At 72.2% G+C, this 43285-nt stretch carries 40 protein-coding genes, 1 pseudogene and 1 riboswitch; of the genes and pseudogenes, 24 read left to right on the top strand and 17 right to left on the bottom strand.

What is annotated here, in order from left to right; all coding sequences use genetic code 11:
- Positions 1 to 249: 249 nt before the first annotated feature.
- On the top strand, positions 250 to 1101 hold the full coding sequence (locus ACFC1R_RS32030; protein ID WP_375944642.1) for a phosphatidylinositol-specific phospholipase C: 852 nt from the start codon (positions 250 to 252) through the stop codon (positions 1099 to 1101).
- Positions 1102 to 1222: 121 nt separating this feature from the next.
- Positions 1223 to 1939 carry a hypothetical protein gene (locus ACFC1R_RS32025; RefSeq protein ID WP_375944640.1) on the top strand — a complete coding sequence of 239 codons (717 nt, stop codon included), beginning with the start codon at positions 1223 to 1225 and terminating at the stop codon, positions 1937 to 1939.
- A 73-nt stretch (positions 1940 to 2012) separates the two neighbouring features.
- On the opposite strand, the gene ACFC1R_RS32020 is transcribed toward ACFC1R_RS32025, so the two are convergent.
- Both ACFC1R_RS32020 and ACFC1R_RS32015 read right to left on the bottom strand, forming a co-directional pair.
- Positions 2013 to 3815 carry a WXG100 family type VII secretion target gene (locus ACFC1R_RS32020; RefSeq protein ID WP_375944638.1) on the bottom strand — a complete coding sequence of 601 codons (1803 nt, stop codon included), beginning with the start codon at positions 3813 to 3815 and terminating at the stop codon, positions 2013 to 2015.
- A complete protein-coding gene (locus ACFC1R_RS32015; RefSeq protein WP_375944636.1) occupies positions 3812 to 4126 on the bottom strand; it encodes a type VII secretion target in 315 nt (104 codons plus the stop codon). The genes ACFC1R_RS32020 and ACFC1R_RS32015 overlap by 4 nt, the downstream gene beginning before the upstream one ends.
- An 808-nt stretch (positions 4127 to 4934) precedes the next feature.
- On the opposite strand from ACFC1R_RS32015, the gene ACFC1R_RS32010 reads away from it, so the two are divergent.
- Together ACFC1R_RS32010 and ACFC1R_RS32005 are read left to right on the top strand one after the other, a co-directional pair.
- On the top strand, positions 4935 to 7058 hold the full coding sequence (locus ACFC1R_RS32010; RefSeq protein ID WP_375944634.1) for an RICIN domain-containing protein: 2124 nt from the start codon (positions 4935 to 4937) through the stop codon (positions 7056 to 7058).
- Positions 7059 to 7138: 80 nt separating this feature from the next.
- Positions 7139 to 7801, top strand: coding sequence for a hypothetical protein (locus tag ACFC1R_RS32005; RefSeq protein ID WP_375944632.1), 663 nt, complete (start codon positions 7139 to 7141; stop codon positions 7799 to 7801).
- Between the two features lie 46 nt (positions 7802 to 7847).
- Here ACFC1R_RS32005 and ACFC1R_RS32000 read toward each other — a convergent pair whose 3' ends face one another.
- Entirely contained in the window at positions 7848 to 8975 is a 1128-nt protein-coding gene (locus tag ACFC1R_RS32000; RefSeq protein WP_375944630.1) for an FAD-dependent oxidoreductase, read from the bottom strand.
- A gap of 115 nt (positions 8976 to 9090) precedes the next feature.
- Here ACFC1R_RS32000 and ACFC1R_RS31995 point away from each other — a divergent pair, with 115 nt between their 5' ends.
- From ACFC1R_RS31995 to ACFC1R_RS31980, 4 genes and pseudogenes are all read left to right on the top strand, one after another.
- Positions 9091 to 9639, top strand: coding sequence for a TetR/AcrR family transcriptional regulator C-terminal domain-containing protein (locus tag ACFC1R_RS31995; RefSeq protein ID WP_375944628.1), 549 nt, complete (start codon positions 9091 to 9093; stop codon positions 9637 to 9639).
- Positions 9640 to 9830: 191 nt separating this feature from the next.
- Complete coding sequence (locus tag ACFC1R_RS31990) at positions 9831 to 10487, top strand: DUF4360 domain-containing protein (RefSeq protein ID WP_375944626.1); 657 nt, start codon at positions 9831 to 9833, stop codon at positions 10485 to 10487.
- 225 nt (positions 10488 to 10712) lie between these two features.
- Positions 10713 to 10856 (top strand): annotated as a pseudogene (locus tag ACFC1R_RS31985) (GNAT family N-acetyltransferase); the annotation flags it as partial.
- A 217-nt stretch (positions 10857 to 11073) separates the two neighbouring features.
- Entirely contained in the window at positions 11074 to 11685 is a 612-nt protein-coding gene (locus ACFC1R_RS31980) for a DUF4291 domain-containing protein (RefSeq protein WP_375944624.1), read from the top strand.
- Between the two features lie 240 nt (positions 11686 to 11925).
- On the opposite strand, the gene ACFC1R_RS31975 is transcribed toward ACFC1R_RS31980, so the two are convergent.
- On the bottom strand, positions 11926 to 12423 hold the full coding sequence (locus ACFC1R_RS31975) for a hypothetical protein (protein ID WP_375944622.1): 498 nt from the start codon (positions 12421 to 12423) through the stop codon (positions 11926 to 11928).
- A gap of 349 nt (positions 12424 to 12772) precedes the next feature.
- Here ACFC1R_RS31975 and ACFC1R_RS31970 point away from each other — a divergent pair, with 349 nt between their 5' ends.
- The 5 genes from ACFC1R_RS31970 (at position 12773) to ACFC1R_RS31950 (ending at position 18122) form a co-directional block, all read left to right on the top strand.
- Positions 12773 to 12958: a hypothetical protein gene (locus ACFC1R_RS31970; protein WP_375944620.1), complete on the top strand. Its 186-nt coding sequence runs from the start codon at positions 12773 to 12775 to the stop codon at positions 12956 to 12958.
- 5 nt (positions 12959 to 12963) lie between these two features.
- Positions 12964 to 13275 carry a hypothetical protein gene (locus ACFC1R_RS31965; protein ID WP_375944618.1) on the top strand — a complete coding sequence of 104 codons (312 nt, stop codon included), beginning with the start codon at positions 12964 to 12966 and terminating at the stop codon, positions 13273 to 13275.
- A 240-nt stretch (positions 13276 to 13515) separates the two neighbouring features.
- Positions 13516 to 14814: a transglycosylase family protein gene (locus tag ACFC1R_RS31960; RefSeq protein WP_375944616.1), complete on the top strand. Its 1299-nt coding sequence runs from the start codon at positions 13516 to 13518 to the stop codon at positions 14812 to 14814.
- A gap of 70 nt (positions 14815 to 14884) precedes the next feature.
- The gene (locus ACFC1R_RS31955) at positions 14885 to 16318 is read left to right on the top strand and encodes a CHAP domain-containing protein (protein WP_375944614.1); all 1434 of its coding nucleotides are present in this window, start codon (positions 14885 to 14887) and stop codon (positions 16316 to 16318) included.
- A 364-nt stretch (positions 16319 to 16682) separates the two neighbouring features.
- Complete coding sequence (locus ACFC1R_RS31950) at positions 16683 to 18122, top strand: GuaB1 family IMP dehydrogenase-related protein (protein WP_375944612.1); 1440 nt, start codon at positions 16683 to 16685, stop codon at positions 18120 to 18122.
- 244 nt (positions 18123 to 18366) lie between these two features.
- On the opposite strand, the gene ACFC1R_RS31945 is transcribed toward ACFC1R_RS31950, so the two are convergent.
- From ACFC1R_RS31945 to ACFC1R_RS31935, 3 genes are all read right to left on the bottom strand, one after another.
- Positions 18367 to 19062 carry a DUF5995 family protein gene (locus tag ACFC1R_RS31945; RefSeq protein WP_375944610.1) on the bottom strand — a complete coding sequence of 232 codons (696 nt, stop codon included), beginning with the start codon at positions 19060 to 19062 and terminating at the stop codon, positions 18367 to 18369.
- Positions 19063 to 19241: 179 nt separating this feature from the next.
- Positions 19242 to 19682 carry a nucleoside deaminase gene (locus ACFC1R_RS31940; RefSeq protein ID WP_375944608.1) on the bottom strand — a complete coding sequence of 147 codons (441 nt, stop codon included), beginning with the start codon at positions 19680 to 19682 and terminating at the stop codon, positions 19242 to 19244.
- A complete protein-coding gene (locus ACFC1R_RS31935) occupies positions 19679 to 20497 on the bottom strand; it encodes a TIGR03619 family F420-dependent LLM class oxidoreductase (protein ID WP_375944606.1) in 819 nt (272 codons plus the stop codon). Before ACFC1R_RS31935 ends, ACFC1R_RS31940 begins: the two co-directional genes overlap by 4 nt.
- A gap of 93 nt (positions 20498 to 20590) precedes the next feature.
- On the opposite strand from ACFC1R_RS31935, the gene ACFC1R_RS31930 reads away from it, so the two are divergent.
- From ACFC1R_RS31930 to ACFC1R_RS31910, 5 genes are all read left to right on the top strand, one after another.
- Positions 20591 to 21037, top strand: coding sequence for an Lrp/AsnC family transcriptional regulator (locus ACFC1R_RS31930; RefSeq protein ID WP_375944604.1), 447 nt, complete (start codon positions 20591 to 20593; stop codon positions 21035 to 21037).
- 248 nt (positions 21038 to 21285) lie between these two features.
- Positions 21286 to 22065, top strand: coding sequence for an SDR family NAD(P)-dependent oxidoreductase (locus tag ACFC1R_RS31925; protein ID WP_375944602.1), 780 nt, complete (start codon positions 21286 to 21288; stop codon positions 22063 to 22065).
- 3 nt (positions 22066 to 22068) lie between these two features.
- Positions 22069 to 23133 (top strand): S-adenosylmethionine:tRNA ribosyltransferase-isomerase, encoded by a 1065-nt coding sequence (locus ACFC1R_RS31920; protein ID WP_375944600.1) that lies wholly within the window; start codon positions 22069 to 22071, stop codon positions 23131 to 23133.
- Positions 23134 to 23298: 165 nt separating this feature from the next.
- A complete protein-coding gene (locus ACFC1R_RS31915; protein ID WP_375944598.1) occupies positions 23299 to 23679 on the top strand; it encodes a hypothetical protein in 381 nt (126 codons plus the stop codon).
- Positions 23680 to 23861: 182 nt separating this feature from the next.
- Positions 23862 to 25862, top strand: a complete 2001-nt coding sequence (locus ACFC1R_RS31910) for a GTP-binding protein (protein ID WP_375944596.1) — start codon at positions 23862 to 23864, stop codon at positions 25860 to 25862.
- A gap of 105 nt (positions 25863 to 25967) precedes the next feature.
- On the opposite strand, the gene ACFC1R_RS31905 is transcribed toward ACFC1R_RS31910, so the two are convergent.
- The 3 genes from ACFC1R_RS31905 to ACFC1R_RS31895 form a co-directional block, all read right to left on the bottom strand.
- Positions 25968 to 27518, bottom strand: coding sequence for an FAD-dependent monooxygenase (locus ACFC1R_RS31905; protein ID WP_375944594.1), 1551 nt, complete (start codon positions 27516 to 27518; stop codon positions 25968 to 25970).
- A 530-nt stretch (positions 27519 to 28048) separates the two neighbouring features.
- Positions 28049 to 28645 (bottom strand): TetR/AcrR family transcriptional regulator C-terminal domain-containing protein, encoded by a 597-nt coding sequence (locus ACFC1R_RS31900; RefSeq protein ID WP_375944592.1) that lies wholly within the window; start codon positions 28643 to 28645, stop codon positions 28049 to 28051.
- 303 nt (positions 28646 to 28948) lie between these two features.
- Positions 28949 to 29791, bottom strand: a complete 843-nt coding sequence (locus ACFC1R_RS31895) for a class I SAM-dependent methyltransferase (RefSeq protein ID WP_375944590.1) — start codon at positions 29789 to 29791, stop codon at positions 28949 to 28951.
- A 196-nt stretch (positions 29792 to 29987) separates the two neighbouring features.
- Here ACFC1R_RS31895 and ACFC1R_RS31890 point away from each other — a divergent pair, with 196 nt between their 5' ends.
- Positions 29988 to 30554, top strand: coding sequence for a helix-turn-helix domain-containing protein (locus ACFC1R_RS31890; protein ID WP_375944588.1), 567 nt, complete (start codon positions 29988 to 29990; stop codon positions 30552 to 30554).
- A gap of 356 nt (positions 30555 to 30910) precedes the next feature.
- Positions 30911 to 32293, top strand: coding sequence for a uracil-xanthine permease family protein (locus ACFC1R_RS31885; RefSeq protein WP_375944586.1), 1383 nt, complete (start codon positions 30911 to 30913; stop codon positions 32291 to 32293).
- Positions 32294 to 32352: 59 nt separating this feature from the next.
- Here ACFC1R_RS31885 and ACFC1R_RS31880 read toward each other — a convergent pair whose 3' ends face one another.
- The 7 genes from ACFC1R_RS31880 to ACFC1R_RS31850 form a co-directional block, all read right to left on the bottom strand.
- On the bottom strand, positions 32353 to 33297 hold the full coding sequence (locus ACFC1R_RS31880) for an urease accessory protein UreD (protein ID WP_375944584.1): 945 nt from the start codon (positions 33295 to 33297) through the stop codon (positions 32353 to 32355).
- Positions 33294 to 34028, bottom strand: a complete 735-nt coding sequence (ureG, locus tag ACFC1R_RS31875) for an urease accessory protein UreG (RefSeq protein WP_375944582.1) — start codon at positions 34026 to 34028, stop codon at positions 33294 to 33296. Before ureG ends, ACFC1R_RS31880 begins: the two co-directional genes overlap by 4 nt.
- A gap of 174 nt (positions 34029 to 34202) precedes the next feature.
- Complete coding sequence (locus tag ACFC1R_RS31870; RefSeq protein ID WP_375944644.1) at positions 34203 to 34889, bottom strand: urease accessory protein UreF; 687 nt, start codon at positions 34887 to 34889, stop codon at positions 34203 to 34205.
- Between the two features lie 72 nt (positions 34890 to 34961).
- Complete coding sequence (ureC, locus tag ACFC1R_RS31865; RefSeq protein WP_375944580.1) at positions 34962 to 36686, bottom strand: urease subunit alpha; 1725 nt, start codon at positions 36684 to 36686, stop codon at positions 34962 to 34964.
- The gene (locus tag ACFC1R_RS31860; RefSeq protein WP_375944578.1) at positions 36686 to 37282 is read right to left on the bottom strand and encodes an urease subunit beta; all 597 of its coding nucleotides are present in this window, start codon (positions 37280 to 37282) and stop codon (positions 36686 to 36688) included. The genes ureC and ACFC1R_RS31860 overlap by 1 nt, the downstream gene beginning before the upstream one ends.
- Before the next feature lie 152 nt (positions 37283 to 37434).
- Positions 37435 to 37740, bottom strand: a complete 306-nt coding sequence (locus ACFC1R_RS31855) for an urease subunit gamma (protein ID WP_375944577.1) — start codon at positions 37738 to 37740, stop codon at positions 37435 to 37437.
- Positions 37741 to 38471: 731 nt separating this feature from the next.
- Positions 38472 to 39137 carry an MSMEG_1061 family FMN-dependent PPOX-type flavoprotein gene (locus ACFC1R_RS31850; protein WP_375944575.1) on the bottom strand — a complete coding sequence of 222 codons (666 nt, stop codon included), beginning with the start codon at positions 39135 to 39137 and terminating at the stop codon, positions 38472 to 38474.
- Between the two features lie 661 nt (positions 39138 to 39798).
- Positions 39799 to 39926: riboswitch (FMN riboswitch) on the top strand.
- Between the two features lie 184 nt (positions 39927 to 40110).
- On the opposite strand from ACFC1R_RS31850, the gene ACFC1R_RS31845 reads away from it, so the two are divergent.
- From ACFC1R_RS31845 to ribH, 4 genes are read left to right on the top strand one after another with little or no spacing between them, the layout of a single operon-like run.
- On the top strand, positions 40111 to 40788 hold the full coding sequence (locus ACFC1R_RS31845; RefSeq protein ID WP_375944573.1) for a riboflavin synthase: 678 nt from the start codon (positions 40111 to 40113) through the stop codon (positions 40786 to 40788).
- Entirely contained in the window at positions 40785 to 41432 is a 648-nt protein-coding gene (pnuC, locus tag ACFC1R_RS31840) for a nicotinamide riboside transporter PnuC (RefSeq protein ID WP_375944572.1), read from the top strand. Before ACFC1R_RS31845 ends, pnuC begins: the two co-directional genes overlap by 4 nt.
- Positions 41429 to 42712, top strand: coding sequence for a bifunctional 3,4-dihydroxy-2-butanone-4-phosphate synthase/GTP cyclohydrolase II (locus tag ACFC1R_RS31835; RefSeq protein ID WP_375944570.1), 1284 nt, complete (start codon positions 41429 to 41431; stop codon positions 42710 to 42712). The genes pnuC and ACFC1R_RS31835 overlap by 4 nt, the downstream gene beginning before the upstream one ends.
- Positions 42713 to 42741: 29 nt before the next feature.
- A complete protein-coding gene (gene ribH / locus ACFC1R_RS31830) occupies positions 42742 to 43215 on the top strand; it encodes a 6,7-dimethyl-8-ribityllumazine synthase (RefSeq protein WP_375944568.1) in 474 nt (157 codons plus the stop codon).
- The last annotated feature ends 70 nt before the right edge of the window (positions 43216 to 43285 follow it).

Below are 43285 nucleotides of genomic sequence, written 5' to 3'. Positions count from 1 at the left end.
GTGCAGGGGCCGGCCCGGCCCCTGCACGGACGGACGCCCCGTGGTTCGGATGGCAGGGCGCGGTGGGCGGCGGGTGAACACCCGGTGGTTTTGGTGCGACGGGTCTGGGCGAGAGCCCCGATGTTCGGTAGAACTGCCCATGGTTGTCGGCGCCGGACGGGTGGAGGACACATGGGAGTTGACCGCAGGGGCTTCTTGAGGGCATCGGTTGCGGCGGCCGCTGCCGGTGCCGTCGCGTGGAGGGCTGCCGTGCCGGAGCTGGCGGCGGCGGCACCGGCTTCGGCGGCGGCCCGGCTCTCGCCCGGCGACTGGATGTCCCGGCTGGGCGACGCCACGCCGCTGTCCCGGCTGACCATCCCGGGCACCCACGACTCCTGCTCGCGCTACGGCGGCGCCCTGACGGAGTGTCAGACCCTTTCCGTCCCGCAGCAGCTGGAGTCGGGCATCCGCTTCCTCGACATCCGCTGCCGGTCGATCGGCGGCTCGTTCGCGATCCACCACGGGCCGGTCTACCAGCAGGTGATGTTCGGGGACGTGCTCGTCGCCTGCGCCGCGTTCCTGGCGGCCCACCCGGGCGAGAGCGTCCTGATGCGGGTGAAGCAGGAGTACTCGCAGGTGAGCGATGCGGACTTCCTCGCGGTCTTCAACGACTATCTCGACAACCGGGGTTGGCGCGGCCTGTTCCACCTGGGCGACAGCCTGCCCACGCTCGGTGCCGCCCGGGGACGGGTGGTGCTGATCTCCGACGTCCCGACCCTCCCGGCCGTCGGCTGGTTCGGCCCCCGACTGGACCTCCAGGACAACTGGACCGTCCCCACGCTCTTCGACCGCCCGCGCAAGTACCAGGACGTGGTCGGCCAGATCGACCGGGCGGCGGCGGCCGGCGGCACCGACGGCCCGCTGTTCGTCAACTTCCTGAGCGGTTCGAGTGCGGGCTGCTTCCCGACCGACTGCGCGTCCTACGTCAACCCGCGGGTGCAGAGCTACCTCGACGGCTTCGCCGCCGGCCACGGCCACCCGCCGCTCGGCGTCCTCGTCATGGACTTCCCCGAACGCCACGCCCCCGCCCTGACCTCGACCCTGCTCGACTGGAACGCGTAGGGCCCCGGTGCGGGCCAGGGAGGACGGGACGCTGCGGTAGCTTTGGCGAGCAAAAATTTCGAACGTCAGTTCATCGGTTGCCGGGGCGTGCTGCCCGCAACCGGTTCGAGGAGGCTCTCGCTTGAGCACCTATCAGCAGATGCCCGGCTGGACACCGGACCGGGCCGGCAGCCGGGCGCCGGTCGGCCATCCGGCGCTGCAGCAGACCGCCGCTCCCCACCTGAGGCAGGGGGAGACGCTGCTCGGTGTGTTCGGTCTCGCGCTGGATCCGCTGCTGCCGCTCTACTTCGACTGGCAGCAGACCAGGAGCGACTGGGCGTGGGCGCCGGTGCGGGTCCTGGTGCGGTTCCTGCGAGCGGTGTGGCGGGGGATCTGGACGTACTTCCTGCCGCGCTGGGTGGTCGAGATCTTCGTCCCCGACCTGCGGTTCCGCCGGCCGTACGGGCTGCGTCCGGAGCGGCGGGCGTACCGCGCGATCAGGCGGCCGTTCCACGGCGGTTCGTGGAGCGGCGGGAAGGAGAGCCTGGCGGGGGCGGTGTGGCGGGCGGTCCGGACCACCCCGGGGGAGAAGGCCCGAGCCGACCACGACGCCTTCACCCTGGTGCTGACCGACCACCGGATGCTGCTGCTGAGCCGGAAGTGGACGTGGGAGAAGCGCGAGCCGTACCAGGCGGCGGCGCTGCTCGAACTGCCCCGCGGTTCGTACGGGCTGCGCCGCGAGGTGCCCAAGTCCTGGTTCACCTACCGGCTGGACGTGGTGTTCGGCGACGGTTCGTGGCTCGCGCTCGACGCCGAGGACGAGGACGTGAAGAAGCAGTTGTCCGCGCTGCTGGGCTGAGACGGCCGGGAACACCCCGGCGGGGGCACCGTGTCGGTCACGGTGTCCCCGCCGGGGTGGTGGTGCCGGAGCCTCAGCCGAAGGCCTGCTCGATCCGGGAGCGGTCGACGCGGTAGGGGCCGGGGTCGCTCTCCAGCCCCAGGTCGTGGGTCACCTCGCCCATCACGGCCTGCTTGTTGACGTCGTCGGTGAGAGCGTCCTTGGCCGCGCCCCAGGCCGCCTGCCCGGCCCGCTTGCCGAGGACCTTGGGGCCGAGGCCCTCACCGGTGTGCACGTCGTCCGGGTCGACCCCGAGGGCCTGGCCGAACTGGTCCTTGGCGTAGTCCGTGACCTTGCCGTCGGCATAGCCGACGGCCTTGCGGGTGGCGTAGTCCTTGAGGCCGTCGCCGACCCCGTCGAGGGACTTGTTGCGCCAGGCGTCCTTGCCCAGCTTGCCGAGGCCCTCGCCGCCCTCCTCGAAGTCCTTGAGGCCCTGGACCGCGGTCTTGACGTTCTTGAGCTCGGTGGCGGCCTTCTTGATGTCCTCCACCTTCCGGACGGCCTTGACCGCGGAGCCCAGGTCCTTGAGGGCCTTGAGGATCTTCTCCAGGTTCTCGGCCAGCTCCGTGGACACCCGCGCGACCCGGGCGACGAAGACCGCGATCTCGGCCTCGCTGATCAGCGCGTCGGCGATGAGGCCGATGCCCGCCGTCAGTACGGCGATCACCGCCTCCGCCGCCAGCGAGACGATCAGCGCCTCGATCGCCTCGCTGATGATCTCGATGATCATGCCCTCGGCGAGCGCGCACTCCTGGGCCGCCGAGTTGATGATCTGCGCGGTCTGGAGCATGCCCTCGGCGGTGGAGTCGAGGGCCTCGACCACCTCGCCCATGTGGCGTCCGAAGGCGTCGGAGGCGGTGCCCTCCCACTGCGCGGACAGCGGCACGACGTTGCCCCGCAGCTGCTCGGCCACGTACTGCACGGCCTTCGCCTGGGCCTGCCACTCCTCGGCGGCGGCGTTCAGCTCGTCGAGGTTGCCGGTGACCTTCTCCAACTCGTCCATCAGGCCGGACTTCTCCAGCGCGTACTGGACCGCCTCGTCCAGCATGCCGCCCAGGCCGTCCCTGGAGGGGTGGGTCGCCGGGGTGAGCTCGGCCGCCGGGGCCGGGTAGTTGTTCCGGGCCCAGGTGTAGGCCGAGCTCCCGGACGAGGTCAGGCCCGCCCCGCCGTACGGGCTGGGGGTGCCGGGCGCCAGCGGGTACGCGCCGGTCGTCGCGCCGACCCGGCCGACCGCCGCGCCGACCCCGGCGCCCACCACGCCGCCCATCGCAGCGCCCACCGAGCCGATGGACCCGCCGGCGGAGCCGGAGCCGGACTCCGAGCCGCTGCCGGGCGAGCCCTCTGGGGCACCCTCGGAACCGTCGTCGGGCTTGCCGAAGATCGCCTCTTTGGCCTTGTCCACGGCGAAGGTGCCGAGCGCCTCGGAGCCCTTCTCCTTGACGGTCTCGCCCGTCTTGCGCGCGAAGCCCTTGAACCAGCCCTCGTCCGGCTCGCCGACCGACGGGTCGTCACCCTCGGGCTCGCCCCCGCTGCCCGGCTCGTGACCCGGGGTCTGGCCGGAGCCGGAGCCGGGTGTGTGGCCGCCGGGGGTGTGACCACCGGGTGTGTGGCCGCCCGAGCCGGAGCCGTCGTCCGCCGGGGGGCGGCCGTGCTGCCCGCCGGTGACCGGCCCGGTGGGCGGGGTGGGGCCGCTGGGGTGGGGGGCCGGCTGGTGGCCGTGGTCCGGGGCGTGGGAGGGCGCGGGCGAGGGCGACGTCGTGTGGCCGGAGCCGTGGGACGACGAGCCGTGCGACCCTCCGTGGGAGCCCGAGCCGTGGGACGACGAACGGGTGCTCACTGTCCGCCCCCGAGCGTGGTGCTGACGGCCTGATCGTGCTCGGCGTAGTTCTGTGCCGCGTGGGTGAGCCCGGCCGCGGTCCCGGTCAGGGCCTCCATGAGATCCGAGAGGTTCTGCCGACTCGCGTCGGCGTGCTCCCGGTAGGTCTGCGCCAGGTTCTGGGCGTTGGGCAGGTGCCCGAACGCGTCGGGGGAGACGGTGATACCGGAGATCGCCATCTGGGCCCGTGCGAGCTGTTCCTGTTGCTCGGTGGTCGTCGACGCATACCGACCGAGAGCTTCGGGCTGAACCCGAAACCCGGTGTCCCCCATGGTTTTGGCCTTTCCTGCGAAGCAGCGATGAGCGGCTCATCCTACTTATGCGGTGTTGACGTACCCGCCCCGGTACGGCCCCCGAACACGGCTTTCCGGCGGCCCGGCGGACGGTCGTCCGGCGTCCGGGCCGGCCGGGTAAAGAGTTCCTCTCACGGTCCTCTCGCGGGCCGTCGTGGCGCGGATCCGGGGGCCGGTCCGGTCCGCCCGCCGAGCCCGCCCGGACCACGGGTTTTGCAGCCGCCCGCCGGTTTCCCCGGCCCGGCCGGCCGCCCGCCGGGGCGCTCCCCGCCCGGCCGCTCCCTCCGTTCATGGCGGAACCGGGGAGATCCCGACGGCGTCCGTCCGGACTATGCACAAGATCGTGAATGTTGATCGGGTGATCCGGATGTGACGGGCACGGCCACGCGCCACCGTTGCCTCGCCGGACGGGAGCGGGCTCACCGGGAACGGTCGCCGGTGACGAGCCCCGCTGCGAGTCGGTGGTGACTGCCACTCCTCGTCGCCCGGCTCGTCCGGGCGGCGCACGAGGCCCGTGAGCGGCGCCGGATGAGCCCCGAGCGCGGCGACGCAGCACCGACGGTCATTCGCTCCGCACCCGGACGACCCTCCTCCGTGCTGCTCCGGGACGACACGGGACACCTTCCCGAGGGGCTCCGTCGGACCGGCTTCCCGCCCGGGTTCTGCCGCCGAGCGGACCGAGATCGAAAGTTCATCAGAAAAAAGCGTTATCCGGGCCAGGCCAGCTGATCTCCCAGATGTCGGCAGAAGCAGCAGTACTCGACCGAGAGCCGACGGGGAGACAGACATGGGACGTAGAGGAGCGGCGCACAGCCGCCGGAAGCGCCGGACGCTGCTGGTCACCGCAGCGACGGTGACGGCCGGGCTCGTTGCCGGTGCCATCGCCTTCGGTACCGGCGGCGGCGACGGGACGCTGACGGCGACTTCCGACGAGGTACTGAGCCAGACCGTCGCGGTCCAGGCGGCCGCGCCCACTCCGGCCTCGACACCGTTGCACCAGGAGGCCCCGGCACCGATCCACTCGATACCCAAGAGCGACCCGGACCGGGGCATGGTCTACACCGGCCTGACCCCGGCCGCCCAGGACGACCGCTGCGTGGGGGTCTACAAGGTGTCCGCGGCGGACCTGTGCACACACGGTCCGGACGTGGCGCCCAAGGGAGTCGACGTCGCGAAGGCCGTGCCACCGGTGGTGGCGGCCGCACCCGCGCCGGATCTGAAGGGCGGCAGTGACGTCGCCGCGCCGTCCTCGACCGATCTGCTGACGGGCACGCCCCCGGTCCTGGACGCCCAGACCGGTACCGTGCTCGGCGGTTCGCCCGCCGCCGCGCCCACGACCGCGGCTGCGGCGGCAGCGCCGGCCGCCGGTACGGCCGCGGCTCCGGCGGCCGGCACGGCGGTGGTCTGCGACGGCGACGGGAGCACCGGCAACCGGGTCCAGGTGCTGTACGTCCACGCCCCCGGCCAGGACCGCTTCGGCCAGTACCAGGCGTCGTTCAAGAAGTGGGCCGCGGACAGCGACGAGATCTACAACGCCAGCGCCGCCGAGACCGGGGGCGTGCGCCACATCCGGTACGTCACCGAGCCCGACTGCACGGTGTCGGTGCTGGACGTCGAGCTGTCCGCCGACGCCCTCAAGGAGTTCGGCTCGACCAACGACGCGCTGGCGGCCCAGGGCTTCAAGCGCCACGACCGCAAGTACATGATCTTCGCCGACGCGAACGTCTACTGCGGGATCGGCACCTTCAACGGTGACGAGCGGCCGGGCCAGGACAACACCAGCAACTTCGGCCCCTCGTACGGCCGGACGGACTCCGGCTGCTGGAGCGGCTCCACGGCCGCGCACGAGCTCGGCCACAACCTCGGCGCGGTCAACAACAGCGCCCCGCACAGCAGCAAGGCCGGGCACTGCACCGACGAGTGGGACCTGATGTGCTACTCGGACGCGCCGTACTACCCGCAGATGCAGATCCGCTGCCCGAACCGTGACCAGGACGAGCGGCTCGACTGCAACCACGACGACTACTTCAACACCAGCCCGGAGCCGGGCAGCTACCTCACCACGCACTGGAACATCGCCAACAACCAGTTCCTGATCGCGGGCGGCGGCACCGGACCGAACCCCAACCCGAGCCCCAGCCCGACCCTCAAGCCGACCGGCAGGCCGACCCCGACCGCCACGCCGACGCCCTCGCCGACCCCGACCACCGGACCGACCGGCCAGCTCGTGACGGTCGGCCAGATCACCCAGAACTCGGCCTCGCTGAGCTGGCCGCAGGCCGCCTCCGCATCGGGCTACGACCTCTGGGTGAACGGGCGCGCCCTCGGCACCGTCCGCGGTACGGTCGTCCGGCTGACCAACCTCCGCCCGGACACCGACTACAAGGTCGCGATCGCCGTACGTGACCAGAGCGGCCACGCCGGCAAGCCCGGCCGGGCGACCGCCTTCCACACCCTCTCCGCGGGCGGCAGCACCCTGCCGACCGGCAAGCCGTACGTGATGGTCAACAGCCTGACCGGCCAGGCGGCCGATCTGTGGGGCGGCTCGTTCAACGACGGGACCGTGCTCATCGGCTACCAGCGCACCGGCTACGCCAACCAGCAGTGGCTGTTCGACGACGCCGGTACGGGCGACGGGTACGTGCGGATCCGCTCGGCGGAGACCGACAAGTGCCTCCAGGTGGGCGGGGACCTCGACCCCGGCCAGTGGGTCGCCCAGCAGTCCTGCGGCAAGGACGCGGCGCAGCAGTGGAAGGTGACGGCGAAGGACAGCGGTTACCTGCTCACGCCGAAGGGGTCGGACCTGGTGCTCGGCCTCAGCAAGCGCTGGTACTACGGCGGTTGGCTGCTGGAGCTGCAGAAGCCCGACGGCCAGGCCTACCAGAACTGGACCGTCCAGGCCGCTTCCTGAGCCGCCTGCAACGGTCAGCGGCGGGGACGGAGCCTTCCGTCCCCGCCGCTCCATTTCCCTTTTCGGCACCGGGAGGAACCTTGCCGACGTCCCATCGCCCCACTGCCGTCACGGCCGCTCTCGCAGCCGTTGCCGCGGCGGCCGCACTGCTGTTCTGCGGAGCCGTGCTGCTGGCCACCTCGAGTCCCGCCGCCGCACACGGCGACTCCATCAGCCTTCGGATCTCGGGCCGGGCGGACGGCCACCCGGTGGTGGTGGCCAGTTGGGAGAACGACGGCGATCCGGTCACCGAGCCCGTCGCCGGCACGCTCAGCGGGGTTGCGTCGGACGGACGTTCGGTCGGGCCGTGGCGCCTGACGGCCGTCCCGGGTGCCGAGGCCACCTACACCACCGACCGGGCGCTGCCGGCCGGCAGCTGGCAGGTCACGGTCGAGGCGGGGTTCCCGTCGCTCGGCCGCGGTGAGGCCTCCCTGACCGTCACGGCCGTCGCCGACCCGTCGGCGGGCGCGGGTCCGGCGGCCGGGGCATCCGTGCGCCCGCCCTCGGCGGGACCGGTCGCGCCGACGGCTCCGCCGGCCGGGACCGCCTCGCCGTCCGCAGCCGGCGGTTCCGCGAACCCGCCCTCCTCCCACAGTGGTTCGGGCGGCTGGACGACGGGGATCGCGATCGTCGTCGCGCTGCTCGCCATCGTGATCCTCGCCCTGGTGGTGCGGCTGCGCCGCCGTCTCGCAGGCCGGAGCTGACCGCAGGACACCGCGGGCGCCTTCGGCGGGCGTCCCGGCGGGTGCTTCAGCGGGCCGCGAAGGTCGGCAGTCTCGCCACGCTGTCGGCCACGGCGGCGAATCCGTAGTCGAGCATCTCCCGCTCGTACCGCTCCACCGCGGGCAGCAGTTCGGCCTCGCCGCGGTGGACCGCGGTGAGCATCCGGCAGAGCAGCGCGGCGTCCCGGAAGGCGGTGTTGGCGCCCTGGCCGCCGCTGGGCGGCATGACGTGGACGGCGTCGCCGAGCAGGGTGACCGGGCGGGTGCCCCAGTGCGGCACGGGCCTGGCGTGGCCGATGGTCAGGGGCGTGCTGTTGACCACGTCGGACTGCCGGACCAGGTCGAGAAGGTCGGGGTGCCAGCCGTCGAGGAGGTCGAGCAGCACGTCACGGGTGGCCGCCCAGTCGCCCGGTACCAGCCGGGTGTTGTCGGGCAGGAGCATGGCCCAGCGCAGGTAGCTGCTGGTCCGGGGAAGGACGACGTCGGGCGCCAGCTCGGCGGCTGCGAGGTGCGGCGGGCGGCGGAAGTCCATCCTGCCGAGCAGGATGTTCGCTTCCGGGCCGCGCACCAGGGTGCCGAATCCCGGCACCAGGGCGGCGAACCGCTCGGTCAGCGGGGTGCGTCCCAGAACCCCGCCACCGCCGACGGTCACCACCTCGGCGTGGGGCAGGAGTTGGCGCCGCACGGGGGAGCTGACGCCGTCCGCGCCGACCAGCAGGTCGCCCTCGGCGGTGCTGCCGTCGGCGAAGACGGCGCGTACGGTGCCGTCGGCGAGTTCGGTGTACTCCACCAGGCGCTTGCCGAACTCGACCCGTTCGCCGAGGCCGGACAGCAGCAGGTGGCGCAGCACGTGCCGGTCGGTGGCCATGCCCCCGTGCACCGGGTCGAGTCGGGCGAGCTCGGCGAGGTGGTGGTCCACCACCCGCCGCTCGCCGCCGAGCTCCCCGGTGCTGGCCTCCAGCAGCGGGTGCAGCCGGGGCGGCAGGCACTCCAGCAGGCCCGCCAGGCCGGGGCCGCCGAGCCCGATGCGGAACCCCTGGTAGCGGCTGTCCACGGAGGCTTCCCGCTCGTGGACCCGGACGTCGATGCCTGCCCGGAGTAGTCCCTGCGCCAGGCAGAGTCCTCCGATGCCGGCCCCGATCACCAGTACCCGCATGGTGTTCCCCCTTCACCTGAACACTGTTCAACCTGAACGATGTTCAAGTTACTTGGTCGCTGTTCAAGTGGCAAGATGCGGCAACGGAGAAGAGTGGGCCGAGGAAGGGGAGACCATGCCGCTGCGGCAGAACGACGTGCTCCGGGGGGCGATGGAGCTGCTCGACGAGGTCGGTCTCGACGAGCTCACCACGCGCCGTCTGGCGGACCGGCTCGGCGTCCGGGTGGGCGCGCTCTACTGGCACTACCCCAGCAAGGCGGCGCTCCTGGACGCCCTCGCGGAGCAGATCATCGCCGAGGCACTCGCGGGATGGGAGCCGGTGGCGGCCGAATGGGACGACCGGCTGCGGGAGTTGGCGGGCCGGGCGCGCGCGGCGATGCTGGCGCACCGGGACGGCGCCAGGCTGACGGCCTCGTTCGTCGAGCCACCGCCCTCGGGGGTGGTCTACATGCGCACGCTGATCGAGGTCCTGCGCACGGCGGGTGCGACCGAGCAGGGTGCGGCGGCCGGTGCGGACACGGTCACCAGCTTCGTCAACGGCTACACCCTGGAGGAGCAGGCCCGGAAGGTGGGCAGGGATTCGCCGGAGCAGCGCGACGCGCTCTTCGGGATCGAGCTCGGCATCGTCGTCAGCGGCATCCGCGCCGAACTTCTGCACCGCTGAGCGGGGCGCGGCTGTGGGCTGACGGTACGTCGGAACGCTGACCTGCCGCGTCCGGAGATCGTCTTCAAGTCGCCCTGATCACTGGGGACTTCGGCCTTTCGCGCCTCTGTACGCGGGCGCTGCGCTGTGGTGACATGGACGCGCCAAACCTCGTGCAACCCGAGATCCACGGAAGATCGGAAGGGAATGCCATGGGAGTACGCCTGCTCGCCGTCAGCGGTGTCGCCGCATCGCTGCTCGGCTCGTCACTGTTCGGCTCGTCGGTCTCCAGCGCCAGCTGGTCGACCACGCCGCCGCCGGACAAGATCGTCATCGACGTGGCGACGGTGAACGGCTCCGGCTGTCCGGCCGGGACGGCCGCCATCGCGGTGTCGCCCGACAACACGGCGTTCACGGTAACGTACAGCAACTATCTGGCGCAGGTGGGCGTCGGCTCCAAGCCGACCGACTTCCGCAAGAACTGCCAGCTCAATCTGGACGTGCACGTCCCCCAGGGCTTCACCTACGCCATCGCCGCCGCCGACTACCGGGGCTTCGCCCACCTGGAACCGGGCGCGACTGGCACCGAGAAGGCGAACTACTACTTCCAGGGATCACCCCAGACCTCCTCGCTCACCCACCAGTTCAAGGGCAGGCTCGACGACAGCTGGCAGGCGACCGACACCGTCGACGTCGCCGCCCTCGTCTACGCACCCTGCGGAGAGGAACGCAACTTCAACATCAACACCGAACTGCGGGTGAGCGCCGGCACTTCGGACCCGTCCAGGACCACCAGCTTCATGACCATGGACTCCACCGACGGCAGCATCAACACCGTCTACCACCTCGCCTGGAAGCAGTGCCCCTGAACCTGCGGAGCGCCCGTCCCTCCCCGCGCCGGGAAGGGACGGGCGCTCCCGTGCGTCGACGAGCCGGAGCGCCGCGCAGCCCCGGCTGCCCGTGACACCGCCGTGGGAGGATCCCTTCGCAGCGTGCGCCGCCTCCGGCCGTGGAAGGTGACCATGTACGCGATATCCCTGGGCGACGACGGCGCCGAGCTGCGCCCGCTCGAACCGTGGCAGGCCGAGGAGTAGCCCAGCATCGCCGTGGCCCGGCGGCTCGGCATGACGAAGGACGGCGTGCTGCGGGGGAGTCACCCGTACCGGGGGAAGCGGCACGACGAGGAGGTCTGGTCGGTGCTCGCGCCCGAGTGGCGGGCGGCCGGGCACGCGTCCTGAGAGGGGCCGGCCGGCGGACCGTGTCCCGGTGAGCCTGCGCCCCGGGCGAGATTTCCCGGCCTGCGACGAACTGCGCCGGCCTGCCGGTGCGTCCGGAGTTGTGACCGTTGCCGTACCCCGACCCCGTCCCCGACCCCGTCCCCGACCCCGTCCACGGGGACTCCTGACCGAGCGAGTCCCTGGACCGAACCACCGTCCCGTCCACCGAGGAACACCGATGACCGCACCCCTCTCCCGGCAGATCCGTGCCGCTCACGACGGCCGGGGCCTGACCGTCTACCAGGCGTACCCGGCCCCGATCGCCGAAGCCGCTCTCGGAGCGGGCACCTTCGTGCCCCCGTTCAAGCGCGAGCGGATGACCTGGATCAAGCCGTCCTTCCGCTGGATGATGTACCGGTCCGGCTGGGGCACCAAGCCCGGACAGGAGAGGGTGCTGGCCGTCCGCATCAGCCGGGAAGGTTTCGAGTGGGCCCTCGCCCACGCCTGTCTGAGCCACTACGACCGCGACCGCCACGCCTCCGCCGAGGCCTGGAAGGCCGAACTGGCCGCCAGCCCCGTGCGCATCCAGTGGGATCCCGAGCGCGCCACCGACCTGAGCCCACTGTCCCACCGGGCCATCCAGATCGGCCTGTCCGGCGAGGCCGTCGACCGTTACGTCGACGAGTGGATCCTCGGGCTCACCGATGTCACCGACCTGGCCCACGAGGCCCACGCCCTGGTGCGCGCGGGCCGGCCGGAGGCAGCCGACGCCAGGATCCCCGTCGAGACGCCGTACCCCCTGCCCACCGACCTCGCCGCGCGGATCGCCGCCACCACCACCGCAGCCTGAACCACTCGGGCCCACCCCGGCCCCGCGGCCCGGTCGCGACCGACCCCGATGTCGACCGGGTTGTGGGGGCTGCCCTGCCGAACGCTGCGGCGGGGCTCGTGCGGAGAGGTGCGCAAGGGCGACGCGTTGAGACCCCGCCAAGGGATGCTGACGGGGTCTCTTGGAAGCGGTGCAGCTGCAGTAGCGTCGAAGTCTGCTCGGGTGATCTCGGGCTCGAGCTACTGGTTTTCTGCTACGAGTTCAGGCGTGTTGCCCGAACGATCTCTCCGGGTCGGCGGGCCGGCTGGCATGGAGGTCCTCGGGCCGCTGCTCGCCGGGCTGGCTGCCCAGGACCTCGGTGGTGGCGCTGCGGCCCATCCGTTCGAGCCGGGCGTGGATGGCGTCCAGGCCGAGGAGGCGTTCGCCGTGAGTTGTGTGGTGTTCGGCGCGTTCGGCGACCATGCGTGTGACGGCGGCGCGCGAGGCCGCCAACTGCGCTTGGCGGGTGGCAAGTTCCGCCTCTTGGTCGGCGAGGATGTCGGCGAGACCGATGTCGGGACTCACCGCGCGCATCTGCCCGGGTCGTTCGGCGGAGACCCGGACGAGGGTGAGTCGGCTCAGCTCGTCGAGGTGGTCGTGCACCTGGACGGGGGTCAGGCCGCAGTGCGTGGCGATCTCGTCCACGCCGTATGCGGGATGGTCAAGCATGGCCTGGTGCACCGCAGTCGCACCGGCCGTCAGTCCCAGTACTTCCAGCATTGCATCCACCCGGATCATCGGCCGCGTTCCGCTGGCTGGCCGGTCGCATTCAAACAGCCGTGCGGCGCTCCACTCAAGATCCAATTCGGGCTATTCGTGGCGCTATGGGTGGCAATGGTGGGGTGAGTCGTGTGTCACGCCGCCCGGGCTATGACGTGTCCACGACACTATGTCCGGATCCCGTCAGGCCGATTGGCGACATCCGAAAGGTCTTCCGATGGTGTCGGCGAGCGGGCGAAGCTATTGATCGCCGCCAGGGAAACAGCCCCAAACGGCAGCCGACCGGAGCGTCAACCGCGGGACGCCCAGGTCGGCCCACCGCTCCCATCAGTAGAGAAGGCCCTCAGTCGTGATCCGTACCCGTCTCGCCCAGTCCGCCGCGGTCGCCGTCGTATCCCTCGGCGCGCTCCTCCTCACCCCCTTCGTCGCCCAAGCGGCCACCGGCGCGACGACGCCTGTCTCGGCCGTCACCGCGTCCGACAAGAGCCTCGGTTGGGGCGGTGTCTCCTCCGACAGCCTTGGCTGGGGCGGCTGAACGCGATGGAGATCGTCTACGCCAGCCTGAGGCGCCGCCACCCCGGTGAGGCGACGGAGACCAACGAGGCGGCCGAAGCCGTGGACGCCCTGTGGGCACACGCCGACCCCAGCGACGGACTCCAGCACGCCAGCGCACAGTCCGCCCCCGACCGGATCGACCTCCTGCTCTACATGCTCAGCCGGGACCGGTCCGACCAGCCCGACGCCGTCCACCGCGCCCACAGCCTGATCTACCGCAGCCACCGGACCTCGCCCCTGCTCCGCCGCTGCTACCTGCCCCCGGAGCCACAGCCCGTGGACCACGCCACCCGCTGACCACGGCGCCCGCCCTCCGGTAGAGGCACCCACCGCCCGCCGGACCCCGGTCCGCCCGCCATCCGTACCGTCCGCGCTGCTTGCGCCGCCCCCGCCGACGGGTCATCGGAGCAGCACGTCCTGGCGTGCCCGCATACCCGGCTTGGGACATGAGCCACCGCCAGTCCACTGAACAGCCCACACCCGGCAGCGCTTCACCATGCCCACATCCGTCCGCCTGACCGATCAGGAGATCCTCTAGTGGCCACCAAGGCATCGATCCCCGTCCGCAGCGCCTCCGCCACGGCGCCGGTCGGCGCCACCCTGTCTCCGTCCAGTCCCCGCCGCAGGTTCACTTCCGCTCGTACCGCACTCGCCGTCGGCGTGGCGGTGGGTTCGCTTGCGCTCGGGGCGGCGGGGTCGGCCCAGGCCGCCTCGGTGGCGACCTGGGAGAAGGTCGCGCAGTGCGAGAGCACGAACAACTGGAGCATCAACACCCACAACGGCTTCTACGGCGGCTTGCAGATATCGCTCTACAACTGGCGCTACTACGGTGGCACCGCCTACGCGTCGCGGCCCGACCTGGCGACCGAGAGGCAGCAGATCCTGATCGCCGAAAAGCTCCTCGCCGACCAGGGCGCCGGCGCCTGGACCTGCTCGCCCGGCACCGGCCTGGCCACGGACCACAGCAACCCCTACCCCGACCCCGCCCCGACCCCGGCGCCGCCGGCGAAGAACAACCGGGTGATCGAGGCGGTCGAGGGCGGCGCGCTGCACGAGGTCTACACCGACAACTCCGGTACCTGGCACGACAATGCCGTCCCGGGTGTCCCGGGCGGGATCGACGCCGTCGCGTTCGCGTACAACGCGTCCGGCCAGCGGGTGGTCGAGGCCGTCGAGGGCGGCACCCTGCACGAGATCTACACCGACGCCGCCGGGAACTGGTACGACAACGCGGTCCCCGGTGTCGGAGGCGGCATCAGCGCGCTCGGATTCGCCTACAACCCCTCCGGTCAGCGCGTTATCGAGGCCGTCGAGAACGGCACCCTGCACGAGATCTACACCGACACCGCCGGCGCCTGGCACGACAACGCCGTCCCCGGCGTCGGAGACGGCATCAGCGCCGTATCCGTCCAGGTCAAGCCCGACAGCACCCGCGTCATCGAGGCCGTCGAGAACGGCACCCTGCACGAGATCTACAGCGACACGACCGGCACCTGGCACGACAACGCGGTCCCCGGTGTCGGAGGCGGCATCAGCGCGCTCGGATTCGCCTACAACCCCTCCGGCCAGCGCGTCATCGAGGCCGTCGAGAACGGCACCCTGCACGAGATCTACACCGACACCGCCGGCACCTGGCACGACAACGCGGTCCCCGGTGTCGGAGGCGGCATCAGCGCCGTATCCGTCCAGGTCAAGCCCGACAGCACCCGCGTCATCGAGGCCGTCGAGAACGGCACGCTGCACGAGATCTACAGCGACACGACCGGCACCTGGTACGACAACGCGATCCCCGGCCAGGCCGGCAGCGCCACGGCCCTCTCGTTCAACCTGGCCTGACGCCCGCGCGGCACCGCGCAGCCAGGCCCCAGAACGTCATCAACGCCCCTACCTCTAAGAGGACTTCACCATGCCCAAGTACGCCTCACGCCGTCTCCTCGCCACCGCCGTCGCCGCCGGCACGATGGTGCCCGCCCTGATGCTCGGCGCCCAGTCCGCCTCCGCCAGTGTGGGCTCGACGATCGTCGGCATCGCTGCAGCCAACATCGGCAGTGGAGCCTGTGACACCAACAGCGCGGGCGGCACCGGCTTCTACTCCAGTTGCAGCGGCGGCCCGGAGAACTGGTGCGCGGACTTCGCCAAGTGGGTCTGGGCGCAGGACGGAGTGGACGTCACCGGGCTGACCCCCGCGGCCGGCAGCTTCGGCCGCTACAACGGCGGCCTGCACAGCACCCCGCACGTCGGCGACGCCGTGCTCTTCAACTACAACGGGTCCGACTACGCCGACCACGTCGCCATCGTCACGGCCGTCAACAGTGACGGCACGATCAACGACATCGGCGGCAACCAGGGCGGTGTGCACGGCAACTGGGCCGCGACCTCGCACGTCACGGTCAACTCCCACTTCAACGGTGCGGTCGGCAGTTACCTCGGGGGGCAGAGGATCAGCGGCTACGCCTCGCCGATCGGCGGCCGGGACGCCTCCACCCCGCCGCCGCCGCCGGCGCCGCCGGTCAAGAACAACCGGGTGATCGAGACCGTCGAGGGCGGCGCGCTGCACGAGGTCTACACCGACGCCGCGGGCTGGCACGACAACGCCGTCCCTGGCATCCCGGGCAACATCAACGCCCTCGGCTTCTCGTACGACTCGACGGGTGCTCGCGTGGTCGAGGCCGCCGAGGACGGCGTGCTGCACGAGATCTACACCGACCCGACCGGCGCGTGGCACGACAACGCCGTTCCCGGCGTCGGAGGCGGCATCAGCGCGCTCGCCTTCTCCTACAACCCGCAGGGCAACCGCGTGATCGAGGCGGTGGAGAACGGCACGCTGCACGAGATCTACTCCGACGCGGCCGGCGACTGGCACGACAACGCCGTTCCCGGCGTCGGCACCGGGATCACCGCGCTCGCCTTCTCCTACAACCCGCAGGGCAACCGCGTGATCGAGGCGGTGGAGAACGGCGCGCTGCACGAGATCTACTCCGACGCCGCCGGGAACTGGTACGACAACGCCGTTCCCGGCGTCGGAGGCGGCATCACCGCGCTCGCCTTCTCCTACAACGCGACCGGCCAGCGGGTGATCGAGGCCTCCGAGGGCGGCGTGCTGCACGAGATCTACTCCGACGCCGCCGGCAACTGGCACGACAACGCCGTCCCCGGCGTCGGAGACGGCATCAGTGCGCTCGCCCTGCGCGTCAAGGCAGACGGCAGCCGGGTGATCGAGGCCGTCGAGAACGGCACGCTGCACGAGATCTACAACGACGCGGCCGGCACCTGGTACGACAACGCGATCCCCGGCCAGGCCGGCAGCGCCACGGCCCTCTCGCTCGACCTGCGCAGCTGATACTCGGCCAGCGAACCCATGTGCCCGGTACGGACGTCCGTACCGGGCACGCGGCGCTAGGTAACCCCCACGGCCCCTGCCCCGCCCTGCCGGTCTCTCGCCGGCGGGGCGGGGCTCGGTCGTTCCGGGGCGGTGGTGGTCGCTGCGGCGGTGCCTCCGACGTCCTGTTCTGTATGTTCCTACAAAGGATGAAAGCCGTGGCTGTCCGTCCTTTGTCGAGATCATCAAGGTAGGTGGCCGAACTGGCTTTCTACCTGTGCTTACGCAAGCATTGACGGTTGGGTGCAGGGAGCCCAGTGCGTCCGGTCAGCCCCGACCCAGTCCGCACCCCAGGTGTATCTACGACCCGCCGGAGACCTCTCTCATGCGCTTCCTGAACGACCTCAAGCCCGCGTACGACCTCACGTACGACGACGTCTTCATGGTCCCCAGCCGCTCCGCGGTGGGCTCCCGGCAGGGCGTCGACCTCTCCTCGAACGACGGGACGGGCACGACGATCCCGCTCGTCGTCGCCAACATGACCGCGATCGCCGGCCGCCGGATGGCCGAGACCGTGGCCCGCCGCGGTGGTCTGGTGGCCATCCCGCAGGACATCCCGACCGAGGTCATCGCCGAGGTGATCGGCTGGGTCAAGCAGCGTCACCTGGTGCACGACACCGCGCTCACCCTCGCCCCCGGCGACACCGTCGCGGACGCCCTCTCCCTGCTCCCCAAGCGCGCGCACAACGCGCTGGTCGTGGTCGAGGACGGCAAGCCGGTCGGCGTCGTGACCGAGGGCGACTGCCAGGGCGTGGACCGCTTCACCAGCCTCTCCGAGGTGATGTCCCGTGACCTGCTGCTGCTGGACGAGGGCATCGACCCGCGCGCGGCGTTCGACCGGCTGAACGAGGGGCACCGCAAGCTGGCGCCGGTCGTGGACGCCGAGGGCCGCCTGGTCGGCATCCTGACCCGCAAGAACGCGCTGCGCGCCACCCTCTACACCCCGGCCGTCGACGCCGACAACAAGCTGCGGATCGCCGCCACCGTCGGTATCAACGGCGATGTGGCCGGCAAGGCCAAGGCGCTGATCGAGGCCGGCGCGGACGTGCTCGTGGTGGACACCGCGCACGGCCACCAGGAGACGATGATCAACGCGCTGCGCGCGGTGCGCGGGCTCGACCCGCAGATCCCGATCGTGGCGGGCAACGTGGTCTCCGCCGCCGGTGTCCGCGACCTGGTCGAGGCCGGTGCGGACATCCTCAAGGTCGGTGTCGGCCCGGGCGCGATGTGCACCACCCGGATGATGACTGGTGTCGGCCGCCCGCAGTTCTCGGCCGTGCTGGAGTGCGCCGCCGAGGCCCGCCGCCTGGGCAAGCACGTCTGGGCCGACGGTGGCGTCCGCCACCCGCGTGACGTCGCCATGGCGCTCGCCGCCGGTGCGTCCAACGTGATGATCGGCTCCTGGTTCGCCGGGACCCTGGAGTCCCCCGGCGACCTGCAGACCACCGCCGACGGCCGCCAGTACAAGGAGAGCTTCGGTATGGCCTCCGCGCGCGCCGTCACCAACCGGACCTCCCGCGAGTCGGCCTACGACCGCGCCCGCAAGGGCCTGTTCGAGGAGGGCATCTCGCACTCGCGGATGTTCATCGACCCGGCCCGTCCGGGTGTGGAGGACCTGATCGACTCGATCGTGGCGGGCGTGCGCAGCTCCTGCACCTACGCGGGCGCCAACAGCCTGGAGGAGTTCCACGAGAAGGCGATCGTGGGCGTCCAGAGCGCGGCCGGCTACGCCGAGGGCAAGCCGCTGCACTCCAGCTGGGCGTGACTTCCCGGCGCCCCCCGGCCGGTCCGGGCGGGCCGAGGTAGCGCCGCAGCCGTACGCCGGCCGGTCTCCGCAGTGCGCGGAGGCCGGCCGACGGCATGTGGCGGCAGCCAGGTTCGGCAGCGCCCGCTCGGCGCGACCTGCTCGGCGCGACCTGCTCGGCTCAGCCCGTTCGGCGCGACCTGCTCGGCGCGACCTGCTCGGCTCAGCCCGTTCGGCGCGACCTGCTCGGCGTGGCCCGTTCGGCTCAGTCCGTTCGGCTCGGCCCGCTCAGCGGGGTCAGCAGAGCCCGGCTGACCATGCCGACCGACCCCGAGAGCGCAGCCGTGACCGCCTCGTACGCGTGCGGCGCGTTCCGCAGCTCCCAGAGGCCGAGGACACTGGCCCAGGCCGCGTCCCGGGCGCGGTCGATGCTCCAGACACCGACCACGTGCATCAGCGGGTCGGCGATCCGCAGCGCCTCGCGACCGGGCAGGAGCTCCTCCCGGACCTGCGCCTCGACCAGGGCCAGCAGGTCGTTGACGCGGTGGTAGTCGGCCTCGGCCTGCCGGGGTTCCAGCCCGAGGGTCAGGCAGCAGTCCAGTACCGACAGCGGCAGGTCGTGCTCGATGTGGGCGTTCATCCCGGCCAGGGCGAACTGGAGCGGGTGGACCCGGGGGTTCCCGCGCAGTTCGAACAGCGGGCGCCAGCAGGCGTCCGTCGGTCCGCCGGAGCCGTCGGTGTCGACGGCGGAGAGGTAGCGGGCGGCGAAGACGGCGTCCAGCCGGGCCATGCCGGCGGGATCGTCGAAGTAGGCGGCCGCCAGCCGCTCCCTGAGCAGCTCGGTCACCGTCAGGTACATCCCGTTGAAGACCTCGACGCCGTCTCCCCGGGGGAGCGTCGCGGCCAGACCGCGCATGCGGTCGAGGACCTGGTCGACCGTCAGGACATCGGTGGTGGTCATCGTGTTCCTCCGCCCTCCGCCCTCCGCCGTTCGCGTCGCGCACGGTGTCGCCCGCGTGTCACCTCGGGTGCTGCCCGGGGAGTTGCCCGCCGCGTGGCCGGCGCGCCCCTGCCCCGGGTGGGTCCACGCCCGTGCCCACCCTGCCAGGCGTCCGGCGCGCGCGGAATCCGCCGACCGGGCTACCAGCTCGGCCGGTCATAGGCATCGATGGGGGCGCGTGCCTCGTCGAACAGGGCCGGGCCGTCCTGCGCCACCGTCGGCCACTCGCCCGACTGCGGGTTGAGTCCGACGAGTTGGCCGGTGGAGAGCGCGTACACGACCCGGCCGATACCGGAGCGGACGATGCCGCCGGCGCACATGCCGCACGGCTGGCAGCTGGTGTACATGGTGGTGCCCGCGGCCGTCTCCGGGTCGAGTTCGCGGGCCGCCCAGCGGGCCAGTTTCAGTTCCGGGTGGGCGGTGATGTCGTTGTCGCGCCGCACCGTGTTGTGGGCCTCGGCGAGGACCTCGCCGTCCGGGCCGGCCAGCAGGGAGCCGTACGGGGCGTCGCCCAGGGTGACGGCGTGGGCCGCGATGCCGATGGCACGCCGCAGGAGAGTCTCGTCGGCAGTGGTGATCACGATGGTGTCCTCCGGTGTGTGGCCACGGCGGTGAGCGCCTGCCAGGCCGTATCGGGCCGACGGGTCTCCTCCGGGTCTCCGTGGTAGGGGTCGAGTACGACGGTGTCGGCGCCGAGCAGGCGGAGCTGGTCGAGATCGTCGAGGACCTGCTCGATGGTGCCGACGCCGGCCGGCCGTTCGGGTCCGTCGACCACGGTCGTGGTCAGCCGCAGGGCGATACGGGGTGCGAAGGCCGGCAGCGAGTGGTCCGTCAGGACCGAGCGCATCCGGCCCAGCGGGAGCCGCAACGGGTGCCAGGCGTCGCCGAACCTGACGGTGCGTCGGATCGCCGCGTCGCTGTGGCCGCCGACCCAGACGGGTACCGGGGCGGCGCCGGGCCCGGCCTCCGAGCGCCAGGCGTCCCGCAGGGTGCCCAGGTACTCGTCGGTCAGCCTGCCGCGCGCGGTGAACGGCACGCCGAGCGCGTCGAACTCCTGACGTGCCCAGCCGACCCCAACCCCGAGGACGAACCGGCCGCCGCTGAGCCGGTTGAGGCTGGTGGCCATGCGTGCCACCAGTAGCGGGTTCCGGTAGGGCAGTACGAGCACGGTCGTGCCCAGCCGCAGACCGGTGGTGATCCCGGCCAGCCAGGACAGCGTGGTGAACGGGTCGTAGAACGGCTCCGGGTACCGCGCGGCCACGTCCGGGGTCACGGCCACGTGGTCCGACACCATGAGGAGGTCGAAGCCGAGTCCCTCCACCGTCCGTGCCCACTCGCGCAGTACGCCGGGATCGGTCCCCGGCCCGAAGTTCGGTACGTTGACGCCAAGTTGCATGGACCGAGACTATCCCCGCGATCATGGAGCATGGAACCGAATCCTCCCGGTGCAGGCCGCATTCTCCCGTGGTTCTCCCGGTAGAATCGCGGAATGGCCGCGAATCTTGACGAAATCGACTGGGCGATCATCGAGCAGCTGCAGCGGGAGGCTCGCATCTCCCTCAGCGAGTTGGGGCGGCGGGTGAACCTCAGCTCGTCGGCCACCACGGAACGGGTGCGGAACCTGGAGTCGCTGGGCGTCATCACCGGCTACCACGCGGTGGTGGACCTGGCCGGGGTCGGCTATCCCGTGCTCGCCGTGGTCCGGTTGAAGTACCCCGGCAACCGCCACCAGCCGTTGCGCCGGCTGCTCGCCGAGCGGCGGGAGATCCTGGAGTGCCTGCGCACCACCGGCGACGACTGCTACACCCTGAAGGTGGCAGCGACATCCATGGGGCACCTGGAGGCGCTCGTGGACGAGCTGGCCGGCTTCGGCAGCACGACCACGAGCGTCGTCTACAGCCAGACACTGCCCTATCGCGGACCCGGCCGGCCCTGATCCGCCGCGATCTTCCCTGACCTGCTGCGACCGGCCCTGACCTGCCGGCTTTCCCCGACCTGCCGCGACCGGCCCTGACCCGCCGCCGGAACGCCCGATGCGCTGCCGATGCGCTGCCGGTGCGCCGCCGGTGTGCCGCCGGGAGGCCGGAACGCTGCCGGCCGCAGTCGCCCTAGGTCCAACGGCGCAGCCGGGTCGGCATCCGAAGACCGATCCGCGCAGGACCGGCGCGGAGGGACAGTCGGGCCATGAACACCGACAGCAATCGTGACAGCAGCCGCCACCGTCCCGCCGCGAACGTCGCCGTGATCACCGGGGCCTCCCGGGGGCTCGGCCTGGAACTGGCCCGCGCGCTCGCCGGGGATGGGCTGCGGCTGGTGGTCACGGCCCGCAATCCTGACGAACTCGCCTCGGCGGAAGCCGAGTTGAAAGGTATGACGGAGACGGTCGGACTCGCTGGGTCGGTCGTCGACGACGGCCACCGGGCCCGGATCGCCGAGGCGGCTGCCGCACTCGGGGGCGCCGGCCTCCTGATCAACAACGCCTCCACCCTCACCGGCTACGACCTCGACGGCGCGGCCATGCCCGCACTCGCCGACTTCCCGCTGCCCGGCCTGCTGGAGACCTTCGAGGTGAACGTCCTCGGCCCGATCGCGCTCACCCAGCTCCTGCTGCCGCAACTGCGCGCCCGGCGCGGCGCCGTCGTCAACCTCAGCTCGGACGCGGCCGTCGAGGCGTACCCGGGCTGGGGTGGCTACGGTGCGAGCAAGGCGGCGCTGGACCACGCCTCGGCCGTGCTCGCCGCCGAGGAGCCCGAGCTGCGGGTCTGGTCCGTCGACCCGGGCGACATGCGCACCCGGATGCACCAGGAGGCCTTCCCCGGCGAGGACATCTCCGACCGTCCGCTGCCCGCCGCCGTCGTCCCCGCCTTCCGTGCGCTGCTCGGCCGCCGCCCCGCCTCCGGCCGCTACCGGGCGGCCGAACTGCTCGGCACCACCGTCGAGCCGACCGGCACCGCGGGGGAGTGAGCGATGGCCACGGCACTGGAGACCGGCTTCGACTTCACCGTCCCGCCCGAGCTTTCGGCCCGCTCACCGGTGGAGGCGCGCGGGCTGTCCCGCGACCGGGTGCGGCTGCTGGTCGGTCGCCGGGAGGGCCTCGCCGTCACCCACCACGGTTTCCCCGAGCTGCCCGAACTCCTGCTCCCCGGTGACCTATTGGTGGTCAACAACTCGGCAACCCTGCCTGCCGCACTGTCCGGACGACTGCCCGACGGTGCGCCGGTCGCCGTGCACCTCTCCTCGGCCAGGCCCGGTCCGGACGGCGGCCACCTGGTCGAGCTGCGCCGTCCCGGCACTGGAGCGCCCGAGTACTACCCGCCGGACCTGTCGCCCGCCACGGCCGGGTTGCGGATAGCGCTGCCCGCCGGTGCGGTCTGCGAACTGACCGCGCCGTACACCGCCCGGCTCTGGCGGGCCCGCCTGACCCTCCCCGGCCCGGTCGTGGGGTACCTCGCCGACCACGGCAAGGCCATCCGGTACGGCTACGTCGACCGGGACTGGCCGATCGAGGCATACCGGACGGTGTTCGCCAGCGAGCCGGGAAGCAGTGAAATGCCCAGTGCGGCACGTCCGTTCACCGCCGATCTGGTGGCGAGGCTGGTCGTGAGAGGAGTCCTGGTCGCGCCGGTCACCCTGCACGCGGGCGTCGCCTCGCCCGAAGTCCACGAGACCCCGTACCCGGAGTGGTTCCGGGTGCCGGGGGAGACGGCGCGCCTCGCCGAGCACGTGCGGGCGGCGGGCGGCCGGGTCATCGCGGTCGGCACCACGGCGGTGCGCGCACTGGAGTCCGCAGTGGGCCCGGACGGTCGGCTGCGGGCCGCCGAGGGCTGGACGGACCTCGTGATCACGCCCGAGCGCGGCGTGCGGACGGTGGACGGACTGCTCACCGGCTGGCACGAACCCCGCGCCTCGCACCTGCTGATGCTCCAGGCCGTCGCGGGCCGTCCGCTGCTCGACCGGTGCTACGCCGAGGCGATCCAAGCCCGTTACCTCTGGCACGAGTTCGGGGACGTGAACCTGCTGCTCCCCTGGTGAGCGCGGCGGTGGACGGGGTGCCGCCGCCGGTGCGGAACGTGCCCACCGGGCCGCAGTCCGTCACCGTCGGCGGGTGGTTGACGCGGCAGGAGTGCCCGGTGAAGTGGGTCAAATTTCGCAAGTGGGGCATATCCCAGGATGAGCCCCTCGAAGGGAGGCCCCTCGATGTTCCTCCTCGGACTTCTGCTACTCGCCGTGACCGGTGTCTTCGCTGCGCTGCTGATCGCGCAGAACCTCGACGCGGGTTCGGACTACGGCGTCATGCTGTTCAACAACCACATCGCCACCATGAACGCCCTTGAGATCTTCCTCGCGGGCATCGCTCTCACCCTGCTGTTCGGCCTGGGCTGGCTGCTGGCCTCGGCGGGGGTGCGGCAGCACCGCCGCCGGGTCGTCGCGCGCCGAGCGGGCAAGCGGGCGGTGGCGGCGGCCGGCCGGGAGTCGACCGCCGATCCCGAGCTGGACGCAGCCCTGCGGGACACGGAACGCGGGCAGTCGCCCCCGCCTCCCCGGCGGCACCACTTCGGCCACCGGTTCGGCCACTGAGGGGCGCGGCGGTACGACCGGCACCCGGGCGGGCGCGGCCGGAAAATCCGGTGCGCCCGGCGGGGCCGGGTGACAGGATGCCGAGGTTCGTCCGATGACGGTCAGGAGAGTCGAGATGCGCCAGGTTCCCGGAAACCCCAAGCTCCCCGTTCGTACGAGCGTTTCCGAGGATTCCGCGACTCATGACCATTCTGAACATCGGCATTCTGGCGCATGTCGACGCCGGTAAGACGAGCCTGACCGAGCGACTGCTGTTCGAGACCGGAGCCATCGACCGGCTCGGCTCGGTGGACGCCGGTACCACCCAGACGGACACCGGCGACATCGAGCGCGAGCGCGGCATCACCATCCGCTCCGCGGTGGCCTCCTTCACCACCGGCGGTCTCCAGGTCAACCTGATCGACACCCCCGGCCACGTCGACTTCATCGCCGAGGTGGAGCGCGCGTTGCAGGCCCTGGACGCGGTGGTCCTGGTGGTGTCGGCGGTGGAGGGCGTCCAGGCGCAGAGCCGCGTCCTGATGGCCACCCTGCGCAGGGCGGGCATCCCCGTGCTGATCTTCGCCAACAAGATCGACCGGGCCGGGGCCCGCCACGACGAGCTGCTGGCGGGTGTCCGCAGCCGGCTCGCACCACGCGTCATCCCGCTCAACACGGTTGAGGGCATCGGCACTTCGGCTGCCCGGGTCACGCCGCACACCCTGGCGGACCCGGACTTCCACACCCTGGTCACCGACCTGCTCTCGCTGAACGACGACGCACTGCTGACCCGCCTCGTGCTGGACCGGCCGCCGTCCCACGCCGACCTGTGGGCGGGCGTCGCCGACCAGACCGCGACCGGTCTGGTCCACCCGGTCGTCTTCGGATCGGCCCGCACCGGAGAGGGGATCGACACCCTCCTCGACGGCATCACCCGGTTCCTCCCGATCCCGGCGGACGCGCCGGCCGATGCGCCGCCGTGCGGCACCGTCTTCGCGATCGAACGCGGACGGGCCGGCGAGAAGATCTGCTGTCTGCGCCTGTTCGCCGGGCGGGTGGCCCGTGGTGACCGGCTGACCTTCCACCGGCGCGAGGCGGACGGCCGGACCGGCGAGTACCAGGGACGGGTCACCGAACTGACCGTGGTCGGCCCGGCGGAGCCGCCGCCGGCCACCGGGCCCGCAGCGGCGGCGCCCGTCGCCGGGGCGGGCAGCATCGTGCGGCTGCGCGGGCTGTCCGGGATCAGGGTCGGCGACCGGCTGGGCGCACCGGAGCACGGCGGCGGGCAGGTCGGTTTCACCCCGCCCGCCCTCGACGTCGTGGTCCGCCCGAGGGAGCCCGGCTCGGCCCCCCGGCTGCACGCGGCCCTGACCGCGCTGGCCGAGCAGGACCCGCTGATCCAGGCGCGCGCGCTGCCCGGCGGCGGGACGTCGGTGCTGCTGTATGGCGAGGTGCAGCGCGAGGTGATCGCCGCCAGGCTGCGCGACGAGTACGCGGTCGAGGCGGTGTTCGAGCCGTCCCGGATCCGGTACACCGAGCGGCCGACGGGCCGGGGCGAGGCGGCCGAGGCGATCGACCGGCGTGCCCGCAACGAGTTCTTCGCGACCGTCGGCCTGCGGGTCGAGCCGGCAGCCCGAGGCTCCGCCGTGAGCTTCCGGTGGGAGACGGAACTGGGCGCGCTGCCGCGCGCCTTCCACCGGGCCATCGAGGAGACCGTGCACGACTGCCTCCAACAGGGGCTCTACGGCTGGCCGGTGACCGACTGCGTGATCACCCTGACCCGCACCGGTTTCGCGAGCCCGGTCAGCACCGCGGCCGACTTCCGCAAGCTGACCCCGCTGGTCCTGATGCGGGCGCTCGCGGAGGCCGGGACCAGGCTCTACGAGCCCTGCCACCAGTTCGAGGTGGAGGTGCCCGCCGATGCCGTGAGCCCGGTCGTCGCCAGGCTCGCCGGGCTGGAGGCCGACATCGTCCGGTCGTCCGCGCAGGGGGACGGCTGGCTGATCGAGGGCGGCATCCCGCTGCGCCGGGTGCAGAACTTCAAGCGGGAGCTCGCTGCGCTCTCCGGGGGCGAGGGGGTCTGGTGGTCCCGTCCCGCCGGGGACCGCCCGGTCGCCGGTGCCTACGCGGTCGGCAGCCGGACGGACGGAAACCCGCTCAACCGCGCGGAGTACCTGCGCCACCTCGCGCACCGCGGGCAGGCGTAGTGACGGCCGCGCGCTGAGCCCGGGTCCCGGGACGCCCGCGCACTGGTCCGCACCACCGTCGGACCGGTGGGTCACGTCCTGTGCCGTGTCCTCGTCCACGGCACTCTAGGGGGCGACTCCTGGTCCCAGCAGGTCGCGCACGGCGACCGCGACGGCCTCGGCGCGGCGTCGCGGGTCGTGGTCCGTGCTGGCCCAGGCGATGCGCGCGTCCGGTCGGATCAGGACGCTGGTGACGTCGTGCCACGGTTCGGCGGAGACCCCGCGGTCGACGGCGGCGGCATGGTGCGCGACGTCGTCGCAGTCCACGGCTCCGGTTCGCGGCGTGTGCCTGCCGTCGAGGTCGAGCAGCACCATCCTGCCGTCGTGCAGCAGCGCATGAGGGGCGGTGACCGCAGTCGTGCCGGTGCGCAGCGCGAGTCCGGCAAGCCGTGTCCCCGCCATGGGGTGGGCAGGCGGGCCGTCGGTTCCGGCGGGGACGGCGTAGCGCGGGTCACCGAAACCGGCTACTCGTCGGGCCCACAGCAGGTTGGTCTCCGGCTGTGCCAGGGCTTCGGAGAAGGCGTCGCGCAGGGCGACCTCCTCCGGTGTTTCGGCGCAGAACAGCGCGGCCTGGGCGCGGGTGTTCGCCATGACCGCCGCCGCTGCCGGGCGCCGTTCGGTGTCGTAACTGTCGAGCAGGGTGGCCGAGGCACGTCCCCGTACCGTCGCTGCGAGCTTCCAGCCGAGGTTGGCGGCGTCCTGGATGCCGAGGTTCATGCCCTGACCGCCGGCGGGGAAGAACATGTGGGCCGCGTCTCCGGCCAGCAGAACGCGTCCCGAGCGGTAAGTGGCGGCCTGCCGGGTGGCGTTGCCGTACCGGGAGAGCCACCGGGGCGAGTGCATGCCCAGGTCGTGGCCCACCACCGCGCGGGTGTGCTCCCGTGCCTCCTCCAGCGTCAGGGGCGCGCCGGTGCCGCTGCGCATGGTGGCCGTGGAGGCTCCCGCAATGCGGTACAGCCCGTTCCCCAGCGGAGCGGAGAGCACGACGCCCGCGGGCCCTCGGGCCATCAGCGGCTCCTCGGGCGGATCCGCCAGGACGACGTCGGCCAGCCAGCCGGTCAGTGTGGTGTCGGAGCCGGGGAAGCCGATTCCGGCGGCCCCGCGGACGGTGCTGCGGGATCCGTCGCACCCCACCACCCAGGTGGTGCGCAGTGTCACGTGCCGGCCGTCGGAGCGGACGACGAGTTCGACGCCCTCGTCGTCCTGGGTCAGCGAGACCAGTTCCTGCCCGCGCCGCACCTCGGCCCCCATCGACGTGGCGCGCTCTTCCAGGAGTTGCTCGGTGACGACCTGGTTCAGCGCCAGCGAGAAGGGGTGGACCGCCCCCACCCGGCGGAAGTCCAGCCGGGTGCCGGCGGCGCCGAAGTGTCCGGTGGGGACCGGCGTCCCGCACTCGATGAAGCGCTCGGCGACACCGCGGGTGGCGAAGGTGTCCAGCGTGCCGGCCTGCATGCCCACGGCGCGTGAACGGGGGTCGCGTGCCGCGGCCTTCTCCAGGACGAGCACCGACACGTCGTGCAGTCGCAGTTCGCCGGCGAGCCAGAGCCCGACCGGTCCGGCTCCCACCACGATCACGTCGGCGTCTGCCCGGGTGGAGGTGTGTATGTCGTGCCCCATCGCGCTCACCTTCCTCTTGTCCAGTGGATAAGAGAAAGCCTGACACCCCGCACCCTGTCTTGTCCAGTGGACAAGGCAGGGTGCGGGGTGTCGGACGGGAGAGTCACGCGTCACGGGAACGCCGGCGCCGTCTCGACGTCATCGGCGGTGGGTCGGTGCGGCAGCGGCACGGAACGAGCTCGTCATCGTCCCTCCGGGGCGCGGGCGGCGACGCGCGCAGGCCGCATCGCGGCCCCCGCCGCCAGGTGTGGGAGGCCGCCGGTGCGGGGGCGCTTCACGTGCGGCCGGTTGCGGCCCCTGGCAGTGGTCGGCCGCTGATCGCGATCGCCCGCGTACTCGCGTCGGACGCTGCCCCGGCGGCCCGCCGGACGGATCACCCACTGCTGCACGGGCGACGACGAGCGGCGCGGCCTCGCCCGTCGTCCGCTGCCGGCGCGTCGCCCAGCCGGGCGTCGGAAGGCGGGTGGCACCCCTTCGCTTCGTTCGCCGCCGTGCGCACATCCGGTCGACGAAGGGGGTGCGGCGCCGGTTCAGTCGGGCGCGTTGAGCAGGGAACGGAGCCCGAAGGCGAATCGCTGGTCGAAGTCGGCCGCCATCAGGTGCGCCGATGTCTCGGCGTCGGCAAGGCTCGGGTACGGGCCTGCGGCGACGGCGGCCCGCAAGGAGTCGGCCTGGACGGGTTCGTGAGCCTGCTGCTCGATGGTCAGGCCGAGAACGAAGTAGAAGACGGACCAGTGCAGCCAGACGGCTTTCTGCGGATCCCGACCGAGCTCCTTCAGGGCGCCGATGGAGGCGTCGGCGAAGGCCAGGGTGTGCGGACCCGTGGAGACCAGACCGCTGATCAGGCGAGCGCCGTCGCGGTGCGCCAGCAGGGCGTGGCGCAGGCGCCCCCAGAGCACGGTCAGCCGCTCGTGGGGCTCGGCCGGCAGGTGCACGTCGGCGACGGAGCCGATGATGCGCTCGCAGAGCAGTTCGAGAAGCCCCTGCTTGTTGCCGATGTGCCACCGCACGGAGTTGTGCCGCACGCCCAGGCGGTCGGCGACGGCCCGCAGGGTCAACGCCTCCAGGCCGTCGTCGTGGAGTACGGCCAGGGCGGCGTCGGCGATCGTTTCCCTGGTGACGGCCATGCGCTCGGCTCCCCGCGTTCAGCAGACACTCGTTGTCCACCGTACAGGGGTGCCGGTGTGCCCGGCGGAGGAGGCCCGGAGACGGTGCGCATCGACAGCCGCCCCGGTTCTCCGGCCCGCTCGCGACTCCACCGCCGTCGCCGACCCGGCCCGACCGGCCGGGCCGATCGCGTCGAACCTGTGGATCACGCCCCGCGCCGTGTCCTCATCCGCCTGGACCGGCACCGCCTGGACCGGCACCGCCTGGACCGGCTGGGCGATCGGACCTTCGCCGGCCACTGCCGGGCGGGAGCGCCCTCCCGGTCAGCTCCCGGGTCGACGGCCGAAGTGCACGGTCCTCGCGGCCAGCAGGAACAGGTCCGTACGCCGGTCGACACCCGCCGGGTCGGCCGGGTCGAGCAGTCGGTCCAGCGTCGCCGCGTCGTCGGCGTCCAGGTGCTCGGCGAGGCTTGCGCGCTGCCGCTCCAGCGTTCGCCGGACCGCCTGGCGCGGCCCCTCGGGCAGCGGCGCGGGAAGGTCCACCAGGAAGGTCCTGCTGCGCACCTCGGCGAGCCCTGCGCTCCGCAGCATGCCGGGCCAGTCCTCGGCCACGGCCACCGTGCCCGGCAGCTCGGCGCGCATCCGGGAGAACCGGTCCGCCACCAACGCGTCCAGCCGGGCCGCCAGTTCGGGACGGCCGAAGCCCAGGTCGCGCGGCAGCCAGCGGCTCGGCAGACCGCCCTCGACGATGGCCAGCACGCCGCCGGGCCGCAGCAGCCCGGCCAGCCGGTCCAGCGCGTCCTGCTGGTCGCCGACGTGGTGCACGACCTGCCCCGACCACACCAGGTCCGCCGGTCCCAGCGCGGCGAGGCCCGCCGGGAACTCGGCCACCCTGGTCCGCAGTCGGACGCCGAGCCGCTCGGCCCGTGCCTCGGCGCGGGCCAACAGCTCCGGCGTCCCGTCCACCGCGGTGACCTCGGCCTGCGGGAACGCCGCCGCCAGCCGGCAGGCCGCGACCCCCGGGCCGCTGCCGATGTCCAGGATCCGCCGCGGGGCCGGCCGGCTCGGGTCCGCCAGCAGCTCGAAGGCCTGCTCCAGGTAGGGGCTGTGCGTCTCGCCGTCCAGCTCCAGCAGGTCGGCCATCGCGGCCCAGTCGAAGTCGTTCATCGCATTCGCTCCCACGCTCTTGCTCGATCGGATCCGGTCCACCGCACGGGCCGTCCACGTCCTCGGGCGGCCCGGCCTCGACACCGTCGCCGGGGCTGCCGCCGCCGTCGCCAGGGCGGTGGCCGTCGCTGTCGCCGACGATGCGCCCGGCCGGGCCACCTTGACAAACCTTGTTGCCGTTTCCGCAAATGGAGGCATGGAAGACGTGCTCGCCGCCGTTGGGCCCAGGCTCAAACGCATCCGCCTGGAGCGCGGGTGCACCCTGGCCGCACTGTCGGAGACCACCGGGATCTCGGTCAGCACGCTGTCCCGGCTGGAGACCGGACAGCGGAAACCCAGCCTGGAACTGCTGCTGCCGATCGCGCACGCGCACCAGGTCCCGCTGGACGAACTGGTCGGGGCGCCGCCGGTCGGCGACCCGAGGGTGCGGCTGAAGCCGGTCAGGCACGGGTCGTCGACGGTGCTGCCGCTCACCCAACAGCCCGGCGGGCCGCAGGCGTTCAAGATGGTCATCGGCGCCGACCGCAACAAGCCCGACCCGCGGTCGCACGAGGGCTACGAGTGGATGTACGTGCTCAGCGGGCGGCTGCGGCTGGTCCTCGCCGAGCACGACATCGTGCTCAAGGCAGGGGAGGCCGCCGAGTTCGACACCCGGGTGCCGCACTGGTTCGGCAGCACCGGGGAGGCGCCGGTGGAAGTCCTCAGCCTGTTCGGGCCGCAGGGCGAGCGCATCCACGTCCGCGCGAAACCCGGCGCCAGGTAGCGCGCGGGCCGCCGGCCCACCCGGGTGCGGGTGCCGGCGCGAGTGTTGGCGCGGCGCCGGAACAGCCGACCGGTTCGCTCAACTGTCCGTTCGTCCGGGCGGGTTGGACGGCGGCCTGGCCATCCGGCTCCGGCGCCCCGCCCGGCCGGGAGACGCTCCGGGGTGGGCGGCGGGCCGGGGGTCGGCAGCGTCGGGCGGCACACCCCGCGCCTCGCGTCCCCCACCGCGTGCGGCGAGGTGCGGACAGGTGTGCGTTCGCCCGGACGGTGGCGGGGTTTTTGCATTCGGCGAGCGTCGTGTGATCGGCTGTTGGTCCGATCTGCCCGCATGGGCATTGCCGACGAGGAGAGTGACCCATGGCGGGCTTCGGCTGGAAGCTGCACGGCGACGGAAGGAGTCCGGCGCCCGGAGCAGTGGTGAAGCCGGACGAGCGGCTGAGCTGGGGACGCACCATCGGGCTCGGGGCTCAGCACGTCGTGGCCATGTTCGGGGCGACGTTCGTGGCGCCGGTCCTGATGGGGCTCGATCCCAACCTGGCCGTGATGCTCTCCGGCGTCGCGACCATCTTCTTCCTGCTGGTCACCGGCGGACGGATCCCCAGCTACCTCGGCAGCAGCCTGTCGTTCGTCGGTGTGGCCGCCGTGATCAAGGCGCAGGGCGGTGACGCCGCCACGCTGACGGGTGCTCTGCTGGTGGTCGGGGCGGTGCTCACGGCCTGCGGCGCCGCGATCCAGGCGGCGGGCGCCCGGGTGATCCACGCGGTGCTGCCGCCGGTGGTGACCGGCGCGGTGGTCATGCTGATCGGCTTCAACCTGGCACCGGTCACGGCCGGGACGTACTGGCCGCAGGACCAGTGGACCGCGCTGCTCACCATGCTGTTCACCGGACTCGCCCTGGTGGTGCTGCGCGGTTTCTGGTCGCGGATCGCCATCTTCCTCGGCCTGGTCTTCGGGTACGCCGTCTCCTGGATCTTTGACCGGGTCCTCGGGCAGATCCACTCCGCCACCGGCGCAGGCACGGTGACGGACCACTGGCGGCTCGACCTCTCCGGTGTCGGCAAGGCCGACTGGATCGGCCTGCCGACCCTGCACACCCCGAACTTCTCCGCCTCCGCCGTACTGGTGGCGCTGCCCGTCGTGGTCGCACTGATCGCCGAGAACGCCGGACACGTCAAGGCGGTCGGCGAGATGACGGGTGATCCGCTGGACGACCGGATGGGCGCGGCGATCATGGCGGACGGCGCCGCCACCATGATCTCCACCAGCGTCGGCGGACCGGCCACCACCACCTACGCCGAGAACATCGGCGTGATGGCCGCGACCCGGGTCTACTCCACCGCCGCGTACTGGTGCGCCGCCGGGTTCGCGATTCTCTTCGGTCTCTGCCCGAAGTTCGGCGCGGTGGTCGCCGCGATCCCCGGCGGGGTGCTCGGCGGGATCACCGTCGTCCTCTACGGCATGATCGGCCTGCTCGGCGCCCAGATCTGGGTGCACAACCGGGTGGACCTGACCAACCCGCTGCACCTGGTCCCGGTGGCCGCCGGCGTCATCATCGGCATCGGGAACGTGTCCCTGAAGTTCACCGACGACTTCTCGCTCAGCGGCATCGCCCTCGGCACCCTGGTGGTCCTGCTCGGCTACCACGTGCTGCGCCTGATGGCCCCGGCCCACCTGAAGCAGCAGCCCCCACTGCTGGACGCGGGCACCAGCGAGTACGACGCGGGCACCTCGGACCGCTGACCGGCCATCCGGCTGCCACCTGGCCGTCGGCCCGCTCGGCGGTCAAGCCCGTCAGCCCGTCAGCTCTTGCGGAGATCCGGGGCCGGGACGCCGATCAGCAGGCGGCGCAGGGCGTCCCAGGCGGCGCGCAGGGCTCGGGTGAGTGCGGGGGAGTCGTCCGCCATGACGCGGACCCAGGCGCCGCACTCCTCGGGCAGGGTGCTCACGCCGTACGTCAGTCCGCTGGGCCGCAGCGCTCCGTGCAGGGCGTCGGCGACCGCTGCGGCGGGGGCCAGCGGGGTGACGGCGAACAGGGTGGACATCAGGCCGTAGCCGTCCAGTACGGCCGGGCCGTCGACGCCCCCGGGCGCCCCGCCCGGCTCCAGCCGGACGGTGTCCACGGCCAGCAGTCCGCCATCGGGCCGCTGGATCTCCAGGTCGCTGTAGAGCATCCGGTAGGCGTTGCGCTCGCCCCGGGCCAGCCGCCCGGCGGCGATGGTCTCGCCGACCAGGACGGTGGCGCCCGGGTCGACCGTGACCACGGTGTGCTGGTAGAGCCTGGCGTCTCGGTAGGGGATCAGCGGGTCGGGCAGGTACTCGACGTAACTCCCGTGTGCTGCGGTGATGTTGATGACCTGGGTGGCGTGGTCGAACTCCATCCGGTGCACCTTGGTGGCGGCCTGGGTGGTCAGGTGCACGGCGGTGCCGGGGCCGCAGTCGACGTCGATCCGGTTGCGGTCGGCCTGGACGATCCCGCCGCCGGTGGACATCAGGAAGGTCACCGGCAGGTCGGGCCGCAGCGGGTCGATGTACAGCGGCCGCACGATCTGCAACGGTGACTTCTGGTAGCGGTCGACCAGCTCGGTGCGCCCGCCGACCCTGGCGTAGCGCAGTTCGAGCAGGCCGACCTTGCCGGGGCGCCCGGCGGCCAGGGTGTCGGGTCGGCCGGTGAGGTCGAGCATCCGGTCCGGTACCCGGCGGGGTTCGTAGTGCGCGGGATCCAGCCGCGTGGGCGCCGAGGTCATGCGGGAACCGCCTGCGAGGCGGCCGCCCCGGGAACGGCCGCCTCCCGGCGGGTCGCCGCCGGGTGGGCGAGGAGGAAGTCGGCGATGGTGCCGAGGCCCTCGCCGGTCAGCGAGTTGGTGAGGACGACCGGCCGGCCGTCGCGGACCGTACGGGCGTCCGACTCCATCGTGCCGAGGTCGCAGCGGACGTACCGGGCGATGTCGATCTTGTTGATGACGAGCAGTTCGCACTCGGTGATGCCGGGGCCCTTCTTGCGCGGCATCTTGTCGCCCTCGGCGGTGTCCAGGACGAACAGGAAGAGGTCGACCAGGGCCGGGCTGAAGGTGAGCGTGAGGTTGTCGCCGCCGCTCTCGAAGAGCAGCGTGTCGATGGCGGGGAAGCGTGCCGTCAGCTCGTCGGCGGCGGCCTGGTTCATCGTCGGGTCGTCCCGGACGGCGGTGTGCGGGCAGGCGCCGGTCTCGACGCCGACGATCCGGTCCGCGTCCAGGACGCCGTCCAGGGTGCGCCGGACGTGCGCGGCGTCCTCCGAGGTGTAGATGTCGTTGGTGATGACGGCGGGAGTACGTCCCCGTCCGATCAGGACCGGGACCAGCGCCTCGATCAGCGCGGTCTTGCCGGAGCCGACCGGACCGGCGATGCCCACCCGCAGCACGCCGTCCTCGGGGCGGCGGACGAGCTCGTCGTGGTCGTGGTGGTGGTGGGATCCGCGTACCTGCGTGGGGTCGTGCATGGCAGTCCTCGTGGGAAGTCGGGAGCGGGAAGTCGGAAGTGGGGAGCGGGAGAAGCCGGGAGCGGGAGAAGCCGGGAGCGGGAGGAAGGGAGCGGGGAGTGGGGACGTCCGGCGGAGTGTGCCGGGCGGAGCCGGTCGGGTAGGCGGTCCTGTGGCCGTCCCCGCCCCGGGAGCTCAGCTGGCGAACAGGCGGGCGTCGGCGCGCTCGTGGCGTCCCGCCATCACGTCGGCCATCGGCGTGCAGCCGCCGAGGTCGGCCAACTCGCGGTTCAGGGCCGCCTCCACGACCTCCTCGATCACCGGGGCCGCGCCGTGCAGGACGACCTGTGCCCGCCGGTGGTCGGTGAGCCGCAGCCGGAGGGCGGCCCCCACGAAACTGGCCGCGAAGGCGAACAGTTCGCAGGTGACCGCCTGCCGCGCCGGCACGCCGTTCCCCGCGTGGACGGCGGCGGCGACGACCGGCTGGCAGCCGTGGACCCGGCCGTCCCGGTACAGCTCCCGATAGCGGCCGATCTCCGGCGTGCCGTAGACCTCGTCCGCCAGATCCAGCAGCTGCCGTCCGGTGCGGATCGCGGCCTGCCGGGCCTCGCGGCCCAACTTCGTTGCGTACAGCCGTCGTTCCACGGCCACCAGCCGGTCCCAGTCACCGGCGCTCACTGCGCGGTGGGCGAGGGCGAGGGCGGTCGCGTCGGCGGGGCCCGTGCCGTGCCGCAGCAGGTCGTGCAGGAGGGCGGGCAGGGTGCGCGGCGAGACCGCGCGCGCCTGCTGGTAGCCCTCCAGACCGTGGGAGAGGGTGTAGTAGCCGCTGGGGAAGGCCGAGTCGGTGAGCTGGAGCCCGGTCAGCAGCGCCGGGATCGGCATCGGATCGTTCAAGCCGGGTGTCCTGACGTGTGGTTGGCGGTGCGCCGGTCCGACGGCCGCCGGGGCGGTGGATCAGACGATGTAGAAGAGCTGGTTGAGCGGGAGGCGCTCGGCCGGTTCGATGGTGGCGGGCTCGCCGTCCAGCGTGACCTTGTACGTCTCCGGGTCCACCTCGATCCTCGGCAGCGCGTCGTTGCGGACCATGTGCTGCTTGCCGACCGTCCGGCAGCGCTGCACCGGCTCGATCCTGCGCTGCAGGCCGAGTTCGCCGGGGACGCCCGCCGCGATGCCGGCCTGCGACATGAAGGTCACCGAGGTGCGCTGCCGGGCCCGGCCGTACGAGCCGAACATCGGCCGGTAGTAGACCGGTTGCGGGGTGGGCAGCGAGGCGTTGGGGTCGCCCATCAGCGCCCAGTTGACCATGCCGCCCTTGATGATGAGCTTGGGCTTGGCGCCGAAGGAGTGGATCGGCCAGAGCACGATGTCGGCCAGCTTGCCGGGCTCCAGCGAGCCGATCACATCGGCGGCGCCCACCGCGACCGCCGGGTTGATGGTGAGCTTCGCCAGATAACGCAGGACGCGGGCGTTGTCGTTGCGCGAGCTGTCCTCGGCCAGCGCGCCGCGCATCTCCTTGCAGTGGTGGGCGGTCTGGAAGGCACGGGCGAAGGACTCGCCGACCCGGCCCATGGCCTGGGAGTCGGAGGAGAAGATGCTGATCACGCCGAGGTCGTGCAGCACCGTCTCGGCCGCGATGGTCTCCGCCCGGACCCGGCTGTCGGCGAAGGACACGTCCTCGGGGATGTCCCGGGACAGGTGGTGGCAGACCATCACCATGTCGAGCAGCTCGTCCACCGAGTTGACGGTGTACGGCAGAGTCGGGTTGGTGGAGGACGGCAGTACGTTGGCCTCGCCCGCGACCCGCATGATGTCGGGGGCGTGGCCGCCGCCCGCACCCTCGGTGTGGAAGGTGTGGATGGTGCGGCCGTCGATCGCCGAGAGGGTGTCCTCGAAGAACCCGCCCTCGTTCAAGGTGTCGGTGTGGATGGCGAGTTGGACGTCGTACTGGTCGGCGACCCGCAGTGCGTTGTCGATCACGGCGGGGGTGGCACCCCAGTCCTCGTGCACCTTGAGGCCGGCCACGCCCGCCTCGACCTGCTCGCGCAGCGCGTCCGGCAGGCTGCCGTTTCCCTTGCCGAGAAGACCGACGTTGACCGGCAGGTCCTCCACGGCCTCCAGCATCCGGTGGATGTTCCACGGCCCCGGGGTGCAGGTGGTGCCGTTGGTGCCGTCGGTCGGCCCGGTGCCGCCGCCGAAGAAGGTGGTGATGCCGTTGGACAGTCCCTCCTGGGCCTGCTGCGGCGAGATGAAGTGGATGTGGGTGTCCACGCCGCCGGCCGTGGCGATCAGGTGCTCGCCGGAGATCACCTCGGTGCCGGGGCCGATCACCAGCTTCGGGTCGACGCCGTTCTGCAGGTGCGGGTTGCCGGCCTTGCCGACGGCCACGATCAGACCGCCGCGGACGCCGATGTCGCCCTTGACGATGCCGAGCACCGGGTCCATCACCACCACGTTGGTGATGACCAGGTCCAGCGCACCCTCGCGGCCCAGCGCGGCGGGGTCCTGGGCCATGCCGTCCCGGATGGCCTTGCCGCCGCCGTAGACGGCCTCGTCGCCGTAGGAGCCGGCGTTGTGGTCGTACTCGACCTCGACGACCAGGTTGGTGTCGGCCAGGTGGAACCGGTCGCCGACGGTCGGGCCGAACAGGTCGGTGTACTGCTTGCGCGGCAGGAGCGCCATCAGGCGTCGGCCCCTTCGTTCTCGTCGTTCGTCGAAGCGTCGGTCGAAGCGTTCGTGGAACCGCTGGTCGTAGCGCTCGTGGAGGCGTGCACCGGCGTGTCCGCCAGTGCACCCGCCAGTGCACCCGGCAGTGCACCCGGCAGCGCACCGGTCAGGGCGGCCGGCAGGGTTGCCGTCGGCAGCGGGGCCGACGCACCCGCCGTTGCGTTCTCCGGCGCGGCTCCGGGCGTGTTCTCGAAGCCCAGTTCGGCAGCGCGGCGCAGTGCGGTGCGGCGGGTGTCGGGTGCGGACAGGCCGCCGTCCACGAGCCCGGCGAAGCCGACCAGGCGGCGGGTGCCGCCGAACGCGCACAGGCCGACCTCGCGGGTGTCACCGGGCTCGAAGCGCACTGCGGTGCCGGAGGGAATGTCCAGGTGCATGCCGTACGCGGCCTCGCGGTCGAAGCTCAGGGCGCGGTTGGCCTCGAAGAAGTGGTAGTGCGAGCCGATCTGAACGGCCCGGTCGCCGGTGTTGGCGACGGTGAGCCTGGCCGTGGCCCGGCCGGCGTTGATCTCGATCGGATCATCGCCGTAGAGGTAGTGAGCTCCCCCGGACATCCTGCTCTACTCCTTGGTGTGCAAAGTCGGCGGTTCTGACTCCGAGTCGGCAGTGCGGCGGTGCACCGCACGGCGCTGCACCGCACGGCACAGCGCAGCGCGGCCCAGCACATCGCGGTGCGGCGTGCGGCGAGGCGGGCCGGGCGGTGGGGTCAGGCGTGGATCGGGTCGTGACACGTGACCAGCTTCGTACCGTCGACGAAGGCGGTCTCGACCTGGAGCACGCTGAGCATCTCCCGCACGCCCGGCATGACCTCGTCGGCCGTGACGACCTTGCGGCCGAGCTCCATGCACTCGGCGACGGTGTGGCCGTCGCGGGCGGCCTCCAGTACGGCCTCGGTGATGAGCGCGGCGGCTTCGCTGTAGTTGAGCTTGGTGCCCCGGTCGCGGCGGCGCCGGGCGAGGTCGGCGACCACGTAGACGTGGAGCTTGTCGATTTCCCGCGGCGAGAGGTTCAAGGCGTCACTTCGCTTTCTCGGTGGAGGGACCGGGCCGGTCCGGCGCTGGACCGGCTGCGGAGAAGGCGGCACCGGCGGTATCGGCGGTGGAGAGGAGCGGGGTGAACACGGGCGGATCAGGTCGGCGCGCCACTCGTGGGGGAGGCGGACCTGATGGGGACGGTGCCGGCTGGAGGCCGGGGCCGAAGGCTGCGCGGCGTCGTGGTCCATGACCCACGGGCTAGCTCTGGGGACGCCCTTTCCGGCGCTTGCTCCGCAGCCTGCATACGTACTCCCGAGAACGTCGTCCCGCGCGCCAACACCGCCTGGTTCGGGCGGTGTTGTTCGTGCTCTGCTCCCGGATCGGAACAGTACGCCTGACCGGGCGGGAGGCAAGCGGCCGATATCGGGTACGTAGCGTAGCCGATTGCGTGCCGAGTGGAATCATGCCTGGTGGGAGTGGTCGTGCAGATGCACGGATGCGGGGGCGGGTGATTCACGGCGCCGGAAGAGTTGACAAAGTGTTGAATGTTTTCGGGCCTGGCGTTGACCGATCGGGCCCCCGCGGGGCCGGTCCGGGAGTCCGCGACGGAAGGGCTGCGACCTGAACACGACAACAGGGCACGGCGCCTGACGACCCGTCCGCTCAGGCGGGCCTTCGCTCCGCGTCCCTGACGGCCGTCGCTCCGGAGGTACGCGAAGGCCCGACCCCTGGAAGGCGCCGGCTCCGGGGTCGGGTCTCGGGTTGCGGGCTACTCGTACCGGTAGAGCAGCGCTTCGCGCTCGGCCTGCTCGATCATTTCGACCGTCAGTCCGGGGATGTCCAGGTGGGAGAGGGTGACCTGGGCCGAGCTGGGCGCGGCGTCGAGGGCCGGCCACTTCTCGGGCTTCCAGGCGCCGGCTCGCAGGAAGGACTTCGGGCAGTGCCCGTACACCTCCTCGACCGCCACCACGACGGCGCTGCGCGGCGGCTTGCCCACGGCGGTCAGCTGTTCCAGCAGCCGGGGGTCGGTGGAGACGCAGGCGCGCCCGTTGACCCGCAGGGTGCTGTCACGGCCGGGTATGACGAACAGCAGCCCGACCCGGCCGGTCTCGACGATGTTGTGCAGGCTGTCCAGCCGCTTGTTGCCGGTGGCGTCCGGGATGGCGAGGGTGTGCGCGTCCAGCACCGAGACGAACCCGGGCGGGCCGCCCCGGGGCGTCACATCGGCCCGGCCGTCCGCACCCGCACTCGCCATGAACACCAGCGGGGCGCAGCCGATCAGCTGCTGGGCGCTGTCGAGCAGCCGGTCGACCTGCTTGCGGCGGGCGTGGTCGCCCGGCTGTTCGTAGACCTCGCGCAGCTGGCCGGTCTCCCGCAGGGCGGTGGCGTTCAGGGCGTCGAAGAGCCGGCTCGCGGCCGGTGGTGTTGTGGTCACGTACGGGCAATCTAGCCGAGTGCCAAGGGCGCGGACAGGGGATTTCACCCCGTGGGCGGCGATTGCCCGGCCGGGCCGCGAGCGGCACGCGGTGGATCTCGTCGGCGCGGTGCCCGGCGCGCGCGTGCGCCCGCTGGACGGCCTCCTCGGACGGTGCTCCGCCCGCCTCCGGCCGGAAGTTCGCCGCTCTCCCGGAGGTCGGCTCACGGTGAAGTCAACTCCCCGCCGTATCGGTCCGGTTGGTGGCGGGGTGGGCGAGTCCGACGAAGGCCCGGTGCGGGGGCGTGCGTGCCGACTCCCGGCGCCTGCTGGGCGCCTGGCGCCGACGCCAAGGCCGCCTCACCCTCGTCCCCGCCCTGCCGGCCCGCGCCTCGCGCCCCCGTCGGCTGTGCCCCGCCCCAGCCCCCGCCGCCCTCGACCGTGCCCCCGGCCGGGACCGGCGCAGCCGGTGCATCCCACCGCCCGGCGCCCCGCAGCGGACGGTCGGTCCTTCCCTTGAGCGGGCCGGTTGCGAGCCGTACGGATCCGGGTGGCCGGTCCTCCGTCGACTCTCGCGCTATTCCCGGCCGCAGCGAGTCGGCCGAGTGAATCAGGCCACAGCGAAACCCCCTCCTGGTTCGCCGGGGATCATGGCACAATGACGGCAATAGCAGTGACGTTCAGCGCACTCCGGGGTCGGTGAAAATCCGAACCGGCGGTTACAGTCCGCGACCCGTCCGCAGCCAGCGGCCGGTTGATCAGGTGAAATTCCTGGACCGACGGTTAAAGTCCGGATGGGAGGCGTGCGCGGGCGGACGAGCAGTGCCACGGCTCCACCCGAAGAGCCGCGGAAGGCGTGCCGGGAGGACTCCGTCCCGTGTGCCGGTCACAGACCGGTGCCGAGGGGGTTTTCCGGGCAGTCCCGCACCTTGCTGTCCGTGTCCTCATCCCATGCCGCCCCGGAGTCCGCGTCCCAAGCGCGAGGAGAATCCGGGTGTTCACCGGCATCATCGAAGAGCTCGGCGAGGTCGTCTCCATCGAGGAGTTCGGAGAGTCCTCGCAAATCCGTCTGCGCGGCCCGGCGGTCCGTTCCGGTGCCAAGCACGGTGATTCCATCGCGGTCAACGGCGTCTGCCTCACCGTTGTCGACACCTCCGACGAACTGGCCGCCGCCAGTGACGAGTTCACCGCCGACGTGATGGCCGAGACGCTGCACCGCTCCAGCCTCGGCACGCTGCGCCCCGGCGACCGGGTCAACCTGGAGCGGGCCATGGCACTCGGCGCCCGGCTCGGCGGGCACCTGGTCCAGGGCCACGTCGACGCGACCGGCACCCTGCTCGCCCGCGAGCCCGGCGAGCTCGACTCCGCCGGCAACCTGCGCTGGGAGGTGCTGCGCTTCTCGCTGCCGCAGAGCATCGCCCGGTACCTGGTCGAGAAGGGCTCGATCACCGTGGACGGCATCAGCCTCACCGTGGTGGAGGCCGCCGTCGACAGCTTCACCGTCAGCCTCATCCCGGCCACCCTCGCCCTCACCACCCTCGGCACCAAGCAGATCGGCGAGCCGGTCAACCTCGAGGTGGACGTGCTCGCGAAGTACGTCGAGCGGCTGCTCGACAGCCGTGCCCTGCCGGTCACCCTCGCCCCACCCACGGCGCTGGAGGACGTGTCGTGAACTGGCTCAACGACACGGCCTTCGCGGTGCTCGGCCAGCCGGTCAAGTGGACCGACATGGTCGGCAACCTGCTCGGTCTGGCCGCGCTCGCGCTGGGCTGGCGCCGTTCGATGTGGACCTGGCCGGTCCAGCTGCTGTCCGCGGTCGTCCTGGTCGCCGCCTACCTGTCCGGCCACCTGGCCGGGCTGGTGGGCAAGCAGGGCATCGTCGTCGCCGCCGCCGTCTGGGGCTGGTACCAGTGGCAGCGCGGCCGCCGCAGCAGCGGCGACATAGCGGTCCGGTTCGCCACCGGGCGTGAGCGCGCACTGCTGGTCGGCGCCACCGCGCTGGCCACCGTGGGCCTGGCCGAGCTCTTCCTCGCCGTCCCCGAGCTGTCGTGGAGCCCGTGGGCGGACGCGTACATATTCGTCGGCACGCTGGCGGCGATGTACGCCCAGGCCAGGGGCTGGGTCGAGTTCTGGTTCGCCTGGATAGCCGTCGACATCGTGGGCGTCCCGCTCGCCTTCACCAGCGGCTACACCTTCTCCGGCCTGACCTACGTCATCTACTTCGTTCTGGTGCTGCTCGGCCTGCGCGCCTGGTGGCTGCGCACCCGTACGCCCCGTGCCGTCGGCACGGCCGTCCTCCAGGGAGCCACGGCATGACCACTCACCCCGTACCCGGCGTCCGGTCGCCGCTGGACGACAGCCTCGCCCTCGACCCGGTCGAGCACGCCATCACCGACATCGCGCTCGGCCGCCCGGTGATCGTGGTCGACGACGAGGACCGCGAGAACGAGGGCGACATCGTCTTCGCCGCCTCCGCCGCGACCCCCGAGCTGATGGCCTTCACCATCCGCTACACCTCGGGCGTGATCTGCGTCCCGATGACCGGTGACGAGCTCGACCGGCTCAAGCTGCCGCCGATGACCCAGGTCAACGAGGACCGCAAGGGCACCGCGTACGCGGTGTCGGTGGACGCCCGGGACGGCGTGGACACCGGCATCTCCGCCGCCGACCGGGCCCGTACCGTCAGACTGCTCGCCAGTGAGGCCACCGAGCCCGGCGACCTCACCCGGCCCGGCCACGTCTTCCCGCTGCGCGCGGTCGAGGGCGGCGTCCTGGTCCGCCCCGGACACACCGAGGCGGCGGTCGACCTGGCCCGGCTGGCAGGGCTCCCGCCGGCGGGAGCGATCGCCGAGGTGGTCAACGACGACGGCACCATGTCCCGGCTGCCCGAGCTGGTCGCCTTCGCCCGGCAGCACGGCCTGTCGATCATCTCCATCGAGGACCTGATCGCCTACCGCCGCCGCACCGAACTGCACGTGAGTCGCGCCGCCGTCACCACCCTGCCCACCGAGCACGGCGACTTCACCGCCGTCGGCTACAAGGGCACCCTGGACGGGGTCGAGCACATCGCCCTGGTGGCGGGCGGCCTCGGCGCCGACGGCAAGGTCCCGGACGGCGAGGACCTGCTGGTGCGGGTCCACTCCGAGTGCCTGACCGGTGACGTCCTCGGCTCGCTGCGCTGCGACTGCGGCCCCCAGCTGCAGGCCTCGCTGCAGGAGATCGCCACCGCCGGCCGCGGTGTGCTGCTCTACCTGCGCGGCCACGAGGGCCGCGGCATCGGTCTGGCCCACAAGCTGCGCGCCTACGAGCTGCAGGAGCAGGGCCGGGACACCGTGGACGCCAACCTCGAACTCGGCCTGCCCGCCGACGCCCGCGACTACAGCATCGGCGCCCAGATGCTCGCCGACCTCGGCGTCCGCTCGCTGACCCTGCTCACCAACAACCCCGACAAGATCGCCGCACTCACCGAGTACGGCCTCACCGTCAACGGCCGTCAGCCCGTCGCCGTCGCACCCGGCGAGCACAACACCGCCTACCTGCGCACCAAGCGCGACCGGATGGGCCACGAACTGCCCTGGCTCGACGCCAACTCCTGAACCTCCCTACCACCGAAGGACGTACCAACGTGAGCGGCCACGGAGCTCCCGAGCTGACCATCAACAACGTTTCCGACCTGCGGGTCGCCGTCGTTGCCGCGCAGTGGCACGAGCAGGTGATGAACGGCCTGCTGGACGGCGCCCGCCGCGCGCTCAAGGAACTGGGCATCGCCGAGCCGACCGTCGTCCAGGTCCCCGGTGCCTTCGAGCTCCCGGTCGCCGCCAAGCGGCTGGCCGAGCGCGGCTACGACGCGGTGATCGCGCTCGGCGTGGTCATCCGGGGCGGCACCCCGCACTTCGAGTACGTCTGCGAGGCGGCCACCCTCGGCCTCACCCAGGTCAGCGTCAGCACCGGCGTCCCGGTCGGCTTCGGCGTGCTGACCTGCGACAACGAGCAGCAGGCGCTGGACCGGGCGGGCCTGGAGGGCTCCGCCGAGGACAAGGGCCACGAGGCCGTCACGGCGGCGGTCGCCACGGCCGCCACGCTGCGCGCGCTCGCCTGACCGCAGGCGGGGATCGGCAAGGACGCGGGGATCCGCGTGGACGACCGGGCACACAGCCGCACGGTCGTCC

Source organism: Kitasatospora sp. NPDC056138, from assembly GCF_042264695.1.
Taxonomy (GTDB): Bacteria; Actinomycetota; Actinomycetes; order Streptomycetales; family Streptomycetaceae; genus Kitasatospora.
The sequence above is the reverse complement of the archived record's forward strand: the minus strand, read 5'-3'. Positions and strand labels throughout refer to the sequence as shown.

Excerpts from the sequence above, each read along its gene's own strand:
- ACFC1R_RS31930 (WP_375944604.1), top strand. The coding sequence starts at position 20,591 with ATGGCCGCGAATCTTGACGAAATCGACTGGGCGATCATCGAGCAGCTG.
- ACFC1R_RS31995 (WP_375944628.1), top strand. The coding sequence starts at position 9,091 with ATGCCGCTGCGGCAGAACGACGTGCTCCGGGGGGCGATGGAGCTGCTC.
- ACFC1R_RS31935 (WP_375944606.1), bottom strand. The coding sequence starts at position 20,497 with ATGCAACTTGGCGTCAACGTACCGAACTTCGGGCCGGGGACCGATCCC.
- ACFC1R_RS31950 (WP_375944612.1), top strand. The coding sequence starts at position 16,683 with ATGCGCTTCCTGAACGACCTCAAGCCCGCGTACGACCTCACGTACGAC.
- ACFC1R_RS31885 (WP_375944586.1), top strand. The coding sequence starts at position 30,911 with ATGGCGGGCTTCGGCTGGAAGCTGCACGGCGACGGAAGGAGTCCGGCG.
- ureG (WP_375944582.1), bottom strand. The coding sequence starts at position 34,028 with ATGCACGACCCCACGCAGGTACGCGGATCCCACCACCACCACGACCAC.
- ACFC1R_RS31915 (WP_375944598.1), top strand. The coding sequence starts at position 23,299 with ATGTTCCTCCTCGGACTTCTGCTACTCGCCGTGACCGGTGTCTTCGCT.
- ACFC1R_RS31925 (WP_375944602.1), top strand. The coding sequence starts at position 21,286 with ATGAACACCGACAGCAATCGTGACAGCAGCCGCCACCGTCCCGCCGCG.
- ACFC1R_RS31980 (WP_375944624.1), top strand. The coding sequence starts at position 11,074 with ATGACCGCACCCCTCTCCCGGCAGATCCGTGCCGCTCACGACGGCCGG.
- ACFC1R_RS31900 (WP_375944592.1), bottom strand. The coding sequence starts at position 28,645 with ATGGCCGTCACCAGGGAAACGATCGCCGACGCCGCCCTGGCCGTACTC.
- ACFC1R_RS32010 (WP_375944634.1), top strand. The coding sequence starts at position 4,935 with ATGGGACGTAGAGGAGCGGCGCACAGCCGCCGGAAGCGCCGGACGCTG.
- ACFC1R_RS31905 (WP_375944594.1), bottom strand. The coding sequence starts at position 27,518 with ATGGGGCACGACATACACACCTCCACCCGGGCAGACGCCGACGTGATC.
- ACFC1R_RS31895 (WP_375944590.1), bottom strand. The coding sequence starts at position 29,791 with ATGAACGACTTCGACTGGGCCGCGATGGCCGACCTGCTGGAGCTGGAC.
- ACFC1R_RS31835 (WP_375944570.1), top strand. The coding sequence starts at position 41,429 with ATGACCACTCACCCCGTACCCGGCGTCCGGTCGCCGCTGGACGACAGC.
- ACFC1R_RS32015 (WP_375944636.1), bottom strand. The coding sequence starts at position 4,126 with ATGGGGGACACCGGGTTTCGGGTTCAGCCCGAAGCTCTCGGTCGGTAT.
- ACFC1R_RS31880 (WP_375944584.1), bottom strand. The coding sequence starts at position 33,297 with ATGACCTCGGCGCCCACGCGGCTGGATCCCGCGCACTACGAACCCCGC.
- ACFC1R_RS32000 (WP_375944630.1), bottom strand. The coding sequence starts at position 8,975 with ATGCGGGTACTGGTGATCGGGGCCGGCATCGGAGGACTCTGCCTGGCG.
- ACFC1R_RS31945 (WP_375944610.1), bottom strand. The coding sequence starts at position 19,062 with ATGACCACCACCGATGTCCTGACGGTCGACCAGGTCCTCGACCGCATG.
- ureC (WP_375944580.1), bottom strand. The coding sequence starts at position 36,686 with ATGGCGCTCCTGCCGCGCAAGCAGTACACCGACCTGTTCGGCCCGACC.
- ACFC1R_RS31890 (WP_375944588.1), top strand. The coding sequence starts at position 29,988 with ATGGAAGACGTGCTCGCCGCCGTTGGGCCCAGGCTCAAACGCATCCGC.
- ACFC1R_RS31910 (WP_375944596.1), top strand. The coding sequence starts at position 23,862 with ATGACCATTCTGAACATCGGCATTCTGGCGCATGTCGACGCCGGTAAG.
- ACFC1R_RS31965 (WP_375944618.1), top strand. The coding sequence starts at position 12,964 with ATGGAGATCGTCTACGCCAGCCTGAGGCGCCGCCACCCCGGTGAGGCG.
- ACFC1R_RS31975 (WP_375944622.1), bottom strand. The coding sequence starts at position 12,423 with ATGCTGGAAGTACTGGGACTGACGGCCGGTGCGACTGCGGTGCACCAG.
- ACFC1R_RS31955 (WP_375944614.1), top strand. The coding sequence starts at position 14,885 with ATGCCCAAGTACGCCTCACGCCGTCTCCTCGCCACCGCCGTCGCCGCC.
- ACFC1R_RS31870 (WP_375944644.1), bottom strand. The coding sequence starts at position 34,889 with ATGCCGATCCCGGCGCTGCTGACCGGGCTCCAGCTCACCGACTCGGCC.
- ACFC1R_RS31990 (WP_375944626.1), top strand. The coding sequence starts at position 9,831 with ATGGGAGTACGCCTGCTCGCCGTCAGCGGTGTCGCCGCATCGCTGCTC.
- ACFC1R_RS31860 (WP_375944578.1), bottom strand. The coding sequence starts at position 37,282 with ATGTCCGGGGGAGCTCACTACCTCTACGGCGATGATCCGATCGAGATC.
- ACFC1R_RS31920 (WP_375944600.1), top strand. The coding sequence starts at position 22,069 with ATGGCCACGGCACTGGAGACCGGCTTCGACTTCACCGTCCCGCCCGAG.